Origin of the sequence: Prevotella sp. ICM33, assembly GCF_000517825.1 — a bacterium.
Classification (GTDB): Bacteria; Bacteroidota; Bacteroidia; order Bacteroidales; family Bacteroidaceae; genus Prevotella; species Prevotella melaninogenica.
In genome coordinates this window covers 1-47,762 of sequence record NZ_JACD01000053.1, presented here as the reverse complement: position 1 = coordinate 47,762, position 47,762 = coordinate 1, and the positions used below count along the sequence as shown (strand labels likewise).

Here is a 47,762-nt window from a genome sequence, read left to right as displayed (position 1 = left end):
ACAAAGCCAAACAATCTGCTCGATAATAAAACAAAATATGTTTAGGCTCTAATGACCGAATTGGGTTAAATAAATAGATTGAAATAGAATAAAGACTTATATACTTGTATGGGATGATTATCCTAAATTAGATGGTCTTACAAAGAGGAATAAAATACAAAACAAGATGCGAATTGATATGATTTCTATCCGTCTTCTACAAACAGCATACTTCCACACTGCCGATACTTGTAAATAATTTTCCAACAACTCAAAACCAAGACATGCTCTTTTAGCTCCTAAAAGACGCCTAATTGACTTGCAAAAGGTGCCCTTTTGAAGGCTAACTAACGCCCTTTTGAAGTCCAATTAAGCACCTTTTATTTTACTACTTGATAACTAATTGATTCTCTGTTGATTGCAAACTTTCTTTTTATATGTGTTTTTTTCGTTATTTATAGAGGTTTTACTCGATACAATGTAATTATTTTTCAAATCCTTATCTATTAAATTAGCTGTTATTTATCGCTACAAATAATAAGTATACTCATCAACTTCTAAACTCGCAAACTATCGATCTGTGACTACTGATTAAACGAATTACGTTGCGATAAGGATTCGAGTAATTAGCGTAATTCGTAGTCGGTGAAAGTAAAATCATAAAGTTCAAAGGTCAAACCTCAAACCTCAAAGGATATAAAAGAGGTTCAAATCATAAAGTATCGCATACTAACTTAACTGGAGCATATAAACAAAAATCCCATAACTCATATATCAGAGCTATGGGATTTCCTATGATTGAATAAGCTTGGTAGTAGTCTATAGGGCTACTGCCTGTTGCTTATGATTAATCAGCAAACTTTGCCTTGATGAACTCACGGTTCAAACGAGCGATGTTAGCAATCTTCTCGTTCTTAGGACAAACAGCCTCGCAAGCACGTGTGTTAGTACAGTTACCGAAGCCAACCTCATCCATCTTCGCAACCATTGCCTTAGCACGCTTAGCAGCCTCAGGCTTACCCTGTGGCAAGAGAGCCAACTGGCTTACCTTAGATGAAACGAAGAGCATAGCAGAACCATTCTTACATGCAGCAACACAAGCACCACAACCGATACATGTTGCACAGTCCATAGCCTCATCAGCATTGTCCTTAGAGATAAGAATAGCATTAGCATCCTGTGCCTGACCGGTACGGATTGTTGTGTAACCACCAGCCTGAATAATCTTATCGAATGCTGTACGGTCTACCATACAGTCCTTGATTACTGGGAAACCAGCTGAACGCCATGGCTCAACAGTGATAACATCACCATCGTTGAAACGGCGCATATAAAGCTGACAGGTTGTTGCACCGCGTTCAGTCTTACCGTGTGGAGTACCATTGATATAGAGTGAACACATACCGCAAATACCCTCGCGGCAGTCGTGGTCGAAGACGAATGGTTCATCACCAGCAGCAATCAACTCCTCATTAAGGATGTCAAGCATCTCAAGGAATGAGGTGTCATCTGGGATATTCTTCATCTCATGTGTATCGAAATGACCCTGATCCTGTGGACCATTCTGCTTCCAATACTTAATTGTGAATGATATATTCTTTGCCATTGTGTTATGTTTTAGTTGACAAGTAAACAAGTTGTGAAGTAAACAAGTTATTTGTTCAGAGTCTTAATCAAAGACGTTAGCATCCTAATTATGCCTTGGGTCTTATCGCATAGTTGCTGTGCAAGTTCTGTCGAGATATACCCTAAGTCTTTCGATAGAATCAATTGAGTTTCTAACTCACACGCAGAACCTAATGCTATACTAAGGAATCTCTCAGTTTCACGAGTATGGATTCTGCCATAGCCTTCTGCTATGTTCGAGGGAATTGATACAACGGCTCTACGCATTTGGGAAGCTAATCCAAATAGTTCTTCCCGTGGATATGTCTTTGTTGCCTTATATACTTCTAAGACAAGTTCCATTGCTTTCTGCCAGACGATCAAATCCTTGTGAGTATTCATCGACCTTGTTTGTATTACATCTTGTATATTGTCTGTATTATACTAATGGAATATGTTTAAGGCAGAACAAGCTAACAACTTGTCAACTTGTCCTCCCGTCAACTCGTCAACTAGTTTTTATAATTACGTGTTTGTACCTTGATTGCCTCATACTCGAGAGGTTCCTTGATAAGCTCTGGGGTTTTGGTGTCATCACCCTGATACTCCCAACAGCCAACATAGAAGAAGTTCTCGTCGTCACGCTTAGCCTCACCTTCCTCAGTCTGGTGCTCCTCACGGAAGTGACCACCACAACTCTCCTCACGATGCAATGCATCATAAGCTACGAGCTCACCCATAAGGATGAAGTCACGGAGGTGAATTGCCTTGTCAAGCTCGACATTCAAGCCTTCCTTCTTACCAGGAATAAAGAGGTTAGAGTTGAACTCCTCACGAAGAGCCTTCAACTGCTTAAGACCTTCCTCAAGACCTTCCTTGGTACGACCCATACCTACATACTCCCACATAATGTGTCCGAGTTCCTTGTGGAGAGAGTCAACAGAACGCTTACCTTGGATACCCATCAAACGATCTGTCTCAGCCATAACAGCCTTCTCAGCCTCATCAAACTCAGGACGGTCGGTTGGAACCTTTGCCCAGAGTGCCTGATCAGCAAGATAGTTCTGAATAGTATATGGCAATACGAAGTAACCATCAGCAAGACCCTGCATCAAAGCAGAAGCACCAAGACGGTTAGCACCATGGTCAGAGAAGTTACACTCACCAATAGCAAACAGACCTGGAACGGTTGTCATCAGCTCATAGTCAACCCAGATACCACCCATTGTGTAGTGGATAGCAGGGAAGATCATCATTGGATTATAGTACTTCACGCCGTTAATCTCATTAGCGAGCTCGCCCGGATTAACGTCTGTAATCTCCTCATACATATCGAAGAGGTTACCATAACGCTGAAGAATTGTATCGATACCAAGGCGGTTGATAGACTCAGAGAAGTCGAGGAACACAGCAAGACCAGTGTTGTTAACACCGAATCCATGGTCGCAACGCTCCTTAGCAGCACGTGAAGCAACGTCACGAGGTACGAGGTTACCGAATGCTGGGTAACGACGCTCCAAGTAATAGTCACGATCTTCCTCTGGAATATCAGATCCCTTCTTTGTTCCTGCCTGCAATGCCTTTGCATCTTCGAGCTTCTTAGGAACCCAGATACGGCCATCATTACGCAGAGACTCTGACATAAGGGTCAGCTTAGACTGCTTATCACCGTGTACAGGGATACAAGTTGGGTGAATCTGAACGTAAGATGGGTTAGCCATATAAGCACCCTTACGGTAGCACTGGATAGCTGCTGTACAGTTACAACCCATAGCGTTGGTTGAAAGGAAGTATGCATTACCATAACCACCAGTAGCGATAACAACAGCATTAGCTGTGAAACGCTCCAGTTTACCAGTCACAAGGTTCTTAGCAATGATACCACGAGCGTGACCGTCAACGATAACTACGTCCTCCATCTCATAACGAGTATAGAGCTTTACCTTACCTGTAGCAACCTGTGCACTCAATGAAGAGTAAGCACCGAGCAACAACTGCTGACCGGTCTGACCCTTTGCATAGAAAGTACGGCTTACCTGTGCACCACCGAAAGAACGGTTAGCAAGCATACCACCATACTCACGTGCGAATGGAACTCCCTGTGCAACGCACTGGTCGATAATGTCGTTTGACACCTCAGCAAGACGATAAACGTTCGCTTCACGAGCACGATAGTCACCACCCTTTACTGTATCGTAGAAAAGACGGTAAACTGAGTCACCATCATTCTGATAGTTCTTTGCAGCATTGATACCACCCTGTGCAGCGATAGAGTGTGCACGACGTGGTGAGTCTTGGATGCAGAAGTTATATACGTTGAAGCCCATCTCACCGAGAGAAGCGGCAGCACTGGCACCAGCCAGACCTGTACCAACAACGATAACATCCAGTTTCAGTTTATTCTTTGGGTTAACCAAACGCTGATGAGCCTTATAGTTGGTCCATTTCTCAGCTACTGGTCCTTCTGGTATTCTGGAATTTAATGTCTTAGTCATGATTGTTTTTGAATTAAATTTTCAACTTAGATACTTAAATTATGCAGCACAGCAAAGGCTTGGTGCACAATGGAAAGCAAATGCAAGCACTACAATGAGGAAGCCAAGCATCAACAGAGTAACATAGATGTTACCAATGGTCTTCCAACGGTTGAACCATACTTTACCATTGATACCAACTGTCTGCATAGCACTCCAGAAACCGTGAGAGAGGTGGAACCACAATGCTGCAATCCAAATAACGTAGAGTACTACATACAAAGGATTAGAGAAAGTGTACTGGATGTACTCAAAACCATGACTTGGTGGAATCTGAACATGCATACCTGTGAGCTCTGCAAACATCATGTTGTACCAGAAGTTGAAGAGGTGAAGTCCAAGACCGAGCAGCACGATGAGACCGAGAACAAGCATGTTTTGGCTTGCCCACTCTACAGTTGCAGGCTTCTCTGTAACAGCATAACGATTGTCACCACGTGCACGGCGGTTCTGCGCTGTAAGGATGAACGCATAAACGATGTGACAAACTGCCAATGCGCCAAGACCAGCAGTAGCTGCTACTGCGTACCAGTTGGCACCCAACAGCTCACAAATCATGTTGTAAGCATCTTTAGAGAAGAGCGCAACAAGATTCATACAGCAGTGGAACGTCATGAATAGGATCAGGGCCATGCCAGTAACTGACATAATCACCTTTCTACCAATAGATGAATTGATTAACCACATAAATGTTTTGATTTTAAATATTTAAATTGTTAGAATTATTATTCCTAAATGAATGTAGCGAGAAGACTGTATTCAGCCTCCCTCTCATAATTATTGTTCATTAAATTAGATACCAAGATGTTGGTATAAGTACATACATAATGCGATGCAAAAATACTATATTTTAATGATTTATCAAAGTATTTTAAACAAAATATATAGTATTTAGACTTAAAATAAGGAGGCTTTGCCTATCCTAATAAATGAGGATAGTTTTAGAAGACGCACAAACTTTGAAAATTAAACAAAATCTTTTATGAAAATACCATCAATCTGTTTTATCAGTAAAAAGCAAGAATATGATTTGTACCATAGGTAAAAGCTGTTTCATATTCTTGATTTATATACACAACAACTACTTTAAAGAAATAAATATTATACTCTATATAAGTTTAAATTTCATTTGCTGTCATTTTAACATTTTCAATTAAAGAGCTATAAACCAATAATTTAATTACACAAAAAGAATGACAGGAGTGACAGGAAAATTATTTTATCTTATTATCAACTTATAATGAATTTACAAATATGTATTTTAAGATGTTCAAGTAACCTACCATCACAAGGCTTCTATATCTTTTTATCTTTCTCTTTACACTATTACATTTTCTCTAAGAACTATTGCCTTTATAGAGATTCAGCATATTACGTACCTCAAATTCTAAGACACAAGGACACGCAAAGTCGTAACGCACAAAAAGAGGATGTAACAAAATTAACACATTCTCCCTATAGGAATTCACCTTTTGAGTAAACTATTACATTACTTTCTTACAAATTCTCACTTACTAAAATAGAAGTACATATATCATTTACAAGGTTTAGATTAGATTAATTACAATCTTCTATAGTATCAAACTAATAGGAGTGGACAGAATCAAATCTTGTTTTGTCCAGTTCACTCTATCCCCTACGTCCCGAAGTTTCATTACCGTAGTTTTAAAAGGCCTTGGATAGAATCTCAAGAAAATAGATGCCCTTGACTCTTATCATCGAAAAGAGTCAAGGGGAATATGCAAAAGATTTATGATTTTGTACAGCCAGCTATATGTTCATTACCAGCTGCTTCTACAAAGGAAATGGTGATTCCACAGAATTCAGCAACAACGTCATATATGGCAACCTCATTTGCATTTATATCTTCGTCTACAATAATCATATCGCTCATAAGGCAAGCAAAATCAGCTTTTTGTTCATCATTTAAAAGTTTAATTTGAGAGAGCGCAATGAGAGAATTCTTAGATTTTATCAATTCATGATCATCATCTTGAAGTTCAAATTTCTCTTTTAGTTTATTGAAAAAAAATGTTTCACGGGCATCAATTATACCATCGACATGAATGATATCAAGAAGGATTCGCATTATAGCGATTTTTTGTTGAAAAGTATATTCCATATTTTATTATTTTTTAGGTTCCCACTTTTCTTCGGGGTGAGAGTTTAAGAAGTCTTGATATTCCTCTTTAGTATAGACAACCTTCTCTGAATTCTTTGCTTTAGAGGGCTTGCCAAACTTTGTATATTTCTGCAATTTCAAAGGGAATGAAATGAGCTTTCTCGCTTGAATATCCTTTTCCAGAAATTCTTCCTTTCCAAAGAGGTTACCAGTTTCATTAGAAGTATCAACTTGTAAAACGCCTTTATTTGTTTTGAATCTTGATGTTTCATATTCGTATCCTCTATCCGTTGTAGAAGGGATATAACTTGGGTCATCTTCCTGACATGGTGGAAATGATTCTTCTGACTGCCGTCCCCAAGTAGGATAACCACCTCTTCCCTGACTGTAGCCAGATTGAGCAAAAGGGCTGTTTTCTATATCCTTTTTACCCTTCTTTTTACCTCCTTTTCTGCGCTTTTCTTCAAACTCACGCTCTCTATCGCGTTCACGCTCAATGCATTCCATTTCAAACTTTGCTCTTTCACGCTCTTCTTGCTTACGGAGAAGAATGGCCGCCATTTCCTCTTTAGATTTATAAATAGCAAGAGGCAACGATTCGTAAAAACAAGCGTATGTCTTATCGTGACCAAGTGCAATACCTATCATGTATGAAGCAATAGTAAAACTTTCTCCAAAAGAGGCTTTGCAAGTCGAAATAAATTTATCATCATATGTAAATTCGTCCTTGTAAAGATCTCTTAATTTGAGATAATTTACAGCAATGAGAATAAAATCCACATCGGGAACAAATGAAGCAATCTTAGAGAGGAAACCAGATGCCTTTTCATTCCGTTTCAATAGATGTAAAATATCATTAGACTTATACCCTTGGCCCTCATATGTGGCAAGGATTTTATATATGTCTGTAGATTCTACTTTATAATCTTCAACTTCTTTCTTTGACATGAAGTTGACGATTATATGTACGATGTCCATAAAGTATCCAAGTGACTCTTTGGGATAGAAAGAATGTCTTTCGTATCTCATAAGATATACCCACAGGGAAATATCTCCAGAGGGACGAATTTCATCATATACATTAGAAAGCATGTCTTCTACCATGTCTTCAGATATAAGTTTCTTACATTTTTCTATACCGTCCAACTTGAAGATGTTGAAAATATTTCTTACACCCTGCATTGAGTTTTGAAATAGCTGCTTCTTCTTGATAAGGCTGATAGTATCAGGCCAAATAGGATTGTCAATTTTTATGTGTTCATCAAATGATGATTCATATTCTCTTTTAGCCTCAAGGTCTAATGGGAAAATATGCTTCATTTCCGTAATGGTCACGACGGAAAGATCATCTGTATCATTTGCCTTTGTAAAATTGATAATCAGGTATGCAAATGAACTCTCAAACGAATTTATTCTAGCAAAAAGAGCGTCGTAAATATCGTCTCTCTTTGGAAGCTCAGAAATAGAGCAATCAAACTCAACTACCTTTTCGGAGTTCAAATAAAAAAAACCGAATTTGAAGAAGTCGATAAAATCGGCTCTTCGTATTAATACTAGATAATTTCTCATAATTAAATACCAAAGATATTTTCACCACCAGATATTGTTGTTTGTCCGCTTAAAACATCGCTAACATTAATACGGCTACAGTCACCAGCAAAGTTGCTGAGATATGTAGAATGTGAACCGCTATACGTTAGGTAGAGGTTATTTCGGCTTCTGGTCATAGCTACCATAAATAGTGTGCGACTTAGCCCTTCACTGCTATTGATGTATAAAGATTGACTTAGTCCAGGAAGGAATACATTATCAAAATCCAATCCCTTTGAACTATGATAAGTCATAACGCAAATTATTCCGCCATCCTCGGTAAAAGAACCGTAGCCATTTCCTACATATTGAAGTTTAATGCCGTTAGCTCTAAGATAAGAATTGAGTTTATTGTAATCAACTTTGCCCCATTTGTTTAGCTGCACAGACCATTGGTTCTTACCTAACATTGTAAGGACCATTTGGAAGAATTCTAAAATCTTTTGCTGAGAAGGAATTAGAATAGCTACAGTATCTCCAATATTAACAGCCCTTTGTGCTTCCTTCATAATATACTTGGTTTCTTGTTCTGGAGAATTTGCAGAGCACAAGCGGATTTGAGTAGTTCGCTTAGTCATATCGCGGCGTGCGGTGAATATATTCATATTAGGTATGAACTTTTCAACAGCTGCTATAATAGAACTAGATAGGCGATGGATAATTCCAAGTTCAAACTCACGACAGTTTAGGAGCGAAGTAATCTGCGTAGGTGAAACGGTAACCTCTCTGTATTTTGGGTCCCTTTCATAAATAGATTGGTTTTCGTCGCCAGCAACTATGACATGTTTTGCCCTACTATTCATTGTTGATAAAACTCTACCTGTCATATCCTGTACCTCATCACTAAGCACATAGTCATAGTTTGATGAGCCATTCATAAACTCATAGTACGTCATAATATTGGCAGACACACCCATTTCAGCAAATGCCGCTTTGAACATGGCTATCAATGAGTGTGTGAAGACAATAACCGCCACTTTTGCACTAGAGTCTTTTCTCTTGATTCGCTTCATTGTGTAAGCTAATAATACAGACTTACCTGAACCAGGGAACCCCTTAATCCAGACGTTACGCTGTTCAATGTCAACATTTTCGACAAAATCACGTTGCTGATCATCCAGCATATTTTCAGGAACTAACCATGCCATAATTTAATAATTTTTATGGTTTATTTTTTTGTTAAAGACTTTGTTCTTATTTGAGTCAAATTTTCCTCGTCGTAATAGTTTATTTGTTCAATCTGCGGTTTAGCACTTCTGATTTCGTAGGCTTTATCTCTTTTGCCAAGTTCTTCAGCTGCTGACGCAAACCACCCATAATCAGAACTATGTAACGAGTTTGATTTCCAACGTTGTACATATACGTCATAAGCTACTTGAAATTTTGCTCTTGCCGTAGCTTCATTACCTTCTATTTTATCTAGCCTTCCGAGCACAATATTAGTGCAAGGATGTTTTGGATCAAGCTCATAGGCCTTGTTCAAGTATTGACGCGATTTTAGGGAATCTCGATTGAACAAAGTATGTCCCAAATTGAAATTAGCATAGAGGTTGTTTGGATTATGCTCTAATGCTTTCTCATAGAACTCAATTGCTTTGTCAATGTTTCCAGAGTTATTATAATAAACACCAATGAGATTGTAGTCTTCAGGATTAGGGTATAATTCATTCTGCTGTTCGAGAGTCTCAGCAGCTTTAAAATCATTTCCAGCATCCGCGTAGGCCTTTCTCAGAGTAATCAAGCAATTCTTTGTAGGTATACCTCCGTTTCTTTCTGTAGCGATATTTGCTTCTCTTTCAGCACGGAGTACAATACGTTCTTCTGTTGAAAGTTCTTTGTTTGCAAATGGATTCTGAGGTTCAACCATACAGCTTACTCCCATGCATTGCGCTTTTGCAAGTAACAATTTATCAGCTGTGATTTCCAAAGCAAGCGTTACTTGGGCTGTTGTAAGGAATCCACCATCATGTGTAATTTTAAGATTGAAAAGCATCTTGTTTATGCTGCCTACACATATGGGCAATTCTATCACTTCCTGATGGTCTTTTATAGGCATCAAATCATTAATTACAACAGTATTGCATGGTATTGTTGTACCAGCAGGAATCAAAACCTTGTTTGTTGCATCCTTTGTGATTACAAATATAGGTTCACTTGTAATAGGTTGGATAATACATCTGTTCATGCCATTCAACAAAAGCGAGTGTATTGCTGCACCTTTGGATACATGAGTTTGAAGATCCTGAGGAACAAGGATTTCAGAATCATCAAAATGGTTCTTCAAAGTTTCTTGTATAAAAGGATTTTGCGCACTTCCACCTATAAGCAATACGTAATCAATCTCAAATTTACGTACATTTGCTTTTTTGATTGCACTTTCAATGGGTGCAAAGATATTGTTATATTCTTCTTGTCCTTTTATAGATGTCGGTATACGCGAAGACTTCATGAATACAGACATTACCTTGACCAATTCTTTTATAGAAAGGTAGAACTCTGACTGAGAAAGAATTCCTTTCTTGGTTTCTACAGAAACATGAATTGTGATAGTTTCTTTATCAGAACTTGATTTTACATAGTCAGGAATTTCCAACTTATACATTTGATTGGAAATTTTCTTACACAAAAGGATCTTTAGACGCTCCGAAACTTTATAAAGCTGCATAGCAATATACTGTCGTTCTTTCGTTCTGAAGTCATCCTCAGAGACATTGTTCGCTTCAAAGAATCGTGGCATTATATACTTGTAGGTGATGTAGCGATCAATGTCATCACCGCCAAGTTTAGTAAACTTGGAGATTGCAACGTTCTTTGAGTATAAGCCATTTGCTGATTTTCCAATTTCAAGAATAGAAATATCGCATGTACCTCCACCAAAGTCAAAAACAAGAACCTTGGAATTGTAATGTGGAGAAATGAGCAATGGCTTTTCAGAATCTTCGCTGTCATGAATATAACTTATGAATGCAGCATTAGGTTCATCTATAAGCGATTGCTTAGAGATATTCATTCCGTTTGATTCCAATGCATCTATAAGATCCTTTCGCTGATTTGCCTCAAACGAAGCAGGAATACTCACTGCATAAAGAATATTATCTGACAGTCCATTCTCTTTGCAATATTTCTTTATAAGAATATTCAAATACATAAAGAAAACTCTGACACAATCCTTCGGGTTCCTTATTTTAATTCCTTCCATTGTACTAACCTCGCTATTATAGTATTTAGCGCCGAGGTCTTCTCCAATTTCCATCTTAAACGAGAACCATATATTCTTACCTTTAGTAAGAGTGTATTTAAGGTTAGAAGCACCCTCACCAACGAGTAATTTTCCATTATACCAAGCGATTACACTAGGAAGTTTTTCGCTTTGATAAATGGTACCATCTTCCAAAATTTGCGTGAGCTTAATTGGAAGTGTCCTTATCTTTTCTTCGCCATTCTCCTTTGTGGCAATGGAAACAACCGTTGTTGAAGTACCGAAATCGATACCAACAAATGTTCCTCTTGCTGCCAACTGCGTGTTAAGCGTAGAATGCAACATTGATTTTAATGATAGTATATTTGATCCTGGCATAAAAAATATTATATTATTATGACGTTTCTCAAATCAGTGTAGAATGTAATAACTCAGTTCGGATTGTAATGACAAACAGGGGAATTGCTATAGAAACCGTCAGAGAGTTTTGTAGAAACAACCATGACGGATTCTTTTTCCAGTTCCCTTGCGAAATTCACCTCAATACCTGCTGACTCAATGACAACAAGGTCGTAAAGTGATTTCTGAGGTTCAAGAGCATTGATACTCAGTTTAGCTTTCAACATAGCATCACAGAAAATATCTAATTCTGTACGTTGTCAAACAAAAGTACACAACTGCAAATATAGTTATTTACTATGATATTTCATTCTTTTATTATTAAAAAATATTTTATTTATTAAATTTTGCCTTATATAATCTCGTATTTTCTTGATTTACTCCCATTGACCTATATATACATCTCTGCGTATAAGATTATCTAACGATTCTTGAAACCTTCTCTCAGTATAATATTCCAGCCATTGGGCGTTAGCCTTTTCCTGTTCAGAAGAACAGATATAATGATTTACGAACGTCACCTATGAAAACGATTTTATATGACCCAATAAAGAATCAAAAAGCTTTCAAACATATGAGACTTAAAAGTCGTGTCTTGCATAAGAGGATAAGAAATTAACGTATTACTATTTGTCATTAAGACCCCTTCTTCCCGTCCCGAGCCGATGTGTTGTTGCCCAGCACATGCCGTGCGATTGGTAAGCACCAATGGTGCGGAGGGCAAAACAGCTTAAAGCATATTACCGAAATAGAGGTAACTTATTGTTAGAAAACACCAAAAACATAAACAACCTACATAAAATCTATCGAATGCTTGATAATTTAAAACCAATTATCTACATTTGCAACAATATGAATATTATTTAATAAAAACTATAACAAAAACAGCGAAAAACATTTATTGAATTCAAACATTCACAGAATTCTAATGAATGAATGTATCAATATTAAAGAATTAAGCAATGAAAAAGATTATTTTAAGCTTATTACTTGTATTGTCCTGCATAGCTACCAACGCACAAGATAACAATCTGGATTACAAGAGCAAACCAGCTTTTTTGAATTCAATGTTTAACAAATGTGGAACCAAAAAGCGTCTACCTATGAACGCTTATGCTGACCTGCATATCGTTGTGGGTAAGACAATAGTCGTCAAGGGGAAAGCCTCAAAATCACACTTCACTATTGAACCTGACGAAGATGATGTGTGCGACAAATCCTACAAGGTTTACAACGCTCATTTTAACGGCGTAAGCGTACAATACAGTACCTATGCTTATGCTGACGTATTATATCTGACTATCAATAAAGAAGATTATCATATAAACGAATATGATGGTGCCTGTGATTCGCATATCAAAAACTTAAGGCATCAATATAAGAAGACTAAGACCGGAGAAATCCTAACGTTGACTTGCACCAAAGACATTCCATTGTTTAGTGACAATTCCAATCGAAGGGTTATCTTGAAGAAAGGTTCAGTGTTAACCTTTAACGTAAAGAAATGAATTCAGTCTTAATCGTCTTATTTCTCAGTTTATCATTCACTCAACCATATCACAAACAATAGGGACAGACGCCATCGCCTGTCCTTATTGCTATTTATTTGTTGTCTTTCAACAAGCAACTTGTCTACTTGTAGACTCGTCAACTCGTCAACCAATGTCTTACTTCTTTGGGATAATCTCGAACACTTCTGCCTTACCAATCAACTCCATACGCGTTACTTTCTTTGCCACATCAACAGTGAAGAAAGGCTCATTAGAAGTGAATTCAGCCTTCAATTTGTTACGCTTATCATACTGACAAATACGCACAGAACCACCCTCTGGCAATGAAAGCATGAAGGTGTAAGAAGTCATACCACTTGGTACCTCGAACGAAACAGCACCCGTATTCTTGAAAGATGTACCAGGCTGATGATCGAACGCAAGAAGAACATCGCTTGCTCCAGCCTTAGAATTCTCAAATTCAAGCGAAGCTGTACCAGCAGGTACCACTACGAACGAACGAATAGAAGCCCAGTTCTTACGGTCTGAGTCAATCCGACGCAAGCGAATATAACGTGCTTGCACTGGATCGCCCTGCCAAAGGATATCATATTGGTTCTTCATATCGCCCAACATGGTATTCCATGTCTTGCCGTCAACAGAATACTCAAGTGCTGCATGGTCATAGAAGTCGCAATCATCAGTAGAGTTACGCCCCTGAAGGATATGCACCTCACGTACTGCCATTGGTTCAGGGAGGGCTACACCCATCCAGTCACCAGCCTTCTGTGCCTCACCAGAGGTGTAATGTGTTATGCTATCGCCATCGAACATCAAACCAGCTTGGGTAGTCTTAAGATTCTTATAAGAACCGATACCACGTAGTGTGAATGCCTTTTCACCTGAAAGCTTCTCATAGAAGGCATCACCAAGGTCGTCCATAGCGAAGTCGTAGAATGGCTGCAACTTCATAGTTCCCGACTTATGAGCCTCGTAAGCTTTCTTATCTTCCGCAGACATACGGCTCTTAACATACTTACTCCAGAACTTCAAGTTATCACCACTACGATAGAGGTCCATCAATTCGATAGCGCTCTTACCACGTTCGCCTAACTTAGCAAACTCAGTCAGCCAAGGCTTTAGCTCCTTCATCAAGAGATTATCAGTGCAACCAGCCTCAATCTCAGCAGGTGCTTTAGCCACACGTTCGAACTCCTGATAGAGTTTATCACGCTTCTCCTTTGTATATTCAGCCAAACGGAAGGTCTCTGTTTCCCAAGATTCGTCACGACGATAGCCTGTCTCCGTATCGGCAGAATGGATAGCAAAGGTGCGGTAAGCATCCTTTGCACGTGGCATCATCACTTCCAAGCCACGCTCCCAACTGTCGATTGGGTTATAATCAGATGGATTCCATGTATAATCAGCTACACTGTAGAGAGAGAGTTTTGATGCTTCTCCATGCTCCATAGGGTTGCTGACGAGTCCACACATATCTTTATCGGTGAGTGATGTATCTAAACCATAAACAGGACCCTGCAATACAAGGTTGCGAACATAGTCTGTTACGGCATAGTTCCACCAGAAGAAAGCAGGACGCTTGATGCGACTATCCACCCAATCGAGTGTACTCTTTGTCACATCGCTACAAACAACATCGCCTGTCCAGAACACACGTACAGATGGGTCGAGGGTCTTACCATAGATGCTCAATGGTCCGTTCTCGTCTGCCTTTGCCCATAACTTAGAATAGTCTGTAGGACAAATAATCAGCGGAGCAACGTCGCCCTTTGCCTTTACAAACTCCTTTGTCAAACGATTCAACAACTCAACTTGTCGGTTAGGGTTGGTTCCCTCGCCTGAGATATCATCAAAGAAGATAGCAAATGACTTAACACCAGCTTGATACATGAGGTCAAGTTTGTGCATAAGATTCTGATAGTCTTCCTCGTTCCACTTGATATCCTTACCTGGATGAATAGCCCAAACGAAGTCTACACGGTTCTTCTTGCAGGCTGCAACAAGTTCCTTGATGTCCTTCATCTCATTCTCTGGATAAGGCAGACGCCAGTTAGGAGAACTGTGATAAGGGTCGTCCTTTGGTCCATAGATATAAGTATTCATCTTGTACTTACCGTAGAAGTCAATCAATGAAAGGCGTACAGCGTGTGACCATGGTGTACCATAGAAACCCTCAACAACACCACGATAGGCAAATACTGGTGCATCGCCGATTTCCAAACAAGGTAGTTTCTTACCGCCTTCTACGGATGGGTTCTCCATAATTTGGCGCAAAGTCTGTATGCCATAGAATACTCCTAAGTCATTAGAAGCCAGAAGTGTGATTCCCTTCTTAGTAATTTTCAGTGTGTAGGCACCGTCAGTAGTAGCATCACTCTGACCGATCTTATCCAGAACCACTGGTATCTTTACTAATTGTATCTTCATTGGAAGACCCTTGTCAGCACGAGAAAGGAAGTTAAGGTCAGTCCAATAGTCCCAACTCTGCTTACGAGCAGGCTGCGGTTGGTCAAGTTTAACACCACCACTGATGTCTACTGTTCCCTCACCTGTCAGTTTCACGTAACGTGGTGTAGGATTAATAACGAGTCCCTGATGGTCAATCTTCTTACCAGGAACAGGATTAACTAACTGCACTTCCGAACGCTGACTGCCTAAATCGAAGTCATTATCCTGTGCATGGGCTGCCGTAAGGGCACACATGCCCAAAGCGAAGGTCACTAAAAGTTTCTTTTGTTTCATGTAGGTTTTTAATATTTGGTATCCGCCCTGCCCATATACTTTCGTATTAAACAAGCCGAGGATTAAATAGTAATATGATTGCTTCCCTTTCTAAGGAAAAGGGATTCTACTTGCAAAGATAAGGAATTAAAATGAATTTCATCTATTAACTGATAGCAAAAAGCAAAGAATAGGGATTTCTTTAGCTAAAGGATGATTCTCTAACTATCGTATTTTCAAACTATTCTTTGCCTTTTTCATTGCCTAAGATAGCCCTCACATTGTTGATAAAGTGAATTTATAAAAAGCGAAGGCTAATCAAAGATGCGGCTTACTCACGCTTCATCTTTGGCAAATAGACGGCTATAATACCTAACAAAGGGAGTAATGTACTTACTTTAAAGACAAAGAGAATACTCGTTTGATCGGCTAACCAACCAAAGAAGGTACTGCCAAGACCACCAAGACCAAATGAAAGTCCATAGAAGATACCGGCTATCGTACCGATATGATTGGGCATGAGGTCGGTTGCATAAACCAATATTGCTGAAAAGGCTGATGCTATAATGAGTCCAATGATAGCTGATAAAATGATTGTTCCAGCAAGACTACCCACATAAGGGAGCATGATTGTGAATGGCGCTGCCCCAAAGATAGAGAACCATATCACGTATTTACGCCCATAGCGGTCGCCTATCCAGCCTCCAAGAAGGGTTCCGACAACTTCTGCTGCTAAGAAAACAAACAGGCAGAGTTGGGATGTTTGAATAGATACCCCGAACTTCTCTATCAGAAAGAAGGTGAAATAGCTAACCATACTCTCTGTATAAAAGTTCTTGGAGAACATCAATACGAAGAGGATAAACACAAAACCATAAATCTGATTACGCGTATATGCCTTTGCTGTTGTCCATCGTGCCCTACTGCGTTTACGAACGACCTTTAATTGTTTTACATGCCATTTTCCTATATAAATCAGTATAACGGCTAAAAGAAGGGCTATAAACGCAAACCAGCGTACACCACTCAAGCCGACTGGTATCACTATCAGGGCTGCAAACAATGGTCCTGCTGCAAAGCCACCATTGCCTCCTACCTGGAAAATACTCTGTGCTAAACCATTGCGTCCACCAGAGGCTTGCTGTGCCACTTGCGAACCTTGCGGATGGAATATAGAAGAGCCTAAGCCGAACAACGATACAGATAATAAGATGACGAGGAAACTATCGGCATACGAAAGCATAAAGATTCCTATAAGCGTGAACACCATACTCACAGGCAATTGCCACCAACCATGATGCTTATCGGCATAGAGTCCTACAAAAGGTTGGATGATGGAAGAGGTTAGCTGTAGTACCAGTGTTATGATTCCAACTTGAAAGAAGGATAATCCAAACTCATCTTTCAACATCGGGTAAATTGCTGGGAGCATCGAATGCATTGTGTCATCTAACAGGTGACAAAAACTTATCGTGAGCAGAATGCCTAAGGCTGTACGTTCTTCGTTTCCTACTTCTATCGTATTATTTAGCTTCATATGTTGATTATTATCTCCGAACATGCAAAGGTACATATTATCTTTATAAACAAAGAAAGCAAACTTGTATAACTATGAAGCATCAACTGCTTTTTACAAGTTGAATTTCATCCATCGACACGAGCCTCTCTTTATAGGGTGTGGAGCCTCCGCACCACACGTGCGAGGCGTTAGCACAATATGTGCGGAGCGTTAGCACATCATGTGCGGAGTATCAGTACGACTATAGAAAGGGGTGGAATGAGTAGCTATCAGTCGTAAAAAAGATAGCAAAACGCCATTGGTTTTCGCAGATAAGGAAGACTTTAACCATAAAATACGCATTTTCAAACGATTAATGCGTATCTTTGTAGCTGATATAACATTCCCCTATTTGAAGATAAGCGTAAAAAGATAATATTACGGATAGGGGACTGTAATCCACATTAAAACAAACAACAACATTATTAGAAAGAAAGAAGACTATGATAGCCTATCTTAGAAGTGGTTTAAAAAGAACTTCATGTTTATCTCTCCTTACGTTCATCTCTGCACATTCAATGGCACAAGACACTGAAGATTTCTCTCCAGATGCCCCTGGTGCTACGACTGGTGTCGGGATCATGAAACCAGGAAAGATTGATTGGGAAACTGGTATCGTACTTGAATGGGACAGAAGAAACGGTGGACACGCACGTACTTTCACTATCAACACATCTTTGTTTCGTCTTGGACTGACTCCACAAGCGGAGGTAAGACTACAGATTGATAATGTATAACCCATACACCTGAAGGGATTTTTGGGGGTATTGCTAATGCCGCTATTGGTACGAAAATCAAGGTTTATGAGGGTGGAAAGGTGTTTCCAAAGGTTTCCTTTATGGGTACAATACTCATTCCTGGTGGTAGTAATGCACACTACCTTCCCAAACATGTAGGTATTCAAGCTCACCTCTTATTCGAAAACGAATTGAGTAGTAAGTTTACATTGGGTTATGACTTGGGAGGTGAATGGGATGGAGATACAGAAAGTCCTGACCTTTTCTTTGGTGCTAACCTCACTTATCAGCCTACTGACAAGTGGAGCTTCTTCGTAGAAAGCTATAACCGATACAACTCAAAGCGACAGGACGACTGGGCAAAACCAGGACATGACAGCCACTTCAACTTTATGAGTGAAGTCGGAATGGATTATAAGGTTTCACCACGGCTGCACCTAAACACTTACTACGACATTTCTTTCAACGAATTCTCACGATATAGTAACATTGGGTTGGGCATCACTTGGCTACTAAACTAAGAGAAAAAGGAAATTAAGAGAGGAACTTTTCTTTCTATTATATAGGTATAATTCGATTTTATTTCTTAATTTTGTGTCGGTATAAATTAGGGGTATTATGCCCCTATACTTTTGTAAAAAGACGATGAAATTCAAGTATGATGTACTTGTTATCGGTGGTGGACACGCTGGTTGTGAGGCTGCTACAGCAGCTGCCAACTTGGGTGCGAACACTTGTTTGGTAACAATGGATATGAATAAAATCGGTCAGATGAGCTGTAATCCTGCCGTCGGAGGTATAGCCAAAGGTCAGATAGTCAGAGAGATAGACGCTCTCGGAGGCTATATGGGACTGGTAACCGATGCTACAGCGATTCAGTTTCGTATGCTGAACCGATCAAAGGGACCTGCCGTTTGGAGTCCTCGAGCACAGTGTGACCGTGGTAAATTTATCTGGGAATGGCGCACAATACTCGACCATACGGACAATCTCGACATCTTTCAGGACCAAGCCGACGAGCTATTGGTAGAGAATGGTAAGGTGTTGGGTATCAAAACGATATGGGGTATTGATATCTATGCACGTACAGTGATTATCACTGCGGGAACCTTCCTCAACGGACTGATGCATATCGGTAAGCGAAAGGTGGAGGGTGGACGATGTGCAGAGCCTGCTGTTCACAACTTTACAGAGAGCATTACGCGCCATGGGATTCGTGCTGATCGCATGAAGACGGGTACCCCTGTGCGCATTGACCGCCGTTCGGTACACTTTGATGAGATGGAACCACAACCGGGAGAGACCGACTATCATCAGTTCTCTTTTTATGGTCCGCATCGTCATCTACCACAGTTGCCTTGCTGGACGTGTAACACGAATGAGGAAGCACATGAGGTTTTGAGACGTGGAGTGGCTGACTCTCCCCTATTTAATGGGCAGATTCAGAGTACAGGACCACGCTATTGTCCTTCGATTGAGACGAAACTCGTCACCTTCCCTGACAAGAATAGCCATCCTCTCTTCCTCGAACCAGAGGGCGTTGACACGAATGAGATGTATCTGAATGGCTTTTCTTCAAGTATGCCTTGGGAGGTACAGTTGGATGCTATACATAAGATTCCTGCCCTGCGTGACGCTAAAATCTATCGTCCTGGCTATGCTATCGAGTATGATTACTTTGATCCAACACAGCTAAAACAGTCTTTGGAGTCGAAAGTAATCGAAGGTTTGTTCTTTGCTGGGCAGGTGAACGGTACGACAGGATACGAGGAAGCTGGCGGACAAGGCTTAGTGGCGGGTATCAATGCCGCCCTACTCTGCGCGGGTAAGGATCCTTTCGTAATGAATAGAGACGAGAGTTATATCGGTGTGTTGATTGATGACCTTACTACAAAGGGCGTTGATGAACCTTACCGTATGTTTACTTCGCGTGCAGAATACCGTATTCTCTTACGCCAAGATGATGCAGATGCTCGACTGACGGAGCGTGCTTATAACATAGGTATAGCTAAACAGGACCGTTATGACTGGTGGATGCAAAAGAAGGAGCATATCAATCGGATTCTTGATTTCTGTAACAACACTTCTGTTAAGCCTGATGTTGTAAACGGTTTCTTGGAGCATTTGGGTACTTCTCCTATCAAGGGAGCAACGAAGATAGTAGACCTTGTTGCACGTCCACAGGTCAACTTTGAGAACCTTTCGGCTGTAATTCCAAGCCTTAAAGAGGCTATCGAGGCTTCGCCGAACCGTAAAGAAGAGATTGCTGAGGCTGCTGAAATCAAGCTAAAGTACAAAGGCTATATCGATCGTGAGCGTGTATTTGCTGAGAAAATGCGACGTCTTGAAGACATTAAAATCAAAGGACACTTCAAGTATAGTGAACTACACGACCTCTCTACAGAGTGCCGACAGAAGTTAGAACAGATTCAACCGGAGACGCTCGCACAAGCAAGTCGTATTCCTGGAGTGAGTCCAAGCGACATTAATGTACTGCTTGTCCTCATGGGAAGATAACTTTCTTTGGACAAATAAGTCCTAACACGTGGATAAAAGGAACACTCCTAAAGGTTAAAAAACGCCTGTTTCACGTGAAACAATAGCATAAAACAAAACTATATAACAAACTGAAAATGAATAAAAAACTATTATTAGACAACCTGAGATGTATCCCGGATTGGCCTATTAAGGGTGTTAACTTCCGTGATGTGACTACCCTATTCAAGTCACCTGAAGCTCTTCAGGAAATTACTGATGAGATGGTTGATCTCTACAAAGGTAAGGGTGTAACCAAGATTGTGGGTATCGAGAGTCGTGGCTTCGTCATGTCTTCTGCCGTTGCCACCCGTTTGGGTGCTGGTATCGTACTTTGCCGCAAACCTGGTAAGCTTCCTTGCGAGACCATTCAGGAAAGTTATCAGAAGGAATATGGTGTAGACACAATCGAGATTCATAAGGATGCTATCAATGAGAATGACGTTGTTTTGCTCCATGATGACCTCCTTGCAACTGGCGGAACGATGAAGGCTGCATGTGACCTTGTTAAGAAGTTTAATCCTAAAAAGGTGTATTGCAACTTCATTATCGAACTCCATTCGGAATTTCCTAACAGTCGTGACCAGTTCGATAAGGACATTGAAATTACTTCTTTACTCCAATTCTAACCAGCAAGACTGTGACAAAAATCTTTCCTCCCCACCTTTTTTATATGGAAAAGAGGAAACGAAATGAAAATAAAAAGAAGAGGAGTAACCCAAACAAAGGGTCGCTCCTCTTTTCTTTAAAAGTACATCATCGAGGCTTGTAAACCGTCACTACGATACCAAGATTTGGTCACTAACTATCGTGCCAAGCCTTAGCACCATATGTGTCAACGTGAAGCACCATATGTGCCAACGTAAAGCACGGTTCGTGTTCCACGTGAAACAAAACGCTTTAAAAGCCCTTTATACAAAGGAGTTACGCAAAATGAATAAAGAAGATAACTTGAAGCGAACTGCATATCTTAAGAACATTGTTCTCAATATGCCTGAGAAACCAGGCACATATCAGTTCTATGATAATGAGAAAACAATCATCTATGTTGGCAAGGCGAAGAACCTTAAAAGACGTGTGTCTTCCTATTTCCATAAAGAGGTTGACCGTTTTAAAACGAAGGTGTTGGTTTCTAAGATTCATGACATTTCATATTCTGTGGTCAAAACAGAAGAAGATGCACTTCTTATAGAAAATCAACTTATCAAGCAATACAAGCCTAAATACAACGTATTGCTGAAAGATGGTAAGACTTACCCAAGTATTTGCGTAACGAATGAGTATTTCCCACGTATATTCAAAACACGTACTATCAATAAACGTTATGGTACTTTTTATGGTCCATATAGCCATATTGGAAGTATGTATGCAATTCTTGATATCATTAAGAAGGTATACAAACCGCGCACTTGTCGCTTCCCTATTACGAAAGAAGGTATCGAACAGGGTAAATATAAGCCTTGCTTAGAGTATCATTTACATAACTGTGGAGCACCATGTATCAATAAACAGAGTTATGAAGATTATCAAGAAGCGATAAAACAAGCACGTGAAGTATTAAAAGGAAACACTCGTGATGTGCAGAAACTTCTGAAACAAGAAATGGATAAATATGCGGAGGAATTGCGATTTGAGGAAGCTGAATTATGTAAACAGCGTTATTTAGCCCTCGATAACTTCGCAGCAAAGAGCGAAATCGTAAGTCATACGATTACAGATGTTGATGTTTTCACTATTGTAAGTGATGATACAAGAAAGAATGCGTTTATTAACTATATCCATGTAACTAATGGTGCAATCAATCAAAGCTTTACTTACGAATACAAAAGAAAACTCGATGAATCCGATGAAGAGTTGCTAAATGAGGCCATTCCAGAGATACGTGAACGCTTTAATAGTACCGCAAAAGAGATTATCGTACCTTTTGAACTTGATTTTAAAGTAAAGGGTGCTGAATTCTTCATACCACAACGTGGTGATAAACATCATCTATTAGAACTCTCTGAGATGAATGCTAAACAGTATAAGTTCGACCGATTAAAACAGACTGAAAAGCTAAATCCAGAACAAAAACAGACACGTTTAATGCGAGAACTCCAAGATAAGCTGAAGTTATCGAAGCTTCCTTACCACATAGAGTGCTTCGATAATTCAAATATCTCAGGTTCTGACGCTGTTGCTGGCTGCATAGTATATAAAGGAATGAAGCCATCTAAGAAGGATTATCGCAAATACAACATCAAGACTGTTGTAGGTCCCGATGACTATGCATCCATGCAGGAGGTGGTAAGACGACGTTACAGCCGTATGCAAGAAGAAGGAACTCCCCTACCCGATCTCATCATTACCGACGGTGGAAAGGGTCAAATGGAGGTTGTAAGAGAAGTTGTTGAAGACGAACTCCACCTCAGTATTCCAATTGCAGGACTTGCCAAAGACGATCGTCACCGCACAAACGAGCTTCTTTTCGGCTTCCCACAGCAGACAATAGCACTCGACATCAAGGGCGAACTCTTCAAAGTTCTTACCCAAATACAGGACGAAGTGCATCGTTATGCCATCTCTTTCCATCGAGATAAACGTTCTAAAACACAGCTACACAGCGAGTTAGACGACATAAAAGGTATCGGACCAAAGACAAAGGATGCACTTTTAAAGAAACTAAAGACTGTAAAACATATAAAAGAAGCTGATTTACAAGAACTTACAGAAGTAATAGGAGCAAGCAAAGCAACTATTGTCTATAATTATTTCCACGCTAATCAGTAACTAATTAAAATAAATATTGTACATTTGCGATATGAGAATTGTAATACAACGTGTTAGCCATGCCTCTGTTACTATCAATCAGCAAGTAAAGTCTTCTATTGGTACAGGATACCTTATCCTATTAGGTATTGGTAAAGACGATACTGAAGAAGATATCAACTGGTTGGTAAAAAAGATCATAGGTTTGCGTATTTTCGACGATGAAATGGGCGTAATGAACCGCAGCATCATGGATATTAATGGCGAAATTCTCGTTGTTTCACAGTTTACACTGATGGCAAGCTATAAGAAAGGGAACCGTCCAAGCTGGATTCATGCAGCCCCACACGAGCTCTCTATTCCACTCTATAATCGTTTCTGTGACGCTATAAGCGAAGCTATTGGGAAACCAGTAGGCACAGGAGAGTTCGGTGCAGACATGAAAGTAGAACTCCTCAATGATGGTCCAGTAACAATCTGTATGGATACAAAGAATAAGGAATAGACGACATAACGTTCATATCAATCATCCTTACAGAACACTTTTAAAGTACTTAGAAACCTGATAAACAGCCAAAAACAGCGATTAAATCGATGATATTTTATCATTAAAGCTATCAGAGCCTATAACCATGTATAGACTTTTTAGCTGCAAATAACCTACGTTTAACATGTAACAATCAAATAAGGAAAACGGAAACAATGACAATAGAAGAAGCACAACAAGCCATTGACAAATGGATAAAAGAAAATGGTGTACGCTATTTTAGCGAATTAACCAACATGGCTTGCCTCACAGAAGAGGTAGGAGAATTAGCTCGTGTAATGGCTCGTACCTACGGAGACCAGAGCTTTAAGGAGGGTGAGAAAGCCAATTTAGGAGAAGAAATGGCTGATGTCCTATGGGTTCTACTCTGCCTTGCCAACCAAACTGGCGTCAATCTCACAGATGAACTACAGAAGAGTTTTGACAAGAAAACCAAGCGCGACAAGGATAGACACAAGAACAATCCTAAATTAAAATAAGACTATTTAATGTCACAAAATAGTCTATAATATTCAAACAAGAGATATTTTGGAGGAAAATAGAGGGTAAAATGACAGCAGAAAAAGACCATACTCCACACTTAGAAATAGTCAACAGAAGTGGTATAAAATAAAAGTATGCTCCTCCCCTACCTTCACTCTACAAAGAAATAAAAACAAACAATATAATAAAAACAAATCATGGGAACAATTAAAGACACTGTTTCAAAAGACATCCAGGCACAAAAAGCCGTTGGAATCGTCGAAAAAAGCGAGTACGAACAAGCCTTATCACAGTACAATCTCAACATCACCGACGAGGAAGTTAAGGCTGCCGTGACAAAGATTATTGCGGAAAAAGTATCAGAGAACGACAACCTTGAAGTAAAGAAATTCCTCTTAGGCAGCGTTGAGCTTACTACGCTTAGTACAACAGACACAGAAGAAAAGGTATTAGAAATGGTTGAGAAAGTAAACCGTTTTGACTCTGAATATCCTGATTTACCACATGTTGCAGCTCTCTGCGCTTACCCATGCTTCACAAAGTTGATGGCAGACAGTCTTGAAGTAGACGGTGTTGACATTACAAATGTAACAGGCAACTTCCCTTCTTCACAGACCTTCTTGGAGGTGAAAACCATCGAGACAGCACTTGCAATCAAGGACGGAGCTACTCATATTGACATCGTTATGCCTGTAGGTAAGTTCCTTTCAGGCGATTACGAAGGCGTATGTGACACCATCAACGAACTTAAACAAGTGTGTGGAGACGTTCCTATGAAGGTGATTCTTGAGACTGGCGATCTTGGCAATGCAAGTGCTATCAAGACTGCATCCCTGCTCTCTATGTACGCAGGAGCCGACTACATAAAGACAAGTACAGGTAAGGAGAAGATTAGCGCAACACCAGAGTCTGTATATGTTATGTGTCAGGCTATCAAGGAGTACTATGACAAGACAGGTATACAGATTGGTTTAAAGCCTGCTGGCGGCATCAATACTGTCATGGATGCAGTAATCTACTATACCATTGTTAAAGAGGTCTTAGGCGAGAAATGGCTCACAAACTACTGGTTCCGCATGGGTACAAGCCGCCTTACCAACCTCTTGTTAAGTGAAATCATTGGTACAGAGACAAAATTCTTCTAAACTCTTCTGTCATCAGTAACAAAAAATTAAAACGCTGAAACTGATAAAATAAAACAAAAGTAACCTATAAGGGGCATACACTTTGTATGTCCCTTTTTTCGTATCTACACTTGAAATCATCTCTCATTTATTGTTCTATCAAAAAAAAAACAATTTTAAATGAATCCAATAATATAGTCTATTTTTAAATATTATATAGATTATATTTATGAAACACCTCATTAAAAAGGCACGAAAAGACAACTTCCAGAAACACAGTAAACAGCAAGAAAAACACACAAATATAAACTAAATAAGCACAGGAAATTATCTCTTGTAGTCGCATAAAACTATAAGTACTCCAAAATAATAAGATAAACAGTATTTACATGGTATCTATAAATCAATCAACTTATGGTCAAAAGCCATCGTTATAAGGGCAAAAGATAACCTATAAGTAGTATTATTGTGAAGTAAAACACCATAAACACATATGGTGCGGGGCATCCGCACCATATGTGCGGACGCTCCGCACGATTGGTGCTAAGCCTTAACATGAGTAATATGTAACATAACAACGCATGTCATTGATAAAGAATAAGTCAATAAAAGACATAAAAAGAGTTTCTCCTTATGTGATGGATAAACCATCATCATAAAGAGAAACTGTCGTTATCATCACAAAAATTAATCAATCTCACGATGAAAAGGGATTTTTTAGCACTAAACAAGTGCAATTACTTCTTCCTTTTAATTACATAATCAAGGTAAGTCTGGAGAGAAGAACGAATACTATCATCCTTAACATACTTATCAAGGAAAGTCTGTGCTTCAGCATGAAAGTCCCACATACGACGTTCAGCATATTCAATACCGCCACTTACCTTAGCAAATTCTACCAATTTATCGATATCTTCGCGTGTCACCTCGTGTGCTTTCACCTTATGAGCTAAGGCAAGCATCTCCTCATTTTTCGTCGAATTCAACGCATAAATAATTGGTAAAGTGAGCTTTCCTTCAGCCATATCATTACCCGTAGGCTTACCAATTTCTGCCTCAGAGTCATAATAATCGAAGATATCATCACGAATCTGGAAGACAATTCCGAGATGTTTGCCAAAGAGTCGTGCTGCTTCAACCTCCTCATCGCTTGCATTAGCCGACTCAGCACCAATAGCAGCACACGATTCAAAGAGCGCAGCTGTCTTACGTTCAATAATTTTATAGTAAACCTCTTCGGTGATTTCCTTATTCTGAATATTCCACAATTGGAGGATTTCGCCATCACTCAACGTACGACCTAACTCTGCAAGATAGCGCACAATAATCTCTGAGTGCGTGTAACTAACATGAAGTAAGGCAGTTGAAAGCACGTAATCACCCACTAATACAGCCACCTTATTATCATAATCAGCATTCACACTCGCCTGTCCTCTGCGAGCAGCCGCCTCATCAACGACATCGTCATGAACAAGTGAAGCCGTATGTAAAAGCTCCAATCCCACAGCCGCATGCTGTGTTGCTTCAGAAACCTTACCAAAGTTCTTAGCCATCAGAAGGATGAGAATAGGACGCATACGCTTCCCTGCTCGTTGCTTGATATGGTTCAAAACCGTACGCAACAAGCCATCTTCGTGGTCGAGAGCATGATTAAAAAGGTCGATGAAATCGCCTAATTCTGTCTCAATCGGCTGTTTTATGAGTGAAAGAGTATCCATTTTTGACTTTAAATTTGATACAAATTTACTCATTTTATCGGAGATTATGGAAGAAAATTAGTAATTTTACAGCTAAAAATAGAATAATTAGTTATGGCAAAACTCTTCCTTATTGACGCTTATGCGCTCATCTATCGTTCATACTACGCATTTATCAAAAGTCCACGTATCAACTCTAAGGGCTTGAATACATCTGCTGTTATGGGCTTTTGCAACACCCTGAACGAGGTCCTTACAAAGGAAAAGCCAACACATATTGGTGTAGCTTTCGATCATGGAAAGACTTTCCGCCATGACGCCTTCCACGAATACAAGGCGCAACGTGAGGAAACACCCGAAGATATCAAGCTTTCTGTTCCACTTATCAAGCAAGTGCTTGAGGCAATGCGCATACCTATTCTACAGGTAGATGGCTTCGAAGCAGACGATATTATCGGTACTGTAGCAACCCGCTTTGGAGCCGATGGAATCGATACTTTTATGCTTACACCTGATAAAGACTATGGTCAACTCATTGGTCCTAACGTCTTTATGTATCGTCCTCGCCATGGTGGCGGTTACGAGATATTGGGAGAAAAGGAGGTAGGAGAAAAGTATGGCATCCCTACCCCAGCCCAAGTCATCGACCTATTGGCATTGATGGGCGACTCAGCAGATAACTTTCCAGGTTGTCCTGGTGTTGGAGAGAAAACCGCAGCCAAGTTAATCAATCAGTTTGGAAGCATTGACAATATGCTTCAACATACTGACGAGATTAAGGGTAAACTACGTGAGAAAGTTGAGAATGCCGTAGAGGACATTAAAATGTCAAAGTTCCTCGCAACGATCCGAACAGACGTTCCAATGCAACTTGACTTGGATGAACTCAAGGTTGAGCAACCTGATGAGACAAAATTACGTGCGATATTTGAGGAATTAGAGTTTAAGACACTTATTAACAAGTTTCTTAATAAAGGTGAATCAAAGCCAAAAACAGACAATAATCAGCTTGATTTATTTGCAGAAAACACGACCAACGAGTCAGATGAGCCGAAAAATGCGAAATTTGAGAGCATAAAAACGACCCCACATGAATACAAACTCGTTGAAAATGAGGAAGAATTACGACAGCTTTGTGACTTTTTTATTACAAAAGAGTTTGTAAGTATAGACACAGAAACCACTTCTACGGATGCAATTAGTGCTGAATTGGTTGGTTTGAGCTTCTCGGTTGAAGAAAAGAAGGCTTTTTATGTTGCCGTACCAGCCAACTATGAAGAGGCGTTAAAAATCGTTCAGATATTCAAACCGCTGTATGAAAGCGACAAAATAATGAAAATCGGACAGAACATTAAGTATGACTATGAAGTGTTAACCAGATATGGAGTGACACTACAGGGTAAGATGTTCGACACGATGATAGCCCACTACCTCATCCAACCAGAACTACATCATAATATGGACTACATGGCTGAGACACTACTCGGCTATCAAACCATTCACATTGAAGAACTACTCGGTCCGAAAGGAAAGAAGCAGAAGAATATGCGCGACCTCTCCCCTACTGACATCTATGAGTATGCTGCAGAGGATGCCGACATCACTTTGCGTCTGAAAAACGTACTTGAACCACGTTTAAAGGAGCTTGGAGTGGAAGAACTCTTCTGGAATATAGAGATGCCTTTGGTACGTGTATTAGCTGATATGGAGCTAAATGGCGTATGCTTAGACACTGAAGCACTGCAAGATACGTCAAAGATATTCACTGAACGTATGAAACAATACGAGCAGGAAATATACAAAGAGGCAGGAGAAGAATTCAATATCTCAAGCCCAAAACAAGTCGGTGACATCCTCTTTGGCAAGTTGCAAATTATGGATAAGCCTAAGAAGACAAAGACAGGACAGTATGTTACAAGTGAAGAGGTGCTGCAGAGCCTTGAAAGCAAGAATCCTATCGTACGTAACATCCTCAATTACAGAGGTATGAAGAAGCTTCTTAGCACCTATATCGATGCCCTTCCAAAGCTGATTAATCCACGTACTGGACATATTCACACATCGTTTAATCAGGCACTTACAGCTACTGGACGACTCTCTTCGAGTGATCCAAACTTACAGAATATTCCTGTACGTACGGATGATGGTAAGGAGATACGTAAGTGTTTCATTCCAGAAGATGGCTGTCTATTCTTTTCTGCAGATTATAGTCAGATAGAGTTGCGTATTATGGCACATCTTTCTGAAGACGAGAATATGATGGAGGCTTTCCGTGAGGGTCATGATATCCACCGTGCAACAGCTGCAAAGATATGGCATGTAGATATAGATAAGGTGACTGACGCACAGCGAAAGAAAGCTAAACAAGCCAACTTCGGTATTATATATGGTATTACGACCTATGGACTTGCCCAGCGTATGGACATTCCAAATGGTGAAGCTAAAGAGCTGATAGAAGGCTATTTCCGCACATTCCCAAAGGTACAAGCTTATATGGAACATGCGAAAGAAGTGGCAAGAGCCAAGGGTTATGCTGAAACACTTTTCCATCGTCGCCGCTATCTTGCTGATATCAATAGTCGTAACGCCACTGTGCGCGGTTTTGCTGAGCGTAATGCCATCAATGCTCCAATACAAGGAACAGAGGCAGATATCATCAAGGTGGCAATGGTTCGTATCTGGGAACGCTTTAAGAAAGAAGGTATTCGCTCAAAGATGATTCTCCAAGTGCATGATGAACTTAACTTCTCCGTCTTCCCTGAAGAGCGTGAACAGGTGGAAAGCATTGTTATCGAGGAGATGCAGAACGCTTATCCACTGAATGTCCCATTGATAGCTGATGCCGGATGGGGCAAGAACTGGTTGGAAGCACATTAAAAAAGAAGAGGCCTCCCCCTACCCCTCCGAAGGGAGGGGAGTGCAGATAAAAAGAGGGATGAGGATAGATGGAAAGTTTATTAATCATCATTTTATAGACTATAATTTAATATTAAGAAGAAGTCTCCCCCTGCCCCTCCGAAGGGAGGGGAGTGCAGATAAAAAGAGGGATGAGGATAGATAGAGAATCTATTGATGATTATTTTTATAGACTATAATTTGATAGTAAATAGACTATAATTATACAACAAGTGCGAAAATGAGGGTAAACTTCGACCTTATAAAGCATAAATAAAGAGGCTAATAACGGCAAATAGAAATCGAAGAGATGAACTGCAAAGTTAGTAAAAAGTATGAGTAAATAACTACCCTACCCGACTAAGCTAATTATTTACATGAAGAAAAAGAATTATTTTCATGAAAAGAAATATTTATTTTCACGACAAGAAATATTTATTTTCATGAAAATAATTTAGAAAGAGGGCTAAAAGTAGAAGTCAAAAGAGGGTGAAAGAATCCATCATCTATCATGCAGAGAATACTGAAAAAGAGGCTTTCAAGGGCTTTAAAGCAGTGTTAAAATATAGAAAAAGGCTATCCATTTAGCTTTTTTGGCGTAATTTTGCAATTTAATCAACCAGAGAAATTTGAATGAGTCTTACTAAGATAGTAAACAAATTGTACTTCCAGCCGCGTCGCAGGGAGCTTGAACGCTACGTCACGGATGGAGAGGCTATCCAGCGGGAAGTCATGCAATACCTCGTTGAGCGGGCGAAAGACACCGAATATGGTCGTAAACACCTGTTCTCAACGATTAAGTCATACGAGGACTTTGTACAGAATATTCCAGTCAACACATACGAAGAACTGAAGAGTGACATCGACCGTATGCGCCACGGAGAACGTAATATTCTATGGCCAGGACAGGTTAGATGGTATGCCAAGTCATCAGGTACAACCAACGATAAGAGTAAGTTTATTCCTGTTTCTCACGAGGGATTACAGACAATTCATTATCAAGGTGGTAAGGATGTTATCGCTTACTACCTTAGCAATCATCCAGAAAGTAGACTCTTCAGCGGTAAGGGTCTCATCTTAGGTGGCAGTCATTCTCCAAATTATAATCTGTATAATTCACTTGTTGGTGACCTCAGTGCCATCCTCATAGAGAATATTAATCCACTCGTAAATCTATGTCGCGTACCTAAGAAAAGTACTGCCCTACTGAGCGACTTTGAGGTAAAACGCGACCGAATTGCACACGAAACACTGAACCAAAATATCACTAATATATCAGGCGTTCCATCGTGGATGCTATCTGTATTGGTACGTGTGATAGAGCTGAGTGGCAAGAAACATATAGAGGAGGTATGGCCTAATTTAGAGGTATTCTTCCACGGTGGTATTGCTTTCACGCCTTATCGTGAGCAGTATGAACAGCTCATTACCAAGCAAGACATGAACTACATGGAGACTTACAACGCCTCTGAGGGCTTCTTCGGTATACAAGACGACCCAACAGACAGTAGTATGTCGCTTATGCTCGACTATGGAGTGTTCTACGAGTTCTTACCTATGGACGAGTTTGAGAGCGAACATCCAAATATCGTTCCATTGTCAGGTGTGGAGGTAGGACGCAACTATGCAATGCTTATCAGTACTGCCTGCGGACTCTGGAGATATGAGATTGGAGACACAGTACAGTTCACTTCGACCAATCCTTATAAGTTTGTTATCACTGGTAGAACCAAGTATTTCATCAATGCCTTTGGTGAAGAACTTATCATGGACAATGCTGAGAAGGGACTTGAAGCAGCCTGCAAGGCTACAGGAGCGCAGATATCAGATTATACCGCAGCCCCAATGTATATGGATGCGAAGGCTAAATGCCGTCATCAGTGGCTCATTGAGTTTGCAAAAGCCCCATCTTCACTTGAGGAGTTTGCTAAGGTTCTCGATGATAAACTACAGGAAGTCAACTCTGATTATGAGGCAAAACGCTTCCATAACATTACTCTTCAGCCACTTGAGATTATTGTTGCACGCAAAGACCTCTTCAATGACTGGCTCAAGATAAAGGGTAAACTCGGTGGTCAACACAAGATTCCACGCCTTTCAAACAGCCGTAACAACTTGGAAGAATTGCTGAGTATGAACCAGTAAGGACGGAAGACGGTAAAAGAATAAACCACCTTTAAAGGATAAAAAAGTAAAAGGGTAAAAAAGTAAAACAGCGATATGAAGAAGATAAGACAAAGATATTGCCAAGGAGTAATGGGTGGAAAGGATGGCTTTTCAGCTAAGATCAGCCATTGCCTTTCGGTGTTTTACCAACAACGTGTTTTACCATTCTACCTTTTTACCCTCTTAGTTGTTGTTCTTTCTTCTTGTGCCAAGATGGGACAACCTGACGGTGGATGGTACGATGAGACGCCACCAAGAGTATTAGGTGCCTCCCCTACTGAACGAGCAACCGACGTAAACAGTAAGAAGGTCAATATCTATTTCAACGAGTTCATCAAGTTGGAGAATGCATCAGAGAAGGTTGTTGTCTCTCCCCCACAGATTGAAGCTCCTGAAATTAAGGCTACTGGTAAACGTATCACAGTAAGTTTACAAGACAAGTTGCAGCCTAACACCACCTATACCATCGACTTCTCTGACGCTATCACAGACAACAACGAGGGTAACCCATTAGGAAACTACACCTATAGTTTCTCTACTGGCGACCATATCGATACACTCGAAGTGGCTGGTTATGTGTTAGAAGCTGAGAATTTAGAGCCTGTAAAGGGTATTCTCGTGGGCCTTTACAGCAATCAGAACGATACAGCTTTCCAGAAACAACCAATGCTTCGTGTCTCACGTACCGACAGTCGTGGTCATTTCAGCATACGAGGTGTTGCCAAGGGTGACTATCGTATCTATGCACTACAGGACATGGACGGCAACTATATGTACAATCAGAAGAGCGAGAAGTTAGCTTTCACGCCCGAAGTCATCATGCCATCATGGAAGCCAGACATACGACAAGACACGCTATGGATTGACTCCTTGCACATCAAGGATATCAAACAGGTGCCTTACACTCACTTCCTTCCAGACGATGTGGTGCTGAATTCCTTTACACCTACACAAACAGATCGCTACTTCCTCAAGTCTGAACGCAAGGACCCTAACCACTTTACGCTCTTTTTCAGCTATGGTGACGCCGACCTTCCACAGATAACAGGACTCAATTTCAACGCTAAAGATGCGTTTATAACAGAGCCAAGTCTGAACCAAGATACGATTATCTACTGGCTGCGTGATACTGCCCTCGTCAACCAAGACACACTGCGAATGCAGATGCTTTATAACATGACGGACAGTGCAGGTAAGCTTGTCCCTAAGACAGATACATTAGAGATACTCTCAAAGGTGCCTTACGCGAAGCGTTTAAAGCGTCAGCAGGAGGAATACGACAAATGGGTTAAGAAGCAAGAGAAGGCAAAAGAACGTGGAAAAGCGTTTGAAACGACAATGCCTGTCACACCTTTGGAGGTCAGATATAATGTTCCTTCGCAAATGGATCCTGACCAAAACCCAACATTCGAACTCCCTACCCCAATTGCAAAGACGGATACGTCCAAGATACATCTTTACGAAAAGATAGACTCCTTATGGTATCGAGCGAAGTATAATTTCGGTGCTGAACCTGGAAAACCGCGCTCTTTGAAGTTAGTAAGTGCATGGGACCCAGGACATGAATACAGTGTTGAGGTTGATTCTGCAGCCTTTACAGACATCTATGGTAAGGTTTCTGCAAAGTATAAGCAGGGTGTTCGTATCCCATCAATGGACGAGTATGGTACGCTGATAATGACCTTACAGAACATGGAAGGTAAGAACTGCTTGTTGCAGTTGCTTAATGAAAGCGACAAACCAGTGAAAGAGGCGTACGCAAAGAACAACCAAGCAACCTTCCATTACATCAAGCCGGGCAACTACTATCTACGCCTTATCGTCGATGATAACGACAACGGAAAATGGGATACGGGTGATTATGCAACCCAACGACAGCCCGAAGCCGTTTATTATTACCCGAAGGCTATCGAGTGTAAGGCTAAGCGTGATGTACAGGGAACGTGGAATCCACGTTTACTCCCACTCTACAAGCAGAAGCCTGCAGCTATAACAAAGCAGAAGGCTGATGCCCAACGCAAGATAAAGAGACGCAATGCCGAACGCGCTCGCAGTCTTGATATCTCACTACCTGACGAGCTTCTCAACTCGGGTCAGTAGAACCAAAGGATACGAAAGAACAGGTTTAGTAAAACCTATCCATACGACAAGCATCCTCATCTATCCCCTACCGTCTTAAGATTAGGATTGATGAGGGTGCTTTTATTATATCAATTTCGTAATAGATAACGCTCCGCACCATTGGTGCGAACCATCAGCACCATTGGTGCGGACCGTCAACACGACATGTGCTGAGCATCAAAACATCGGTTGAAAATGGGAAGAAAGAATCTTCTAAAGGCTTATTAAGACTACTTTTCAACCAATACAGCTTACTATCTATTAAGATACTGAAATACCAGAAATCAATGCTAAGATACGTCCCAAACGGCTGTTACGACAACGATAAAACAGCTTATAGACCAAGAAAGACCCATAAACGCCTGATAGAAAAGCAAGGATAATATAAACGACATTATCAAAATGAGTAAAGCGCATGAGTATTTGTAAGCTCAATGCTTGAAAGATTCCATGATAAAGATAGATAGTATAAGAAGTAGGAGAGAGGTGATTAAGGAAACGAAACCCATATTTTGCGTATAAGCGTGCCAAAGCAACAGACATAAGAATACCACCCATTGCAAAGAATAAATCCATGAGAGGGCTTTTATTTACGTGTAGACCGATAATTGATACTACAAACATAAATAGGAATACTAAGAAGGCTGTTTTCCCTTTATCAAGAAAGCGCATCAAAAGAAAAGGGGAACATGGAATTGATAAAGCCAATCAGCTATCATACTCTTGGGCTAAAAAAAGAATCCCCGAGTACTACCAAGAGGGTAATGAACACATGAAGAAAGGAGATTTCAGCTGTTTTTTTCTTCATCTTATCCGTATTACTTGTTCATCTTCAGCATACCATACACCATCGCAGCCAGCTTTCTCTGCCTTTAGAAGTAAAGATTTCAACTGCTTTCTGTTTCTTATCTCTTCGTTAATAATGGTCTTAGGCCATTGATAACCTGTCTGTTGAAGAACGGAATAACCCCAACCAAAAGCCTCGAAAGGAATCACCCAGAAGGAAGAATACTTCGTTTCTCCTTTGTCTAAATGTATCACCATCACCTTGTTTACTGGTCGATCGCATTGCCTAACAATACTCTTTGCCATCTGTTCGCCCATCTTACCTGATAGGAAAGAGGCATAGCCGTGATGGAGTAGGCTAAAGGAGGCTGTCAAAAGATAGAGCAATGCTGAGACTATCAATACCTTCTTGTTCTTGATTTGTTCGCAGAGTAGGGCAATCATCAATGTAACAAAGGGCAGAATTGCATAACAGTGCATCACAGAGAAGACTGTCATAAGATTGACAAAAGCCCCAATAAAGAAGGATAAAAGCAGCACTACAAGTGTTTTCTGTAGCTTAAAAGAACGCAGTAGAAGCCAAAGAAAGGGTAGGGGAAGGAGTCCTGTGATGATAACAACAACAAGATGACGATGCTGTGGATGAATAAGACTGGCGTAATCAATAGGGTAGAAGGTCATTCCCAATAACAAAGCGAGGTTGCGTAGAAGTCCTGTTGCAGTTAACTCCATGTACACATTGTCTTCCATATGAAAGCTATCTGTCAGCAAGATGCGGCTAACAAGATAGAGAACAAACACAAGGCAGGCACAAAGAAGATGTCTGATAACATTGTTGAAACGTTCTTTTCCTATACTCCATACGATGAATGGTGGGCAAACAAACCAAATGTAGCCAGACTCTTTAGCAAAGACCGAAAGCAAAGCGCACAACAACCACAGCATAAACTTTCGATAACCAGACAGACTGATGTAGCTATATAAGGCAAGAAGTCCCCATAGAAGCGAATAGACTTGGTTTAGGGAATCAATATTCAAGACCGTCCCCAAGGTGCCTGACGACAAATAAAAGAAAACGACGGACAGGTTGCATGACAACGTACTAACCCTAAACCATTGCAGAATCTTATAGACTAACCATGTGTTGAGGATATGCCCCAATAAGATAAAAAGATGGTTTAAAAAGGGAAAAAGTCGGTAATTAAGTCCGAGAAGATGCCCAAAGAGTACATCAAAAGGACGCCAATAATTGCCATCAGGAAGTAGACTTTGAAGCGTAAGAGGCTCCGTCTGCGGTATAGTATAGTATGTCCAGTCGTCAAAAGTAGGCTGGAGTTGACAAAGCAACAGCAATACCAATGGAGCTGTCAGTAGTATCCAAAAGATTGGATTACGTCCTACCTCTGCCTTCATAGCCTCTATTAATTAACCACTGCAACCTTACAAACCGTGCCATTATCACCGTTTTCGTCAGCTGTTTGCACCATATAAACACCCGATGCAACACGCTTTCCGTTCTTATCCTTGCCATCCCAGACGAAAGAACCACCATTACTGGTACCTTCTGCGACAAGAACTCCATTCGTGGTTACAATCTTTACATCTACATTCTGCGACAAACCAACAATCGTGATTGGACCTGTATAACCTGGTTTTACTGGGTTAGGATAGGCGTATGTAGTCTCATCATTAGGTGAGTCTACAGCCTTTGTAGCATCACTCATATAGGAACAGAGACCATTATCAGTAGCAAAGAACACCTCTCCAGTGGCATCATTGATTGAAATAGACTGAATATTATTAGACAACAGTTGACTATTTGTAGTCGTAAAATGCTGCAACTGTGTCATATTATCTGCACTAATGAGGTAGACACCAGTACCTTTCGTACCAAACCACTTACGTCCTCCGCCATCAACCGATATTGCAGTAATATCAAGACCAGCGAGAAGATAGTCTGCAAGATTGGTTCCATCGTTACGCGGAACCTTAACTTGTACAAAGCGATAGTTATCCTGTTCGTTCATTTGAGATCGCTGAAGAAGCATCGGACCAGCCGTTGTTCCCACCCAAATATTATGGTCTAAGTCTTCTGCCCAGCAGTGAACAGCTGTAATATCTACGTTAGAACCATCCTCATTTACAAAGCGAGTATAGGCTTTGAGCTTATCATTCTTAGGGTCATAAGAGAATAGTCCTGGCTGAATCCAGTAATCATTGCAAAACCAAAGGAGGTTGCGACTGTCCAAGCGCATCTGTGATAAGCCTGAGAGTCCTACACCATCTTTCATCAGTTCAGGCTTACTGAAGGAGGTCATCTGCCCATCTTTCGACACACGAATTAGGTTTTCTTTCTTCGTTTGGTTATTGAGTACCCATAGATTCCCCTCTCTATCGTAAGCCAATCCGTAGACAAGTACATAATCATTACCCAGTTCTCTGCCTCTGTCTATGGCTCCTTGAAGGATACTATTATCCTTATTATAGAAGGCTACCATCTTACCAGACATAAACTCATAGAGGCCTGTTCGTGCTCCTACATACACATGATTACTATTGCGAGGATCTATTGCTACCGCCTTTGTTCCTATATAAGGATAACCCGTACGAGTCGAGAGATTGTCTTCAAAGAAGTCCCAATCATCACCCTGTAACACCTGTACAATACCCGGATTCTCCCAGTTATTAACGGTCGGATTGTAGATGCCTCCGGTACCATAAAGACGGTTATTAAGGAAGGTAGTCCATACAAAGGTGTTGCGTTTTGGACCGCCAGGATTAAGTGTTTTAGCCTGTGCCAATAGTGCTGCATCAGCTATTCTTGGACGCTCTACATAAGTTCCTACGTTCGTCCAGTTATTTCTATCGAGGAGATTAGCAGACAAGGCAGCACGATATAGTCCGTTACTTTGGCTGGCAGCATAGATATAACCGCCCTCAATATAGCTATAATTGACAGGGAAAGAGAGGTTATAGCTGTCGCTTATCTCTGCTTTAGCAACATTGAGTTTGACAAGTCCAAAACCCGTAGAGACGTAACAATAGATGCCAGACATATCAATACCATTGACGGTTTTGTCTGCCATTGTTGTCTTTAGATAGTAATCCGGCACATTTATAACATTACCTCTATCATCTAACAGGTCGATATTATTATTCGAATAGAGGATAACCAACCGACGAGCTGTCTTATTCCAAGCAATGAAACGGATATCCGTATCGCTCAAACCATTGACTTTATCGTAGGTCTTTATACTCTGATCGTTCTTGTTATAGGCATAAAGGCTATTGGAAGCAAGCACATACAACTTGTTACTTCCTTCTTCAACCCACTGTACATCACTGTAAGCAAGATAATTTTTCCATGTTCCTACACCACCTGCAAGGGCAGTTACAACAAGAGAAAAGAATAGAATAAGCGATAGGAAATATCTTTTTATTGTCATATAGCGTTCTTTGTGTAATGTAAATAATACAACAGTTTATAGATATTAAACCAAAAAACCTTCGGTTTATTGCCTAAGAGGCAATTCTTTATAGGCTCATTAAATAGCTTATAAGCTGTTACGAAAAGTGGAGAGAGGTGTAAATGCTCGATACACTCGGCTTTATCAAGTAGACGAGAGTAGCCTTTCAATTCGTTTCTGAACGTAAAGAGCGTGCGCAAAGCTTCTTCTGTCTTTGCAAGATAGCTTGCGTTATCCTCGAAATCACAGAAGAGTATGGGATTTTCTATATGCTTTATTACCACTTGTTGCTGCTGGAACCGTTTGCCTAAGAGTACATCTTCATAACCATAATGGCTGATGTTCTCATCATAAGGCTTCTCACCTAAGACCGAACGGTGTACAAGTAGATTTGTTGCTAAATGCTGATAAGGCTGACTTTGACGGCTCTCAACGGTATTAATTGCTTCACATTGCCGTTCATAACGGTATCTCAGGTTACCTTTCCATTGGTCAGGATTACCCCCTATGACTATTCCTCCAACTACAACATCTCCCTCTGTCTGCAGATAGTTGCGAATGAAGGAAGGGTTATTCAACGACAAATCGCCATCAATAAAGAGCAGCCTATCACCCTTAGCCTGCGACACAAGGAAGTTGCGAATAGCCGAACGCCCCACGTTCTTCTCCCTGATAATATAGCGAACATGGGGTAGGTTCTCTATCGTTCGGTTCTCTTCTACGAGGCAGTGCCTCGTAGCACGGGACCTAACAGCAGCGGAAGAGCAGGGTAGGAGAGGGCTGGCAGCTATGCTATCGGGGGGTGATAGCACACTATCGGAGCTTGACAAAGAGCCATCATCAGCTACAATAATCTCAAATTCAGTACCACATTCCACGCACTGGTGCTGTAACTCTGTCACCAAAGCTTCACAATGGCAGTTATAAACAGGGAGAAGAATAGACAACATAGCAGATATTAAATGGTTATATTCCTAATGTCAAACAAATAACACATAGGCTACTTAGCTTCGAATCAGGGCTTGTCAAGCTAACAAAAACAGCCTTTTCATTCGTTATTATCAGGCAATAGGCAGAACAAAGGAACTGTCTTCCACAAATTATTTTCATGAAAATAAATTCTTTTTTACGTGAAAAGAAATATTTTTCTTCATGAAAAGAAATATTTATTTTCATGAAAATAATTCGGAAAAGGGTATTTATCGAAGTCTAAAAGGGGGCTTTTATGGTTTTACTTTGTTAGCTCTTTCCCTCTTAAAAAGCCCCTTTAGCCTTTTTACTCTTTTATTCTTTCAGCCTTCCTAAGTATTCCGCCAACTTCTTCACAGCCCTTGCACGATGAGAAATCTGGTTCTTTATCTCCTCACCTAACTCTGCAAAGCTCTTGTCATAACCCTCTGGAATGAAGATAGGGTCATACCCGAAGCCCTCTGTACCATGCTTCTCAGTAGCGATTCTACCCTCTACCTTACCTTCAAACTGGTGTTCTACACCATCAATGATAAGGGAGATAACCGTACGGAAGCAAGCCTTGCGATTGCTTTGACCTTCTAAGTTTGCCAACAGCTTACGCATATTAGCCTCGCTATCGTGGTCGGTTCCCTCTGCATAACGAGCTGAATGTACACCGGGTTCACCACCGAGTGCCTCCACCTCAAGTCCTGTGTCGTCAGCAAAACAGTTCTGACCGTAGTGTTCAACGACGTAAGAAGACTTCTGACGTGCATTCTCCTCCAGTGTTGCCCCAGTCTCAGGGATATCCTCATGACAGCCAATCTCAGCCAAAGAAACGATTTCAAACTCCTTTCCAAGGATGTCCTTTATCTCCTCGAGCTTATGTTTATTATTCGTTGCAAATACTATTTTCATCTCTATAAAACGTTTTTAAAATGCTAAAAAGCCGTGTTTGAAAGCCCTAAGTACTATTCCTACAATAAGAACGCACGGTTCGTATGCCCTTAAAAGCTTATCGCCAGTGGGCACACAAGCCGTGCGTCCCTACTAATTAGCGGCCAGAACACAGCACTACAGCATCTTTATTTCTGTTCATTCGCAGGCTTTTTCATGGCTTCAGCCAACTTCTTTTCCTGCTTTTTCATTTCCTTTTTCGCCTTAATCTTTATCTGATCGAAACCTTCACCATAGACACCAATCACCGAACTCTGGCTTACGAAGGCTGTTGGGTCAACCATCTTGATGATACGGAAGATAGTCTTACTCTCGTTACGCTTTGCCAACAAGCAAATAACCTTCATATCATTACCAGTGTACCAACCATGTCCGTCAAGGATAGTCAGCGCGTGCTCGGTCTCCTCAACAATCGCTTTGGCTATTTCTTCATGTTTCCAAGAGAAGATCATGAACTGTACTGACTCGCGTCTCATATTCATCACGTGGTCTAACATAAAACACTCGATGAACATCGTACAGTAACCAAAGACCATCTTATGCAAGCGTTCCATGACATCACCAAACTGAGGGAAGAACAAACAGCTACCCACAATCAAGATGTCAACGCCCATTAAGACCTGTCCTAACGAGATATCATGATACTTATTGACACAGGCAGCAATGATATCCGTACCACCCGTACTTCCATTATTAAGGAAGACGATAGCCAATCCCGTACCCGTAAGGCTACACCCTATTATCAATGACATAAAAGCCTGTCCCTCACCAAGCATCTTGACAAAGTGCCCTGTGGCATCTTTCGGCATCAAGTCCTGTGCAAAAATCAATAGGAAATAAAGGGCAAAGATAGCATAAATGGTCTTCATCAGGAACTTAAAGCCCAATATCTTCAGAGCAACTATCAACAAAGAGATGTTGATAATCATGTAAGTATTCTGAATCTTAAAACCTGTAGCATAGTAGATTACGGCAGACATACCCGTCACTCCACCCGTTACAATCTCATAAGGCATTAGAAATACAGTGAAGGCAGCAGCGTAAATAATTAAGCCAATGGTCAAGAAAAAGTAATCTTTGGCTTCGGATCGGATGAGTTGTTGATCAATGGTCATAGGCTCATAGAATGGTTAAGACGAAGAGACTGTATCAAAACACGACTGTAGTGGATACTAACATACGGACTTCCTTTCCGTTGGAGATTACCGCTGTCAGAGAAACAAACCTGCAATCCTGTTTCCATACAGCCTCTTCTATGGTTTATTGAATAGTTATTTGTAAACGATATTGATAATCTTCTTCGGTACAACGATAATCTTTACGATTGTCTTACCGTCGATATAGTGCTGGCTTCGTTCGTCTTCTAAAGCCTTCTTCTCAATATCTTCCTTCGTTGCATCAGCAGGGAAAGTCATCTGGAAACGTGCCTTACCATTGAAAGATACTGTCAGTTGCACCTCATTCTCTACGAGATAAGACTCGTCCCATGCTGGCCATTCAGCATCGAAGACACTCTTTGTCTCACCACCCAACTGCTCCCACAGCTCTTCTGCCATGTGAGGTGCGAATGGAGCGATGACGATAACCATCTTCTTCAATAGTTCACGGTTAGCACACTTCTGCTGTCCGAGTTCGTTAACACAAATCATAAACGCAGAAACAGCTGTGTTGTAAGAGAACTGCTCAATATCGCCTGTCACCTTCTTGATAAGCTTATGAACGCTCTTCAATGAATCCTTTGAAGGCTCATCATCGTTGAGTTCCTGCTGATAAAGCTTCCAGAACTTCTTCAAGAAACGGAAACAACCATCGATACCGTTCGTATCCCAAGGCTTACTTGCCTCTACAGGACCTAAGAACATTTCGTAAAGACGGAGTGTGTCTGCGCCATACTGCTCAACAATCACATCTGGATTGACAACGTTGAACATTGACTTAGACATCTTCTCTACCGCCCAACCGCATTTATAGGTGGCGGGTGTTGGGTGTTGGGTGGTGATGAGATCAGATGATGATGTGCCATCTTCGAAAATGAATTCAGCATTGTTATACTCTGGACGCCATGCCTTGAAAGCCTCAACATCGAGTACATCAGCATGAACAATGTTGACATCAACATGAATAGGAGTTGTTTCATACTTGTCTTTCTGCCCCAAGCTGACAAATACTGGTGCCTTTGAGTGGTCGTCAGAGTTGATACGATAAACGAAGTTAGAGCGTCCTTGGATCATTCCTTGGTTCACCAACTTCTCGTATGGTTCCTCTTTACAACTGCAACCACAGTCGAAGAGGAACTTATTCCAGAAACGACTGTAAATCAAGTGACCTGTTGCATGTTCGGTACCACCGACATAAAGGTCTACATTCTGCCAATACTCGTCTGCCTTTTTACCCACCAGTGCTTCGTCATTGTGTGGATCCATATAGCGAAGATAGTATGCTGAGCTACCAGCAAAGCCTGGCATCGTATTCAACTCCAATGGGAATACAGTCTTAGCGTCAACCAATGACTTCTCAACAACCTTACGTTCAGCCTCATTCCAAGCCCAAACCTTAGCACGACCCAATGGTGGTTCGCCGCTTTCTGTTGGTTCGTACTTATCGATTTCAGGCAATTCGAGAGGCAAACACTCCTCTGGTATCATATAAGGCATTCCCTGCTTGTAATAGACAGGGAATGGTTCACCCCAATAACGCTGGCGTGAGAAGATAGCATCACGCAGACGATAGTTCACCTTCACACGACCGATACCCTTCTCAGTAACAAACTGCTTGGTCTTGGCAATAGCCTCCTTCACCGTAAGACCATTGAGAGAGAAACCGTCCATACTCTCTTTACCTTCCGCAGGAGAGTTCGTTACGATTCCTTCCTTTGCATCAAAGCTCTCTTCAGAGACATCAGCACCCTCAATCAATGGGATGATTGGGAGGTTGAAATGCTTTGCAAAGGCATAGTCACGACTGTCGTGAGCAGGCACAGCCATAATCGCTCCTGTTCCATATCCAGCTAAAACATACTCTGAAATCCAAATAGGAATCTGCTCACCAGTGAATGGATTGATACCATATGAGCCTGAGAAGACACCTGTCACCTTACGGTCAGACATGCGCTCTAACTCTGTGCGCTTCTTTACATACGCCAAATACTCCTCTACCTCAGCCTTCTGAGCCTCTGAAGTAAGCTCTGCAACGAGTTCTGACTCTGGTGCCAATACCATGAAGCTAACACCAAACATCGTATCAGCACGCGTGGTAAAGATAGTGAAATGACCCTCCTTTACCTCTCCACCTGCTACTGGAGTCTGGTACTTGAATTCAACCTCTGTACCCTCAGAACGACCAATCCAGTTCTTCTGTGTCTCCTTGATAGAGTCAGACCAGTTGACAGTCTCCAATCCATCAAGCAATCTTTGTGAATAAGCAGACACACGAAGACACCACTGCTTCATCAACTTCTGTACGACAGGATAGCCCCCACGCTCGCTCACTCCATTGACAACCTCGTCATTGGCAAGCACTGTGCCGAGTCCCGGACACCAGTTTACCATTGTCTCACCGAGGTAAGCAATACGATAGTTCATCAACTTCTCCTGCTGTTCCTGCTCGTCCATGCTCGACCAGTCACGTGCTGAGAAAATCAGTTCCTCGCTCTGTGCGACATTAAGGTTCAGTGTTCCTTCTTCTTCAAAGTGGCGAACAAGGTCCTTGATAGGCATTGCCTTCTGCAGTGTATAGTCATAATAAGACTCGAACATACGCTCGAAAGCCCACTGTGTCCAGTGGTAATAACGTGGGTCACAGGTGCGTACCTCACGATCCCAGTCGAAACTGAAACCTATCTTATCCAACTGCTCACGATAACGAGCAATGTTTGTATCGGTTGTCAGCTGTGGATGCTGACCCGTCTGAATGGCATACTGCTCAGCAGGAAGTCCGTAAGCATCATATCCCATAGGGTTCAACACGTTGAAACCCTTCAGTCGCTTATAGCGTGCATAGATGTCACTTGCAATATAACCCAATGGGTGTCCAACATGCAATCCGGCTCCTGATGGATAAGGGAACATATTAAGTACATAGAACTTCTGCTTGTTCTCGTCCTCAACAACTTTGTAGGTCTTATTCTCAACCCACTTCTGTTGCCATTTCTTCTCAATGTCTATGAAGTTGTATTCCATTCTTATTTCTATTATAACTAATGTGCAAATTTACAAAAAGTTTCCGTAAAACACTTCGTTTCGATGGGAATTATAGAACGAAAAAATATAATATTCTTTGTTTACTTAGGGCAGAATAAGCCCTTTATAACAATAAACTGCTTTTCTCTCAACTGCATATTGCATGACTTTCACTCCTCCGCACCACACGTGCGAAGCGTTCGCACCATTGGTGCGGAGCCTTAACACCATTTGTGCTAAGCCTCAACACGTCAGTCGTTAAGGGTAGGAACAGGGGGATTTGTTGTTACATTAAACCATTGATAAGGCTCTATTGACATACCATATATGGAAAAAGTATTATCAAAACCCTATTAATCAATACATTAAAAGAGGATTCATTCTGTTTGACCATCTACTTTCTAACCGAACACTGTGAGCTTTTCTGCATTGTAATCTTCTTGCATATTAATAGAAATAGAGCACTAAAAAGGATTCAATTATGGGACATAAAGACAAGAAAGTAAAAATATTTTTGAAATGAATTGCAACTTATTAAGAAAAAACATATCTTTGCATCATATTGATAACTATGAACTTAACGCTTTGACTATGTGGAATAAATTAATACTATTACTCACTGCTTGCAGCTCTGTAACAGCCCTATCAGCTCAGAACACAACTAAAACAGACTCCACAAAGACACAGAAGTTGGAGGAAGTCGTCGTAGCACAAAGGCGTCAGCTTATCAAGAATGATATTGACAAGCTTACGTATGACGTGCAGCATGACAAGACTGCACAGACGAAGACGACCTTAGAAATACTCAAGAAAATACCCCTTGTCACCGTTGACGGACAAGAAAACATCAGGGTTCAAGGCTCTACAAGTTTTAAGGTGTATAGGAACGGACATCCTGACCCAAGTCTTTCAGGGCAGAACCTTAAGGATATTCTCAAGGCAATACCTGCTTCTACCATCAAAAGGATTGAGGTTATCACTGACCCCGGTGCCAAGTATGATGCTGAAGGGACTACGGCTATCCTCAACATCGTCATGATGAGCAATACTAAACTACAAGGACTTTCAGGCAATGTAAACTCTGATGTCGACACTCACGGCTCTGTAAGGCTTGGTACTTACCTAACAACAAAGGTGGGAAAGCTCACGACAACCGTCAATTATAACTACATGAACCAAAGCAGAAAACAAACAGAAAACTATAGAGAGGAGGTTTACAACTACGTAAAGACGGGCGAACAAAGACATGAATATGGGACTAATAGCACTGCAGCAACAATACATTTCGGTAATATCAGTGCCAGTTACGAGATTGATTCACTCAACTTGCTGACCGCATCGACCAATTTTCTTGGGTATAAAGCCGATGCCAACGCACAATATACAAATGAACGATGGGACAAGAACAGTCAGTTGATTTACAAATTCGACAATAATATGACTACCCCAGGCTATTCTCATCTTAATATTGGAGGACGTTTGGATTATCAACATAAGACTCATTTAGATGGAGAAATCCTGACGCTTTCTTATATGTTGGCAGCTACACGACCACACACCATCTTCCGTCAGATGTATAACAACATGGTTAACTTCCCTGTCAGCTATACAAGTTACGACCAGAACACGCGTAAACGCTTCACAGAACATACTTTCCAGATTGACTATGTACGCCCTTTTGGAAAGCACCATAAGTTAGAAAGCGGAACAAAATATATCCTTCGTTACAACAACAGTACGTCATTAATGGACTATCAAGGGACTACCCCTGACATGGAAAGTAAGTTCAAGCATAACGCACAAGTGGCTGCTGCCTACCTCTCATATATCTTCACCGCTGGCAAATGGGCTGCTCGTGCAGGTTTGAGATATGAGTTTACTCGCATGAAAGCGTCCTATCCCGATGGTAGTAATGCTGATTACCATGCTAATCTCAATGACTGGGTACCATCAGCAAGCCTACAATACAAGATTAGCGATGGTCAAACACTGAAGTTTAGCTATAATACCAGCATCAACAGACCCGGCATCGGCTATCTCAATCCAGCCATCATTAGCACACCAACAGCAGTCTCTTTCGGTAATGCAAACTTAGGAAGCAGTCGCAATCAAAAGCTACAACTTGTGTATATGTTGGTTACTTCAAAATTTACTTTGCAATTAAGTCCCTATTATTCATTTACCAACAATGGTATAGGTCGTATCTTGTATGAACAGAATCGTAAAGATGTTTCTACCTTTCAGAACATTCTGAAAAGTAAAATATTTGGTATTTCATCCTACACAGAATGGACTCCATTAACTGGAACGTCGTTTACACTCAACGCTTCCATGCGTTATGCCCGAATCACCTTGCCCACACCTTCTACCAAGAACAGCGGCTGCGGTGGTGGTATCTACTTTAATTGGGTGCAGGAAATACCTTGGAAATTAACATTGACAACCAGTATTGGAGGTGAATATGGTAATAGGATTTACAATCCGTATGCCATTGAAGGACGTTGGTTCTACTATAATTTCACCTTAACACGTCTCTTTTTTAAAGACAAGCTAACAGTATCTTTATCAGCAAATTCGCCTTTCAGCAAAGATAAAACAACTACATATAATATCGTTCGAGGCGATTATACTGGTTATGAACGCTCCGTTATGTACCCTCGATACTTTAACATCGGATTTTCATGGAGCTTTGGTAAGTTAAAGGCAAGCGTCAAGAAGGCTGTACGAAGCATTAAAAATGATGACTTAGTGGGTGGAGAAAAGAAGTAGAAACAGGTCGGCAGGACTGCATAAATGGCAACTTAACGCACCTATTTTTAGGTTCTTCCGTTAAATGTGTGGATACTTTTCCTATTGCTTTAACGGAAGAATCGAAGTTACTCATTAAACAAAAACCATGGCTAAGACAGTCAACTTTCTGTCCTCTTATCATCCTCTGACATTGAAAATCATTTCTTTTTAGACTTCAAAAATATGCAGATAGAAGTTTGAAAAATCATTACACAATTTCAAAGAAAACATCTATAACTAACGGCAAAAACACATATAAGAAGCAGGTTTGCAATCAACAGAGAATCAATTAGTTACCAAATGGAAAAATAAAAGGTGCTTAATTGGACTTCAAAAGGGCGTTAGTAAGGGTCTTAAAGGGC

General features: G+C 40.7%; 34 protein-coding genes. 14 read left to right on the top strand and 20 right to left on the bottom strand.

Annotated elements, in window-relative coordinates; translation table 11 throughout:
- Window positions 1-826: 826 nt before the first annotated feature.
- The 9 genes from HMPREF1505_RS06225 to HMPREF1505_RS06185 all read right to left on the bottom strand — a co-directional run bounded on the left by HMPREF1505_RS06225 (window position 827) and on the right by HMPREF1505_RS06185 (window position 11,655).
- Entirely contained in the window at window positions 827-1,585 is a 759-nt protein-coding gene (locus tag HMPREF1505_RS06225; RefSeq protein WP_013264811.1) for a succinate dehydrogenase/fumarate reductase iron-sulfur subunit, read from the bottom strand.
- A gap of 47 nt (window positions 1,586-1,632) precedes the next feature.
- Complete coding sequence (locus tag HMPREF1505_RS06220; protein ID WP_004358894.1) at window positions 1,633-1,986, bottom strand: four helix bundle protein; 354 nt, start codon at window positions 1,984-1,986, stop codon at window positions 1,633-1,635.
- A gap of 110 nt (window positions 1,987-2,096) precedes the next feature.
- Entirely contained in the window at window positions 2,097-4,079 is a 1,983-nt protein-coding gene (locus HMPREF1505_RS06215; RefSeq protein WP_036923754.1) for a fumarate reductase/succinate dehydrogenase flavoprotein subunit, read from the bottom strand.
- Window positions 4,080-4,118: 39 nt separating this feature from the next.
- Window positions 4,119-4,805 (bottom strand): fumarate reductase, encoded by a 687-nt coding sequence (locus HMPREF1505_RS06210; protein WP_036923753.1) that lies wholly within the window; start codon window positions 4,803-4,805, stop codon window positions 4,119-4,121.
- A 1,063-nt stretch (window positions 4,806-5,868) separates the two neighbouring features.
- Window positions 5,869-6,240, bottom strand: coding sequence for a hypothetical protein (locus tag HMPREF1505_RS06205; RefSeq protein ID WP_231480361.1), 372 nt, complete (start codon window positions 6,238-6,240; stop codon window positions 5,869-5,871).
- A 6-nt stretch (window positions 6,241-6,246) separates the two neighbouring features.
- Window positions 6,247-7,809, bottom strand: a complete 1,563-nt coding sequence (locus HMPREF1505_RS06200; protein ID WP_036923752.1) for a hypothetical protein — start codon at window positions 7,807-7,809, stop codon at window positions 6,247-6,249.
- A gap of 2 nt (window positions 7,810-7,811) precedes the next feature.
- Complete coding sequence (locus tag HMPREF1505_RS06195) at window positions 7,812-8,978, bottom strand: 3'-5' exonuclease (RefSeq protein WP_036923751.1); 1,167 nt, start codon at window positions 8,976-8,978, stop codon at window positions 7,812-7,814.
- A 20-nt stretch (window positions 8,979-8,998) separates the two neighbouring features.
- A complete protein-coding gene (locus tag HMPREF1505_RS06190; protein WP_036923750.1) occupies window positions 8,999-11,407 on the bottom strand; it encodes an Hsp70 family protein in 2,409 nt (802 codons plus the stop codon).
- Window positions 11,408-11,460: 53 nt separating this feature from the next.
- Window positions 11,461-11,655: a hypothetical protein gene (locus HMPREF1505_RS06185; protein WP_036923749.1), complete on the bottom strand. Its 195-nt coding sequence runs from the start codon at window positions 11,653-11,655 to the stop codon at window positions 11,461-11,463.
- A gap of 735 nt (window positions 11,656-12,390) precedes the next feature.
- Between HMPREF1505_RS06185 and HMPREF1505_RS06180 the strand changes: the two genes are divergently transcribed.
- On the top strand, window positions 12,391-12,936 hold the full coding sequence (locus tag HMPREF1505_RS06180) for a hypothetical protein (RefSeq protein ID WP_231480360.1): 546 nt from the start codon (window positions 12,391-12,393) through the stop codon (window positions 12,934-12,936).
- Window positions 12,937-13,095: 159 nt separating this feature from the next.
- Here the strand turns inward: HMPREF1505_RS06180 and HMPREF1505_RS06175 are convergent, their stop codons facing one another.
- Both HMPREF1505_RS06175 and HMPREF1505_RS06170 read right to left on the bottom strand, forming a co-directional pair.
- Window positions 13,096-15,681 carry a beta-N-acetylglucosaminidase domain-containing protein gene (locus HMPREF1505_RS06175; protein ID WP_036923748.1) on the bottom strand — a complete coding sequence of 862 codons (2,586 nt, stop codon included), beginning with the start codon at window positions 15,679-15,681 and terminating at the stop codon, window positions 13,096-13,098.
- Window positions 15,682-15,991: 310 nt separating this feature from the next.
- Complete coding sequence (locus HMPREF1505_RS06170) at window positions 15,992-17,221, bottom strand: MFS transporter (protein WP_155948920.1); 1,230 nt, start codon at window positions 17,219-17,221, stop codon at window positions 15,992-15,994.
- 440 nt (window positions 17,222-17,661) lie between these two features.
- Here HMPREF1505_RS06170 and HMPREF1505_RS13500 point away from each other — a divergent pair, with 440 nt between their 5' ends.
- From HMPREF1505_RS13500 to deoC, 8 genes are all read left to right on the top strand, one after another.
- On the top strand, window positions 17,662-17,955 hold the full coding sequence (locus HMPREF1505_RS13500) for a hypothetical protein (protein WP_231480359.1): 294 nt from the start codon (window positions 17,662-17,664) through the stop codon (window positions 17,953-17,955).
- An 80-nt stretch (window positions 17,956-18,035) separates the two neighbouring features.
- Window positions 18,036-18,476, top strand: coding sequence for a transporter (locus HMPREF1505_RS13495; protein WP_231480358.1), 441 nt, complete (start codon window positions 18,036-18,038; stop codon window positions 18,474-18,476).
- 124 nt (window positions 18,477-18,600) lie between these two features.
- Entirely contained in the window at window positions 18,601-20,472 is a 1,872-nt protein-coding gene (gene mnmG / locus HMPREF1505_RS06160; protein ID WP_036923747.1) for a tRNA uridine-5-carboxymethylaminomethyl(34) synthesis enzyme MnmG, read from the top strand.
- Between the two features lie 116 nt (window positions 20,473-20,588).
- Window positions 20,589-21,119, top strand: a complete 531-nt coding sequence (locus tag HMPREF1505_RS06155; RefSeq protein ID WP_013264907.1) for an adenine phosphoribosyltransferase — start codon at window positions 20,589-20,591, stop codon at window positions 21,117-21,119.
- Window positions 21,120-21,423: 304 nt separating this feature from the next.
- Window positions 21,424-23,259: an excinuclease ABC subunit UvrC gene (gene uvrC / locus HMPREF1505_RS06150; protein ID WP_036923746.1), complete on the top strand. Its 1,836-nt coding sequence runs from the start codon at window positions 21,424-21,426 to the stop codon at window positions 23,257-23,259.
- Window positions 23,260-23,290: 31 nt separating this feature from the next.
- Window positions 23,291-23,743: a D-aminoacyl-tRNA deacylase gene (dtd, locus tag HMPREF1505_RS06145; RefSeq protein WP_036923745.1), complete on the top strand. Its 453-nt coding sequence runs from the start codon at window positions 23,291-23,293 to the stop codon at window positions 23,741-23,743.
- Between the two features lie 197 nt (window positions 23,744-23,940).
- Window positions 23,941-24,264 carry a nucleotide pyrophosphohydrolase gene (locus HMPREF1505_RS06140; RefSeq protein WP_036923744.1) on the top strand — a complete coding sequence of 108 codons (324 nt, stop codon included), beginning with the start codon at window positions 23,941-23,943 and terminating at the stop codon, window positions 24,262-24,264.
- A 201-nt stretch (window positions 24,265-24,465) separates the two neighbouring features.
- Window positions 24,466-25,413, top strand: coding sequence for a deoxyribose-phosphate aldolase (gene deoC / locus HMPREF1505_RS06135; RefSeq protein WP_036923743.1), 948 nt, complete (start codon window positions 24,466-24,468; stop codon window positions 25,411-25,413).
- Between the two features lie 716 nt (window positions 25,414-26,129).
- On the opposite strand, the gene HMPREF1505_RS06130 is transcribed toward deoC, so the two are convergent.
- A complete protein-coding gene (locus tag HMPREF1505_RS06130) occupies window positions 26,130-27,110 on the bottom strand; it encodes a polyprenyl synthetase family protein (protein WP_036923742.1) in 981 nt (326 codons plus the stop codon).
- 93 nt (window positions 27,111-27,203) lie between these two features.
- Here HMPREF1505_RS06130 and polA point away from each other — a divergent pair, with 93 nt between their 5' ends.
- The 4 genes from polA (at window position 27,204) to HMPREF1505_RS06115 (ending at window position 34,250) form a co-directional block, all read left to right on the top strand.
- Window positions 27,204-29,966 carry a DNA polymerase I gene (polA, locus tag HMPREF1505_RS06125; RefSeq protein WP_036923741.1) on the top strand — a complete coding sequence of 921 codons (2,763 nt, stop codon included), beginning with the start codon at window positions 27,204-27,206 and terminating at the stop codon, window positions 29,964-29,966.
- Window positions 29,929-30,150: a hypothetical protein gene (locus HMPREF1505_RS13145; RefSeq protein ID WP_155948919.1), complete on the top strand. Its 222-nt coding sequence runs from the start codon at window positions 29,929-29,931 to the stop codon at window positions 30,148-30,150. Before polA ends, HMPREF1505_RS13145 begins: the two co-directional genes overlap by 38 nt.
- Before the next feature lie 467 nt (window positions 30,151-30,617).
- Window positions 30,618-32,129 carry a GH3 auxin-responsive promoter family protein gene (locus HMPREF1505_RS06120; RefSeq protein WP_036923740.1) on the top strand — a complete coding sequence of 504 codons (1,512 nt, stop codon included), beginning with the start codon at window positions 30,618-30,620 and terminating at the stop codon, window positions 32,127-32,129.
- A 75-nt stretch (window positions 32,130-32,204) separates the two neighbouring features.
- Window positions 32,205-34,250, top strand: a complete 2,046-nt coding sequence (locus HMPREF1505_RS06115) for an Ig-like domain-containing protein (RefSeq protein ID WP_036923739.1) — start codon at window positions 32,205-32,207, stop codon at window positions 34,248-34,250.
- 282 nt (window positions 34,251-34,532) lie between these two features.
- Here the strand turns inward: HMPREF1505_RS06115 and HMPREF1505_RS06110 are convergent, their stop codons facing one another.
- The 8 genes from HMPREF1505_RS06110 to HMPREF1505_RS06080 all read right to left on the bottom strand — a co-directional run bounded on the left by HMPREF1505_RS06110 (window position 34,533) and on the right by HMPREF1505_RS06080 (window position 44,610).
- The gene (locus HMPREF1505_RS06110) at window positions 34,533-34,847 is read right to left on the bottom strand and encodes an acyltransferase family protein (RefSeq protein WP_197017503.1); all 315 of its coding nucleotides are present in this window, start codon (window positions 34,845-34,847) and stop codon (window positions 34,533-34,535) included.
- 228 nt (window positions 34,848-35,075) lie between these two features.
- A complete protein-coding gene (locus HMPREF1505_RS06105) occupies window positions 35,076-36,470 on the bottom strand; it encodes a hypothetical protein (RefSeq protein WP_036923738.1) in 1,395 nt (464 codons plus the stop codon).
- Between the two features lie 8 nt (window positions 36,471-36,478).
- Window positions 36,479-38,503 (bottom strand): Por secretion system sorting domain-containing protein, encoded by a 2,025-nt coding sequence (locus HMPREF1505_RS06100; RefSeq protein WP_036923737.1) that lies wholly within the window; start codon window positions 38,501-38,503, stop codon window positions 36,479-36,481.
- Entirely contained in the window at window positions 38,500-39,474 is a 975-nt protein-coding gene (locus tag HMPREF1505_RS06095; RefSeq protein WP_036923736.1) for a glycosyltransferase, read from the bottom strand. The genes HMPREF1505_RS06100 and HMPREF1505_RS06095 overlap by 4 nt, the downstream gene beginning before the upstream one ends.
- Window positions 39,475-39,808: 334 nt before the next feature.
- The gene (locus tag HMPREF1505_RS06090; protein WP_036923735.1) at window positions 39,809-40,393 is read right to left on the bottom strand and encodes a non-canonical purine NTP diphosphatase; all 585 of its coding nucleotides are present in this window, start codon (window positions 40,391-40,393) and stop codon (window positions 39,809-39,811) included.
- Between the two features lie 167 nt (window positions 40,394-40,560).
- A complete protein-coding gene (locus tag HMPREF1505_RS06085) occupies window positions 40,561-41,547 on the bottom strand; it encodes a YitT family protein (RefSeq protein ID WP_036923734.1) in 987 nt (328 codons plus the stop codon).
- Window positions 41,544-41,675 carry a hypothetical protein gene (locus HMPREF1505_RS13625; RefSeq protein ID WP_255326826.1) on the bottom strand — a complete coding sequence of 44 codons (132 nt, stop codon included), beginning with the start codon at window positions 41,673-41,675 and terminating at the stop codon, window positions 41,544-41,546. The genes HMPREF1505_RS06085 and HMPREF1505_RS13625 overlap by 4 nt, the downstream gene beginning before the upstream one ends.
- A gap of 28 nt (window positions 41,676-41,703) precedes the next feature.
- The gene (locus HMPREF1505_RS06080) at window positions 41,704-44,610 is read right to left on the bottom strand and encodes a leucine--tRNA ligase (protein ID WP_036923733.1); all 2,907 of its coding nucleotides are present in this window, start codon (window positions 44,608-44,610) and stop codon (window positions 41,704-41,706) included.
- Window positions 44,611-45,201: 591 nt separating this feature from the next.
- Between HMPREF1505_RS06080 and HMPREF1505_RS06075 the strand changes: the two genes are divergently transcribed.
- Window positions 45,202-47,379 carry an outer membrane beta-barrel family protein gene (locus HMPREF1505_RS06075; protein ID WP_231480357.1) on the top strand — a complete coding sequence of 726 codons (2,178 nt, stop codon included), beginning with the start codon at window positions 45,202-45,204 and terminating at the stop codon, window positions 47,377-47,379.
- The last annotated feature ends 383 nt before the right edge of the window (window positions 47,380-47,762 follow it).

Coding starts and splice junctions, on each gene's coding strand:
- HMPREF1505_RS06080 (WP_036923733.1), bottom strand. CDS start 44,610: ATGGAATACAACTTCATAGACATTGAGAAGAAATGGCAACAGAAGTGG.
- HMPREF1505_RS06085 (WP_036923734.1), bottom strand. CDS start 41,547: ATGACCATTGATCAACAACTCATCCGATCCGAAGCCAAAGATTACTTT.
- HMPREF1505_RS06170 (WP_155948920.1), bottom strand. CDS start 17,221: ATGTTCGGAGATAATAATCAACATATGAAGCTAAATAATACGATAGAA.
- HMPREF1505_RS06095 (WP_036923736.1), bottom strand. CDS start 39,474: ATGTTGTCTATTCTTCTCCCTGTTTATAACTGCCATTGTGAAGCTTTG.
- HMPREF1505_RS06155 (WP_013264907.1), top strand. CDS start 20,589: ATGAATAAAAAACTATTATTAGACAACCTGAGATGTATCCCGGATTGG.
- dtd (WP_036923745.1), top strand. CDS start 23,291: ATGAGAATTGTAATACAACGTGTTAGCCATGCCTCTGTTACTATCAAT.
- HMPREF1505_RS13145 (WP_155948919.1), top strand. CDS start 29,929: ATGCCGGATGGGGCAAGAACTGGTTGGAAGCACATTAAAAAAGAAGAG.
- HMPREF1505_RS06215 (WP_036923754.1), bottom strand. CDS start 4,079: ATGACTAAGACATTAAATTCCAGAATACCAGAAGGACCAGTAGCTGAG.
- HMPREF1505_RS06090 (WP_036923735.1), bottom strand. CDS start 40,393: ATGAAAATAGTATTTGCAACGAATAATAAACATAAGCTCGAGGAGATA.
- HMPREF1505_RS06110 (WP_197017503.1), bottom strand. CDS start 34,847: ATGGATTTATTCTTTGCAATGGGTGGTATTCTTATGTCTGTTGCTTTG.
- HMPREF1505_RS06175 (WP_036923748.1), bottom strand. CDS start 15,681: ATGAAACAAAAGAAACTTTTAGTGACCTTCGCTTTGGGCATGTGTGCC.
- HMPREF1505_RS06225 (WP_013264811.1), bottom strand. CDS start 1,585: ATGGCAAAGAATATATCATTCACAATTAAGTATTGGAAGCAGAATGGT.
- HMPREF1505_RS13625 (WP_255326826.1), bottom strand. CDS start 41,675: ATGGAAACAGGATTGCAGGTTTGTTTCTCTGACAGCGGTAATCTCCAA.
- mnmG (WP_036923747.1), top strand. CDS start 18,601: ATGAAATTCAAGTATGATGTACTTGTTATCGGTGGTGGACACGCTGGT.
- HMPREF1505_RS06140 (WP_036923744.1), top strand. CDS start 23,941: ATGACAATAGAAGAAGCACAACAAGCCATTGACAAATGGATAAAAGAA.
- HMPREF1505_RS06185 (WP_036923749.1), bottom strand. CDS start 11,655: ATGTTGAAAGCTAAACTGAGTATCAATGCTCTTGAACCTCAGAAATCA.
- HMPREF1505_RS13500 (WP_231480359.1), top strand. CDS start 17,662: ATGATAGCCTATCTTAGAAGTGGTTTAAAAAGAACTTCATGTTTATCT.
- HMPREF1505_RS06100 (WP_036923737.1), bottom strand. CDS start 38,503: ATGACAATAAAAAGATATTTCCTATCGCTTATTCTATTCTTTTCTCTT.
- HMPREF1505_RS06130 (WP_036923742.1), bottom strand. CDS start 27,110: ATGGATACTCTTTCACTCATAAAACAGCCGATTGAGACAGAATTAGGC.
- HMPREF1505_RS06115 (WP_036923739.1), top strand. CDS start 32,205: ATGAAGAAGATAAGACAAAGATATTGCCAAGGAGTAATGGGTGGAAAG.
- HMPREF1505_RS06220 (WP_004358894.1), bottom strand. CDS start 1,986: ATGAATACTCACAAGGATTTGATCGTCTGGCAGAAAGCAATGGAACTT.
- HMPREF1505_RS06205 (WP_231480361.1), bottom strand. CDS start 6,240: ATGGAATATACTTTTCAACAAAAAATCGCTATAATGCGAATCCTTCTT.
- polA (WP_036923741.1), top strand. CDS start 27,204: ATGGCAAAACTCTTCCTTATTGACGCTTATGCGCTCATCTATCGTTCA.
- HMPREF1505_RS06075 (WP_231480357.1), top strand. CDS start 45,202: ATGTGGAATAAATTAATACTATTACTCACTGCTTGCAGCTCTGTAACA.
- HMPREF1505_RS06105 (WP_036923738.1), bottom strand. CDS start 36,470: ATGAAGGCAGAGGTAGGACGTAATCCAATCTTTTGGATACTACTGACA.
- HMPREF1505_RS06120 (WP_036923740.1), top strand. CDS start 30,618: ATGAGTCTTACTAAGATAGTAAACAAATTGTACTTCCAGCCGCGTCGC.
- HMPREF1505_RS06180 (WP_231480360.1), top strand. CDS start 12,391: ATGAAAAAGATTATTTTAAGCTTATTACTTGTATTGTCCTGCATAGCT.
- HMPREF1505_RS06190 (WP_036923750.1), bottom strand. CDS start 11,407: ATGCCAGGATCAAATATACTATCATTAAAATCAATGTTGCATTCTACG.
- uvrC (WP_036923746.1), top strand. CDS start 21,424: ATGAATAAAGAAGATAACTTGAAGCGAACTGCATATCTTAAGAACATT.
- HMPREF1505_RS06210 (WP_036923753.1), bottom strand. CDS start 4,805: ATGTGGTTAATCAATTCATCTATTGGTAGAAAGGTGATTATGTCAGTT.
- deoC (WP_036923743.1), top strand. CDS start 24,466: ATGGGAACAATTAAAGACACTGTTTCAAAAGACATCCAGGCACAAAAA.
- HMPREF1505_RS06200 (WP_036923752.1), bottom strand. CDS start 7,809: ATGAGAAATTATCTAGTATTAATACGAAGAGCCGATTTTATCGACTTC.
- HMPREF1505_RS06195 (WP_036923751.1), bottom strand. CDS start 8,978: ATGGCATGGTTAGTTCCTGAAAATATGCTGGATGATCAGCAACGTGAT.